The organism is Duganella sp. Leaf126, from assembly GCF_001423125.1.
In the GTDB taxonomy this organism is placed as follows: domain Bacteria; phylum Pseudomonadota; class Gammaproteobacteria; order Burkholderiales; family Burkholderiaceae_D; genus Rugamonas.
Genome location: NZ_LMNW01000031.1, coordinates 288,358 through 345,778 on the forward strand (window position 1 = coordinate 288,358; position 57,421 = coordinate 345,778).

Sequence of the window (57,421 nt, forward strand, 5' to 3'; positions counted from 1 at the left end):
TCGAGGAAGTGCGCAAGACGCCGCTGGCGGGCTTGCAGCACCCGCTCGACCCGTCGGCCCTGCACCCGGACGACGACCTGTGGCGGCCCGACGACTGGCCGGCGGTGCAGGCCTGGCGCGCCTGGGTGGCGGCCCTGCCGGCCCAGGCCGACGGCGCGCCCGCGTGCGAAGTGAGCGCCATGCGCATGCCGGTCTCGCTGCAGCGCGCGGTCAAGCCCAGCCACAGCGCGTTCGACAACGATATCGTGATCCTGGGCCGCACCATCAACCGCGTGCTCGGCCGCTCGCCGGACGCGGCGCTGGCAGCGCCGGTCACGGATCTCGATTACTAGGGACGCAGCCGCGCAACTGCCATCAGATGTCGATGCGGTGAAGCCGGGCGAAAAGTCACTCGGTTCGCGTAAAAACGTCGTCCCTGCGCAGGCGGGGCCCCAATGTGGCTGACATGGCGACGCATCGCGCAGCACTTGGGACCCCGCCTTTGCAGGTACGACGGAGAGGAAGACCTTAACTCAACGACATTACCGTCAGATGTAATTAAACAGCGATAAGCCGGACAGCGACTTGAACGACTTCTGCGCCGCGTCGAGCGTGGTGGACTGCTGGGTGAACATCGAGATGGCGGCCACGTAATCAACATCCTGCAAGTCCGACAGCACGGTCGCGTATTGCAGCTTGAGGTCGTCGCCGGCGCTGTCGAGCGAATCGAGTTCCTTCAGGCGCGAACCGACCGCTGCCTGCACCGACAGGATGTTGTCGGCCGTGTTGTCGATGCTGTTCTGGGCCTGGTTCAGGGCATTGGTCAGGCTGGCCTGGCCAGCGGCGCCGGTGCCCGGGGCGCGCAAGGCCTTGATCATGTCGTCGATGGCGGTAAATACCGACTTCTTGGTCGATGGCTCGACCGAGAACTGGTCGCCGTTGGCGGGCGCGCCCTTGATGTCGAAGGTCATGCCGTCGAAGGCGATGGCCTGGCCGCTGACATACGGGACCGGCACCGCCGGCACCGGCGTGGCGGGCACCGGCTGGTTCAGGGTCAGGTCGGTGATGGTGTAGGTGGTGGCTGCCGGGGTGCCGGGCGTGGCCGGCGTGACCTGGAAATCGATCTGGTACTTGTTGCCGGTCAGCTTGGTCGGATCGGTGACGGAGCCCGGTGCAATGATGCCGCTGCCGCCACGGTCGTAGTTGGCCGGCGAAGCGCCGGTGGCAAAGCGGCCATTGCCGGTCAGGTTGTTTTCGAACACGGACGAGCCGGAATCGCTGATCGCGACCGTGCGCGTCGATCCTACCTGCAGCTGGCGTTGCCCCTGGTCGCCGTTGTACACCACGCCGTTGGCGGTGGGCGTGAACGGCAGCGTGGTCGATTTATAGCCCGAGAAGACATAGCCGCCGGCGCCATCGGCCGTGTTGGCCTGGCCCAGCAGGTCGGCCTTGCGGCCTTCGAGCTCGACGGCGATCGATTCGCGGTCGGCCTGCGACAGGCTGCCGGCGCCGGCCTTGACGGCAAGTTCCTTGATGTCATTCATCAGCCCGGTGGAAGTTTGCAGCGCCACCGTTTCGAGCGACAGCAGACCCTTGGCATTGCTGCGGTTGGTTACCATCTGCTCGTTGATGCCGGCCGACTGCGTCACTTCCAGCGCGCGCGCGCTGGCGATCGGGTCGTCGGCGGCAGTGAGGTTCTTGCGACCGGTGGAGAGCTGCTGCTGGGTGCGGGCCAGCGACGATTGCAGCCCGCTGATCTGGCCGACACCGACGTCGTAGATGGTTTTGGTACTGATGCGCATGACCATGGTGCTACCTCGTCAAAATTCTGCTGTCATTGTTCATCGGCCAAGCGTGAGCAAGGTGTCGAACAGGGTGCTGGCGATCTGCATGACCTTGCCTGCCGCCTGGTAGGCCTGCTGGTAACGCAGCAGGTTGGCAGCCTCTTCGTCGAGATTCACGCCGGACACGCTCTGCTGCGCCTTGGTTGCCTGCACCACGGCGGCATCGGCCGCGTTCATACCGATCTGCGCTTCGCGCGCCTTGTTGCCCACCACGTTGACCACCTGGGCGTAGGCGCCCTGGAAGGTGGCGGTGCCGTTGTTCATCACGTTCTTGGCCTGCAGGCCGGCCAGCAAGGCGCCGTTGCGGCTGTCGCCGACGCCGCTGGTATTGGGGCCGACCGTGAAGGTGTCGGCATTGCCCGGCGTGCCCGTGATATTGAAGCTGACGCCGCCGAAGCTGATGGCCGCGCCATCGGTGTACGGCACGGCCGTGCCTGCCGGATACGTGGTGCTGTTGCCGTTATTGGTCACCGTCACGGCCTGGCCGGCCGGGAAACCGCTCAGGGTGCCGGCCGTCTTGTCGAAGGTCAGCGTCACCGGCGACGTCAGGGCGTTGCCGGCCGTCAGGTAGTTCTTGTCCACGGTGCCGGCCGAGATCTTGGCATTGCCGGTATTGGCGACCGGCGCGCCGGTCGCCACCGGCGCGGCCAGCGCGATCTTGGTCGGATCGTTGATGGCAACGCTCAGGTCCTTGGCGGCGGTGTAGGTCGGGCGGACCAGGAAGTTGTCGTTCTGTGCAGGCGTGCCGCTGATGCTGTAGGCCACGCCGTCGATCACCTGCGGGGTGGTCTGCGGGAACGGATTGATCTGCGTAACCTGGCCGTCGCTCAGGCGCTTGACGTTGAAATTGGTGCCATCGTAATCGACGCTGTAGTCGCTGGCGGTCAGCGCGCCGGCATCGACCACCGTGCCGGTGACTTCGGCCGTGCTTTGCGGCGCATTGTTCGAGTTGGGATTGACGTAAGCCTGGATCGGATTGAAGAAGTTGCCGCCCAGCGCGCCGTTCTGGTCCTGGCCCAGCTGGTGCTGGGCATTGAAGCTGGTGGCCAGCGACGCGGCGATCTGGCCCAGCTGGTTTTGTGCGCCATTGAGCGACGTGTTGCGAAATTCCAGCAGGCCGCCGAGCTGGCCGCCGGTCAGCACCTTGTCGGGCAGCGGCGTGAATTTGCCATTGTCGGTCTGGTAACCGACCGACATCTTGGACGGATCGTTGGCCACCTGGGCCGTGCCCAGCTTGAACGCGGTATTGCCCACCACCAGGGGCTGGCCGGTGCCCATTTGCACGGTCAGCGAATTGTTGTCACCCTGCACCACGGTGGTCTTGACCAGCTTGTTCAGCTCGGTAATCAGCTGGTCGCGGTGGTCGAGCAGGTCGTTCGGCAGGTCGCCGCCCGAGCTGAGGCCGGAGATGGTGTTGTTGAGGTCGGCGATCTGGCGCGCATACGAGTTGATCTCGCCCACGTTGGACACGATCTGGCTGTTGACGCCATCGGAAATCTCGTTCAGGCGCGCGCTCATGCCCTGGAAGCGGGCGGCCAGCGACTCGGAGGTCGACAGCATCGATTGCCGCGCGGCTGCCGACGCCGGGTTGGCGGTGGCGTTCTGCACGCCGTTGAAGAAATCCTGCATCACCGGCGACAGGCCGGCCGTCGGATCGGCCAGCTGGTTGTCGATCTGCGAAATCTGCTTGTAATAGGTTTCCAGCGACGCCTGGTTGGTTTCCGCGCCGCGCAGCTGGTTGGCCAGGAAATTGTCGTAGTACCGGCGCACGGTGGACACTTCGGTACCGGTGCCGACAAACCCGGCGCCCGTGTTTTGCGAAGGCGTGTCGGTCTGCACCACGCCCTGGCGGGAGTAGCCGGGCACGTTTGCGTTGGTGATGTTGTTGCCGGTCGTGGACAATCCGACCTGGGCCGCCAACAAACCGCTTCTGCCGATGCTCAGTAGACTCATGATGGTTTCACTTTATGTTGCTAGGGTTTACGGCAGTGCGCCGGCAAACTTGAGCGGGTGTTTCAACCTGCCCATGGCGTCGTGGCGGCGCCTTGCCGTGCTTGCAGCCTGGTTTGCGGGCTGGGGCGCTGCAAGACGCCCTGGACGGACTCAACCGGCCAGCGAGCGTTTTATGATGCTAGTGAGCTTGGACGCGTACTGCGGGTCGGTGGCATAGCCGGCCTTCTGCAAGCCCTGGGCAAACGCGCTGGCGTCGCCGGCGCTCGCCAGCACTTTTTCGTACCGGGGGTTATCGGTGATCAGGCGCGCATAATCCTTGAAACTGTCGGCATAGCTGTCGTAGGCGCGGAAGCGCTCCACCTTGGTCTGGGCGCGGCCGTTGACGTATTCGGTCGTGGTCGCTTCGACCACCTTGCCTTTCCAGTCAGGCGTGGCCTTGATGCCGAACAGGTTGTTGCTGTTGGTGCCGTCGCGGCCCTTGATCTCGCGTTTGCCCCAGCCGCTCTCGAGCGCGGCCTGGCCCAGCATGAACTTGGCCGGAATGCCAGTGGCGGCACTGGCCTCGTCCGCGTGCGCCGACAGCTTTTCCTGGAAGCTCACCACGTGCGGCGCCTGCGAGCCGCGCCGCGCCGGTGCGGCGGTCTTGGCGTCTGCCGCAGCGTCCACCTTGGCAGCCGCCTTGGCCGTGCCGCCGGCAGCGGCAATCGCCTTTTGCAGCCGGGCGTCCATCAGGCTGGCCATGCCGGCAAAGCTGCCGGCATTGGCGCCGTCGGTCGGATCGCCGGCGCCGCCCACGGCCAGCGCCTTGTCCTTCTGGCCGAGCTGGCGCACCAGCATGTCGGCCAGGCCGATGCCGCGCTTGGCGATGTTCTGGGCGGTCTGCTGGTCCTGCATGCCGGTGAGCATCTTGGTCTGGTCGCTGTTGGTCAGGCTGTCCTGGGGCGATGCGTCGCGCATGGTTTTCAGCATGCTGTTGACGAACATGGCCTCGAACTGGGTGGCGGCCCCTTTCAGCGCTTCGGGCGTGCCGGCCCGCGCACCCTGGCGCAGGCTGCCCATGTCCTTGACGTCGAGCGCGAACTTGCGCGACAGGTCGTTGCCGACGGAATTAGAGATATTGGCGTTTTGACTGGTCATGGCGTTCTTCCCGCATTTCCATTTAGATGATTTCCAGCTCGGCGCGCAGCGACCCGGCAGCTTTCATGGCCTGCAGGATCGACAGCAGATCCTGCGGCGTGGCGCCGATGGCGTTGAGGGCCTTGACCACTTCGGCCAGCGAAGCGCCGCCCTTGACCATCATGACCTTGCCACCGTCTTTTTTGATGGCCACGTTCTGGTTCTGGGTGACCACCGTGGAGCCGCCCGAGAGCGGATTGGGCTGGCTGACCTGCGGATCGGACGTGACCGATACTGACATATTGCCATGGGAAATGGCGCACGTCTCCAGCGTCACGGCGCGGTTCATCACCACCGAGCCGGTGCGCGCATTCATGATCACCTTGGCCGGCTGCTCGGCCGGGTTGACGTTCATGTCCTGCAAGGTGCCGATGAAGCTCACGCGCTGGTCGCTGCTGCTGGGCGCCTGCACGCGGATCACGCGGCCGTCGAGCGCGTAGGCAATGCCGGCGCCGTATTTGTCGTTGATCGCGTCCACCACGCGGCTTGCCGTTGCGAAGTCGGCCGTATTGAGTTCGAGGCGGATCATATTGCCCTCGCCCAGGCTCGACGCCACCGCGCGTTCCACCGTGGCGCCGGCCGAGATCTTGCCCACGCTCAGGTGGTTGATCACCAGCGAATTGCCGCCACCGCCACCACCGGCCTGCACACCGACCCCGCCGACCAGCACATTGCCCTGGGCCATGGCATACACCTGGCCGTCCGCGCCTTTCAGCGGCGTCATCAGCAGCGTGCCGCCGCGCAAGCTCTTGGCGTTACCCATCGACGAGACGGTGATGTCGAGCGTCTGGCCCGGCTGCGAGAACGGCGGCAGCGAGGCCGTCACCATCACGGCCGCGACATTCTTCAGTTGCAGCTGGGTGCCCTGCGGCAGGTTCACGCCCAGTTGCTGCAACATCGACACCACGCTTTGCACGGTGAACGGGGTTTGCGTGGTCTGGTCGCCGCTGCCGTCCAGGCCGACCACAATGCCGTAGCCGAGCAGCTGGTTCTGGCGCACGCCGGCAATGCTGGCCAGGTCGCGCAGGCGCTCGGCCTCGGCCGGTCGCGCCATCAGCAGCGACAACACGATGCTGCCGACGATGATGCCCACCACGATCGCTGCGCGCTTGCACGCGGCGGCGGCGCGCTGGACGCCGTGATTTGTCTGGAAATATTTCATGATCGGCCTCAGAACGGCAGGATGCTCTGGAAGAAGCGCGACATCATCGACGCCACTTCCGCCTTGTCCACCTGGCTGCTGGTGCGGTACTCGACGCGGGCATCGGCCACGGCGGTCGAGGAAACGGTGTTGCCGGTGGCGATGTTGTCGGGATTGACCATGCCGGAGAAGCGGATGAATTCCACGCCCTTGTTCATCGCCACCTGCTTTTCGCCGGCCACGATCAGGTTGCCGTTCGGCAGAACCTCGACCACGGTCACGCCCATGGTGCCGGTAAAGGCATTGCTGGCGGTCTGGTTGTCGGCGCCGGAAAAACTGTTGTTGTTGTTGATCGCCAGCGGGTTGCCGAACGTGCCCTGCAAGGGCTTGGGCAGGCCGATGCTGACGGCGCTGGCCTTGTTGGCGGAATTGGTGCCGGCCTTGTTGGCGGTCGTGCGCTCGGTGATCACCAGGGTCAGCACGTCACCGACCTGGCGCGCGCGGCGGTCTTCGAAGATCGGCCGGAAATTGCCGCCCTGGTAGATGGCGCCGCTGGTGGGCTTGACCTGCATCTGCTCGGTGGTCAGCGGGCGCGCGGTGCGCGGCGTATCGACGATCGAGGTGGGCGTGACGTTGGCGCAGCCGGCCGCCGCGACGGCAACCGTGAGCAGGACGAGGGAGGCGGATTTCATGGCGGTTTCCTTACAGCTGCGACAGGCGGGCCAGCATCTGGTCCGACGTGGTGATGGCCTTGGAGTTGATTTCGTAGGCGCGCTGGCTCTGGATCATGTTGACCATTTCCTCGACCACGTTGACGTTCGACGATTCCACGTAGCCCTGCAGGATCACGCCGAGACCGTTGGTGCCGGGCGTGTTGGTTTGCGGCGCGCCCGAGGCGCCCGTTTCCACGTACAGGTTTTCGCCCTTCGACTCCAGCCCGGTCGGGTTGATGAAGGTGGACAGCTGCAGCGCGCCGAGCTGCTGCGGCGCCACCGTGCCCGGCACCAGCGCCGAGACGGTGCCGTCGCGGCCGACCGTGATGTTCTGCGCTTCGATCGGGATCGTGATCGGCGGCTGCAGCACGAAGCCGCTGGAGGTGACCATCTGGCCGTTGTTATCGCGCTGGAAGGAGCCGTCGCGGGTGTAGGCGGTGGTGCCATCGGGCAGCAGCACGTTGAAGAAGCCGGCGCCGTTGACCATGATGTCCTTGTCGTTGCCGGTTGCCTGCGGGTTGCCCTGGGTGTGGATGCGCTCGATGGCCACCGGGCGCACACCGGTACCCTGCTGCATGCCCGAAGGCAGGTTGGTCTGTTGCGACGACTGGCCGCCCGGCTGGCGGATGTTCTGGTACAGCAGATCCTCGAACACGGCGCGCGACTTCTTGAAACCGGTGGTGCTGACGTTGGCCAGGTTGTGCGAAGTGACGTCGAGCTGCGTCTGCTGCGCCTCCATGCCGGTCTTGGCGATCCAAAGTGAACGTATCATGATCCTTCTCCCGTAGCGCGGATGGGGGTTTGCCACCGCGGCAAACGCTCATCCCACCACAGCATTATGCGGGAGCCGGGGTCAACCTAAAGCGAGGATCTGGGTGGCTTTTGCGGCGTTATTCTCGGCGTTCTTCAACAGGCTCATTTGCATGTCGAACTGCCTTGCCAGGCTGATCATGTTGACCATGGAATCGACCGGATTGACATTGCTGCCCTCGATCACGCCATCGACGACGCGCACGGCCGGGTCGTTCTGGGCCGGCGTGCCATCGGCCTGGCGGAACAGGCCGTCGTCACCGCGCAGCAGGCCGGCGGTGGGTGGATTGACCAGTTTCAGGCGGCCGAGCACGTTCGACGGTCCCGGCTGGAACTCGTTGGACACGGTGCTGACCGTGCCGTCGCTGGCGATCGTGATGCTGGTGTCGGGCGGCACCGCGATCGGGCCGCCGTCGCCGATCAGGGTCAGGCCGCTGCTCGTTTGCAGCAGGCCGTTCTCGTTGACCTTGAGGCTGCCGTTGCGGGTGTACGCCTCCGAGCCGTCGGCCGACTGCACCGCCAGCCAGCCCTGATCGCGGATGGCGATGTCGAGCGCGCGGCCGGTGGTCTGCATCGGCCCGGCGGCAAAGCTGGAGCCGACCGTGGAATCGACCACGAAGGCGCGCGTGGGCAGACCGTCCGACATCACCGGCACCGCCCGGAACGAATCGAGCTGGGCGCGAAAACCGTTGGTGGTGGCGTTGGCCAGGTTGTTCGACACGGTGGCCTGCTGCTCCATCACGTGGCGCGCACCGGTCATCGCGGTATAGATCAGACGGTCCATGGTTTACCTCATCAGCGCAGGTTGACCAGCGTCTGCAGCAGCGAGTCTTCGGTCTTGATGGTCTGCGCATTGGCCTGGTACACGCGCTGCGCCGTGATCATGTTGACCAGCTCCTCGGTCAGATCGACGTTCGAGGTTTCCACCGAGCTCGAACGCAATTGCCCCATCGAGCCGGCGTTCGGCACGCCGACCATCGGCTGGCCGGACGCGGCGCTTTCGGACCAGGCATTGTTGCCCAGCGGGGTCAGGCCATCGACGCTGGCGAAGTTAGCCATGGCGATCTGGCCCATCGGGCGCGACTTGCCGTTGCTGTACTGGCCCAGGATGATGCCGTTCTCGTCGATCGACAGGCGCTGCCACGAGCCGGCCGAATAACCATTCTGTTCCGAACCGAGGTCGTTGGTGGCGCTGCCGTACTGGGTGGTGTTGTTGAAGGTGGTGGCCACCGTCAGCGGTTGCAGCGAGCCGGTGTCCGGGAAGATCGGCAGCTGGATCTGGAACGGCAGCGTTTGCGGCGGATTGCGCAGCGCCATCGCACCCTGGTCGAGGTTGCCGCTGCGGTCGAACTGCAGCGTGCCGACCTTGACGGCGGGCACCGTGATGGCGTCGCCGAGCTTGGCGTTGATGTCATCGGGCGACAGGCCCGTGATCTGCCCCGAGTTGGTCGGATCGAGCGCGGTGTAGGCGGTATCGAGCGCGGCGAGCTGGGCAGCGCTGGCCTGGGCCGGCGCGGTGGAGGCGGCCGTGCGCATCACGTTGTAGGCAGCCGTGGCGTAATTCTTGGCAGCGGTGGCGATGGTGGCGGCGTCGGGCGGCGTGGCGCGGATGGCGTCGTTGTAGGCGGTACGGGCAGTGCCGACGCCGGCGTCGTTGTTGATCGCGGCAGCAACGCCGGCGGAAATGATTTCCTTGTTGTCGGCAGCGGCATACACGTCCCACACGTTGGCGTCGGTCTTGACGTAATAGGTGGTCATGATGTGCTGGGTGCCGAGGCTGTCGTACACGTCGAGCACGGTCTGCTTGTTGTAGGTTTCCGGGTCATTGGCGTTGAACGGATTCTTGGCAGGCACCTTCTCGGCCGAACTCAGGTTCAGGTGGAAGTTCGCTTCGGTGGTCTGCACCGGTTTCAGGTCCGACTTGTCGAGCACCAGCGGCACCGGTGCGCCGAGCTGGATCACGCCGGCCGTGTTGGCCAGGTAGCCGGTCAGCACCGCGCCCTGGGCATTGACCAGCGTGTGCTTGTTATCTTCGTGGAACTGGCCGTTGCGCGAATACTGCACGGCGCCGTTGACGGTCAGGCGGAAGAACCCGCCGCCATTGATCGACACGTCGAGCGGGTTGTTGGTGGTCTCGATATTGCCCTGGGTGAACTGCTGGGCCAGCTTGGACGTCATCACGCCGATGCCCGGGTTCTGGCCCGACACGCCGTTGAGCGAATTGGCGTACAGGTCGGCAAACTGGGCTTCGGAACTCTTGAAGCCGACGGTGCTGGCGTTGGCGATGTTATTGCCGATAACCGACAGCGATTTCGATGCAGCGTTCAGGCCGCTCAGTCCTTGTTGGAACATGGTATTCCCCTATCGAGGTGATTTTTAAGTGTACGCAACTGCAATCTGGGATCGGCAATTGCAGGATGCGACTACAAGACTTCTTTCACATCGGCCAAGGTGAAGTGGCCGAGCGAGGTATTGAGTTTGACGCCGGCGCTGCCGGTGGAAACGCTGGCGACTGCCGTCAGCTGCAGCGGCGTGGCGTTCTCGAGCGCCTTGCCGCCGCTGGTGGCCTTGACCGTGAACGTGTAGTTGCCTGCTGCCGCCACGGTCTTGTCGTCCTTGGTGCCGTCCCAGGTCAGCGGGTAGGTGCCGGCGTCGGTGCCTTTCATGCTCATGGTGCGCACCGTCTTGCCGCTGCTGTCGATGATGTTGATGTCGACCGCGTCCGCTGCCGAACCGAGTTCGATGCCGAACACGCTGCTGTTGGACTTGGTGCCGTCGGCAGCGGTGTTGGTGCTCAGCTCGATGCCCTTGCCGGCCACCAGCACGCCCTTGCCGATCAGGTTGGTCGCCGTCATCGACTGCGCGCTGGCCTGGTCGGCCCGCAGCGATTCCAGCGTGGCGTTGACCTTGTTGATGCCGGTCACCGTGGACAGCTGGGCCAGCTGGCTGGTCATGGCCGCGTTGTCCATCGGGTTGAGCGGGTCCTGGTTCTTCAGCTGCGTGACCAGCAGCAGCATGAACTTGTCCTGGTCGGCCTGCACGCTGTCGGTGGACGTGGTGCTGGTGGCGGAGCTGGTGGCCACCGAGTTGGTGGCTGCAGCCTTGGGCGTATCGATAATGCCGGCGATTGCCATGATTATTCCTGTCAGTTCTGACCGATGGTCAGGGTCTTGTTCAACATCGATTTGGCGGCGTTCATCACTTCCACGTTGTTCTGGTAGGAGCGCGACGCGGACAGCATGTTGACCATCTCGTCGACCGGGTTCACATTGGGCATGGTCACATAGCCCTTGTCGTCGGCCAGCGGATTTTGCGGGTCGTACTTCATCTTCATCGGCGACTGGTCTTCCACCACCTGCTTGACCCGTACCCCGGTCGAGGCGCCGTCGTTGGTCGGCGGCGTGGCCTCGAACACCACCTGGCGCGCGCGATACGCTTCGCCGGTGGCACTGGTGGTGCTGTCGGCATTGGCCAGGTTGGACGCGGTGACATTGAGGCGCTGGGCCTGGGCGCTCATGGCCGATCCGGAAACGTTGAATATGCTGAACAATGACATGATCAGGTTCCTCCTCAGTTACCGGACTGCAGCGCGTTCATCATGCCCTTGATCTGGGCGTTGATCATGGTGAGACCGGCTTCGTAGCGCACCGCGTTGTCGGCGAACTGGTTGCGCTCGACGTCCATGTCGACCGTGTTGCCATCGACGGCGCCCTGCACCACGCCGCGGTACAGCAGCGGGGTGCCGTCGCCGAGCACGCCGCCGTCGGTCGGCGGATTGGCGAAGTGGCGCGGCGCGGTGGTCTTCAGGCTGGCCGTCGGCGTGGCTTTGTCCACGGCCGCCTTCATGGCGCTGGCAAAGTCGATGTCGCGCGCCTTGTAATTGGGCGTGTCGGCATTGGCGATATTCGAAGCGAGCACGGCCTGGCGCTTTTCGCGCAGGTTCAGGGCCGATTCGTTAAAGCGCATATAGTCGTCGAGTTTGGAAAGCATGGTGGCCTCCGGGTATGAGAACAGGATCGATGATACGGAGATGTTTCTCCCAGCCATCAAACGAGCAGCAGCGGCTTTTCCACCCTATTCCACGCTTCGGGCGCGGCGCAGTTCTCTATCATGGCAGCATTGAATGGAAGGCCTGCACCATGACCCCACGTCTCGTTACACTGTTGATGACCGCCGCCTTGACCGCGACCGCACTGTCGATGCCGGCCCAGGCGCAGACACCTGGCCGGCAGGACGCCGCCGCCATCAAGCGCACCGTCGAAGAATTCCTCAAGGTCCAGAGCGGCGGCTTGCCGGGCCAGGTCACGGTGGCCGTCGGCGCCATCGATCCGCGCCTGAACCTGGCCGCCTGCCCTGCCCCGCAGGCATTCTTTTCGCCGGGCGCGCGCGCCTGGGGCAAGACCACGGTGGGCGTGCGCTGCACGGCGCCATCGGCCTGGACCCTGTATGTACAGGCAAGCGTGACCGTGATGGGCGACTACGTCGCCAGCGCAGCGCCGCTGGTGCAGGGCCAGGAAATCGAGGAGCGCCAGCTGGTGGTGATGCAGGGCGACCTGACCAGCCTGCCGGCCGGCGTGGCCACCGATGTCAGCCAGGTAATAGGGCGTAGTACCAATGCATCATTGCCACCAGGCACTCCCTTGCGTCTCGATACCCTGCGCAGCAAGCCGGTGGTGCAACCGGGCCAGCTGGTCAGGCTGGTATCGAGCGGCAGCGGCTTCAGCGTCTCGGCCGAGGCGCGCGCCATGAGCACGGCCATCGACGGCCAAGTGGTACGGGTAAAAACTGCCTCAGGGCAACAGATCAGCGGCATCGCCAAACAGGGCGGACTGGTGGAAGTGGCGTTCTGACGGGGGAGGACCGGATTCGGTCGGGGCCGCGCTAAAGTTTCTCAGACGCGCGCCGTTATAGACTCAGATCCCGGAGTATCGCACTCCACCCAGTGAAGGAAGTTGCTGTGAAAATCAACGATACAACGTTAAAGAATCCGCCAAGCCTGCCTGGCGCCAACAGCCCGTCGCCGGCCACCACCCGCAGCGCGGAAACGGCAGTGCAGTCGTCCACGCCGGCGGCCACCGACAGTGTCCGGCTGTCGCCGCAAGGCCAGGCCATGGCAGCGAGCGCGACCAATGGCGCGGGCGCCGTGTTCGACAGCAAGAAGGTGGAACGCATCAAGCTGGCAATTGCCGATGGGCAGTTCCAGGTCAACTCGGAAAAAGTGGCGGATGGCTTGCTCGACACGGTCAAGGATCTGCTGCATTCCAGAAAACGTTAGGATAAATAATGACCACGGTCACACCGCTCGACAACCTGCGCGAAGAAGCGCACATCATGACCACCTTGCTGGACTTGCTCAAACAGGAGCAGCAGATGCTGGTATCGGCGGAGATCGAAGCCCTGGATGGCGTCACCAGTAAAAAAACCGCACTGATCAGCCAGATGACCTTGCTGTCGGCCCAGCGCCACCGCGCCCTGGCAAAAGCCGGTTTCCCGGCCGAAGAAGCGGGCATGGAGGCGTGGATCGCCGCCAGCGGCGACGACCAGATCGCCGACGCCTGGACCGCCCTGCTCGACACCACGCGCGAAGCCAAGGAACTCAACCGCATCAACGGCATGCTGATCAACAAGCAGATCAGCAACACCCAGGGCGCCCTCGCCGCCCTGCGCCCCGCCACCGGCGGCCAGACCTATAGCGCCACCGGCATGTCCAACCCGATTCCACGCAGCCGCGGCTTCCTCGCCGGCTAAAAGATGGCCTGAAGCCACCCAATACTTCGTTGCAGTCGCTTGGCGTGCTCACGCACTGCCTGCGCGGCTGCGCCTCGTCTTGGGCGGTTCAGGCCATCTTTTGCGTACTGATGTTCGGACAAAACGCTTGCTTGCGTACTGCCTGCGCGGCTGCGCCTCGTCCTGGGCGGTTCGGGCCATCTTTCGGATGCTCGCGCTCTATGCGTACGTTCTATGTGCCCGTTCCCTGCGTGCTATCTACGCGTGCGGTCTGGGCGTACGTTTGCTGTGCACTTTCTATGCGGACGGTCTGGGCGTACGTTGTGCTTAACGAGGGGCTGGTGTCGGCGTTGCGGCGGGTGTTACTGTTGGGGCGGTTACTGGCGTGGCGTCGGTTGGTAATTCGGTCACCGGATCGGGCAAGCCCGACAGGATCGTCACGGCCACCCGGCGGTTGCGGGCGCGGCCGATGGGGTCGTCGTTCGAGGCGACCGGCACGTTCGAGCCGAAGCCCACGGCCGTCAGGCGCTTGGGCGCCACGCCGGCCTCGACGAACAGGCGCACCACGCTGCTGGCGCGCACCGACGACAGTTCCCAGTTGGACGGGAATTGCGCATTGCTGATCGGCAGATCGTCGGTATGGCCTTCGACCTGCACGTTATGCGTGTCGTTCTTGAGCAGCTCGCCGACCGCGCGCAGCGCTTCCACCGATTCCGGCGTCAGGCGCGCGTCGGCCGGGTCGAACAGCACGCTGGCATTGATTTCCACGCTGACGCCGCGGCTGTTCTGCGTGACCCGCACCTTGCCTTCCTTGACCAGCGGCGCCAGCGTGGACAACAGGTCCTGCGCCAGCCTGGTCATCTCCTGCCGCTCCTGCTTGAGCAGCTCGCTGCGGCGTTTCAGGGCGGGATTCGGAATCGGTAAATTGGGCACCTGGGTGTTGACCGGCGGCGAAGCACCGGCGCCGCCGAAGGCGTCGCCAAGCGCGTCCGAAAACACCTTGTACTTGCCGATGTTGACCGACGAGATCGCGTACATCACGACGAAGAACGCGAACAGCAAGGTGATGAAATCGGCGTACGAGATCAGCCAGCGCTCGTGGTTTTCGATGTCCTCGTCGAATTTTTTGCGGGCGCGCCGGTAGTGCATGTCAGTGCTCGCGCAGCAAGGTGGCGATGCGCTCTTCGATCACGCGCGAGTGGTCGCCGGTGGCGATGTCGTAGAACACGGCAGCGGCGATTTCCTGCTGGTGCACATTCTGGTTGACGATGGCCTTGAGCTTGTTGGCGATCGGGTAGAAGAACAGGTTGGCCAGGCCGACGCCGTAAATCGTCGAGACGAAGGCCACCGCGATACCGGCGCCCAGCTTGGTCGGATCGGTCAGGTTTTCCATCACGTGGATCAGGCCCAGCACGGCGCCCAGGATGCCGATCGTGGGCGCGTAGCCGGCAGCCGACTCCCACACGCGCACGGCCAGCCGCTGCTCGGTCTCGTAGGCGGTGATCTCGGTGTCGAGCAGCTGGCGCAGCTTGTCAGGATTGATGCCATCGACGATCAGGCGCAAGCCCTTGCTGTTGAACTTGTCCTTGGCCGCCAGCATGTGACGCTCGAGCGAGAGCAGGCCGTCGCGGCGCGCGGCCAGGTTCCAGGCGCTGATATCGCGCGCCAGCGCAGCGCGGGTATCCGGTGGCGGCGCGAACACCAGGCGCAGCATTTTCATGCCGCGCACAAAGGTGCGCAATTTCGATTGCAGCAGCACGGCGCCGAAGGTGCCGACCACCACGATGGCAAACGCGGCCGGCTGCACCAGCGAGGACAGCTTGCCGCCTTCCATGGTCTGGCCGATGGCGATGCCGATCAGCGCAATGACGACACCGGCTATGCTGGCCCAGTCCATGCCTTCTCCCTGAGGTTGGCCCGCAGGCGCGCCACGGCTTGCGTATGCAGCTGCGAGACGCGCGATTCCGATACGCCCATCACGGCGCCGATTTCTTTCAAGTTCAGTTCCTCCTCGTAGTACAACCCCATCAGGATCTTCTCGCGTTCGGGCAAGACCTCGATGGCGTCGATCACGGCCTGGCGGAAGTCGGTGTCGAGCAGCGCGCGCAGCGGGTCGGACTCTTCGTCGGAGCAGTAGCGGTCGAGAAAGCTGTCGTTGCCGTCGTCGTCATGAAAATCCTCGTAGTACACGAGCTGGTGGCCGCCGCCGTCGGACAGCATGTCCTGGTAGTCCGACAGCGACAGCTTGAGCGACTTGGCCACTTCCGATTCGGTCGGCGGGTGGCCGAGCTTCTGTTGCAGCGTGCTCATGGCGGCTTCGATCTTGCGCATGTTCTGGCGCATCGAGCGCGGCAGCCAGTCGCTGGTGCGCAGCTCGTCGAGCATGGCGCCGCGGATGCGCAGCACGGCGTAGGTTTCGAACTGCGCACCATGGGTTTCTTCGTAACGGTTGATGGCGTCGAGCAGCCCGATCATGCCGGCTTGTACCAGATCATCGACCTCTACGCTGGGGGGCAGTTTTGCCTTCATATGATGGGCAAGGCGCTTGACCAACGGCATGTGCTCCGTCAGCAAGGTGTTCTTGTCCGCTTTCCCTTTGACCGTGTACATAGCCTATTGTTTTACTTTCAAGCGCTAAAGTGAGTGCCGCTCCCCGTCTGGAAAGTAGGCGAGCCAGCCAGCGCGAAGCGCCCCGCCAGTTGACGAAAGGCCACCGATGCACCGGCCAGCGGGAACGCATCCACGACCGCGCGCCCCAACCGCGCGGCGCGCTGCAGGTATTCATCGGCCGGCACCGAGCCCATCGAGACAAGGTTGACGGCCAGGTAACGGCTGGCAGCTGCTGCCATATTATCGTAAACCAACTTCGCTTCGGCTTCCGATGCACCGGTGACGAGAATTCCGAACGGCCGGCGGCCCAGTTCCTGCTGCAGTTGCTTGATCAGGCTGTACGCTGCCTTGATCGAACCGGCGTTGGCCGACACCTGCACCACGATCTCGGAACTGGCCATGACCGGCACCGGAAACGCGTCGCCGTCGAACTCGCCATCGACGATCACCACGCCGGTCTGCTTGACCAGCACATCGAAGGCCTTGGCCAGGCGCCGGGTGTCGTCGGGACCGCTGCGCGGCATGCCGCGCGTCATCGACGCCACCGAAAAGCCCTGCGGCGCCTGGTGGATCACCTGGTTCAGCGCGCACTCCTGGCGCGCCACGTTGAGCAGGCTGGCGCCGCCGTCGAGCCCGAGGCGGCTGGCCACGCCGTGGGCGCTGGCGCAGGCATCCATCAGCAGCACGTCGTTGCCGGCCCGGGCCAGCGACGCGCCGAGGTTGACCAGCATGGCGCCCTTGTCGTCCTGCGCCGTGGCCGACAGGAAGGTGACGATGCGGGGCTTGGGCCCCGCCAGCATGCGGCGCAGGCCTTCGGCCTGGTCGAAATCGAAATTAGCCAAGGTGGACCTCGCGCATCGTGTTATGGCCGGCCAGGCCTGCCTGACCGGACATCAGCAGCGGCAATTCGCTGTCCAGGTACTGGGTGCCTGCCACGTCGCGCTTGAGCTTGAAGGCGCGGTCGATCAGGTAGGCCGGATCGGCCAGGTGCAGGTCTTCCGGTACGCGCTGGCCGTTCGAGACATAGAACAGGTTGAGCTTATGGCGGATCACCACGTCAAGCACGTTGCCGATCGCGGCCGCTTCGTCGAGCTTGGTCATGATGCAGCCGGCCAGGCCGCTGCCCTGGTAGGCCCGGACCACTTCCGACAGGGTCTCCTGGGTGGCCGTGGCGTTCAGGCACAGCAGGCGTTTGACGTCGGAGCCGGCGCCTTGCAGCATCGAGACCTGCTCGGTGACCATCTGGTCGCGCTGGCTCACGCCCACCGTATCGATCAGCACCGTGTGCTTGTTGCGCAATTCCTTGAGGGCGATGCGCAGGTCGGCCTCGTCCTTCACCGAGTGCACCATCACGCCGAGAATCTTGCCGTAAATGCGCAGCTGCTCGTGGGCGCCGATCCGGTAGGCGTCGGTGGTGATCAGGGCCAGCTTGTCCGGGCCGTGGCGCATCACGCAGCGTGCGGCCAGCTTGGCGGTGCTGGTGGTTTTGCCGACGCCGGTCGGCCCCACCAGGGCGAACACGCCGCCCTGGTCGATCAGCGCATCCTCGTTGGCCATGGCCGACAGGTTGCGGGTGAGGACGGTCTTCATCCAGCGCATGCTTTCGGCCGTGTCGCGGCCGGCCGGCAGCTTGTCGATCAGGTAGCGCGCCAGGCTGGCCGAAAAGCCGGCGGCCAGCATTTCGCGCAGCACGGCAGCCTTGTGCGGCTCGCGCGACTGGGTACTGCCCCAAGCGATCTCTGCCAATTGGGTCTGCATCATGCCGCGCATCGCGCGGATTTCGCTCATCATGTCCTGCATTTCCGCGGCGGCATTCTGCTTGGCGCTGGCCACGGCCGAAGCCACCATGGCGCTGACCTGGTCGGCATCGAGCTGCGGTGCGCGCGGCTGGACCGGCGCCGATGGCGCCGCAGCGGCAGCTGCGGCGGTCTTGGTGGCGTACGACGACGGCGAGGCGACCACGCGGCGCGTCGCCTGCTGTGAAGCCTGCTGGATGGGCCGCTGGGCCGGCTGGGTTGCCTGCATCGGCTGCATCGGCTGCGCCTGGCGCGGCGCCAGGCCCGGGACCAGGCGCGGTGCGGCGTCGTCGAAATGCGGTTCCAGGCGCGCATCGAGGCGCTCGTTGCGCTGGGCCAGCGCGGCGTCGAGGTCGAGCGACGGGGCCGGACCGGCCATCGGCGAATGCGGCGCCGGCATCGTCAGCGAGGCGGCATCGTCGTTGGCCAGGGCCAGGATTTCGATCATGCCGTCGGCCTGGCGATTCGACAGGATCACGGCGTCCGGACCCAGCGATTCGCGCACCTTGCGCAACGCCTCGCGCGACGTGGGCGCGGTAAATTTTTTCACGTTCATGGCCGGCTCCCCAGGAACTGGCTGACGCGGGTTGGCAGGGTAATGTAGGCCATCGATGACTCCTGTAGCTTGAGCGATGCGTCGCGCGGCTGCGACGCTTCTATCACTCGGACAGTGCCATTATTGTCGATGCACTCAGGAAACGATCTGATGAACAGGCAGGGAAATGGGCCGCATTTCGGAACGGCCCATTTCTGCGCCGGCTATTCGGCGCGGAAGACGGCGGCGAGGGAGTCTGCGTAGACGAAGTTTTCAGCCCAGCGGCTGAGCTGCCCGAGATCGGCACCGTCGAGGCGCGCCTGTATCGATGCGTCGAGCGGACCGAAGCGTGTTTGCAACTGCAATGCCAGCAGCTCGGCAAAACCGCGCCGCTGACCCTGCTGCAAGCCTTCATTCAAGCCCTTCTTGCGCCCTTCGTTGAGTCCTTCGTTGAGTCCTTCGTTCAGTCCTTCGGAAAGCCCTATCTTGCGCCCTTCCTCGCGGCCTTTCTCGCGGCCTTCCTTGAGCCCTTTCTCGTGGCCGATTTCCATGCCTATCCGTTCGAGAGAAGATAGATATGTCATGGCAGTCCTCCTTTCCAGTTGAATGATGCCGGACCGCAGGCGCTGCTCCAGCGCCGGCGGCAGGCGCATGATCCAGTCCATGATCCGGTACAGGTCGATGATGCGCTGACGGTCCCAGTCGCGCTCGTACAACATCTTGGTCAGCTTCCACTTGGCGATGCGCCGGCGATGGGCGTCGCCGCGCGTGTTTTGGGCCAGCAAGTGCGCCGCACTCACCACGGCGAAGGGATTGTCGTGGCTGGGCAGGTCCGCGATCAGATAGGCATAATCCTGCATTTTCGCGATCGGAAAATCAAGCTGCATCGTGCAGCCGAGCTGCTGCCAGCCGAAGCTGGTCGGGCGCCAGTGTTGGCTGTCGTCGGTCAGCAGCGCCATGCTGGCGACCGGGTGACGGTAGCGGTCGTAGACGCGGTAATTGTAGATGAACATGCGCTCGGCAAAGTCGGCGTCGCGCCAGCCCTGCACTTCCAGGTGCACCAGCACCCACTGCTCGTCGCCGTCCAGCCGGTGCACGCTGACCAGCTTGTCCAGCAGCCGCTTGCCCAGTTCCGCATCGCGCGACAGCGCCGCCAGTTCCTGGTCGAGAAACACGTGCGGCAGCGACCAGTCGATCTGGGCATGCGCTGCCGGGAAGTAGAAAGCCATGAACTCGGGGAAGTGGCGCATGACCACTTCTTTCCACGGCGTGTCGAAATCGTCGCTCATGCAGCCAGTCTAGACCTGCCACAGGGCGGCGTTTGATGCAGCGCAAACGCGCGCAAGATGGCAGCGCGTGCGCCTGGCTAGCCGGTCTGCCCCACCAGCGCCGTCACGCGGATGGTTTTGCTTTCCGGGATTTCCGCATGCGACAGCACTTTCAGCTGCGGCAACGCGCGCCGCAGGAAGCGCGACAGCAAGGCACGCAGCGGTCCCGGCACCAGCAGCACCGGCGTCAGGCCCATCGCTTCCTGCTGCTGGGCCGCTTGCGCCGCCTGCTGGGCGATGGTGTCAGCCAGGCCCGGTTCGATGCCGGCGCCGTCCGGGCCGCTGGCGGCGAGCGCCTGCATCAGCAGCCGTTCCAGGCGGTTGTCGAGCGTCATCACCGACAGCTCGTTGGTGCCCGGGAACAGCTGCTGGACGATGGCGCGGCCCAGCGCGATGCGCACCAGCGCGGTCAGGTCGCTCGGGTCTTGCGTGTGCACCGTGTGCTCGGCCAGCGTCTCGATGATGGTGCGCATGTCGCGGATATGGACGCCCTCGACCAGCAGATTCTGCAGCACCTTCTGCAGCGTGGACAGCGACACCATCTTCGGCACCAGGTCTTCCACCAGGCGCGGCGCTTCCTTGGCCAGGTGGTCGAGCAGCGACTGCACCTCGGCGCGCCCCAGCAGCTCCGATGCATGGGTGGAAATCAGGTGGTTCAGGTGGGTGGCGACCACGGTGCCGGCATCGACCACCGTGTAGCCCATGCCCTGCGCCTGGTCGCGCAGGCTGGCGTCGATCCAGGTGGCCGGCAGGCCGAAGGCCGGATCGGTGGTGACCAGGCCTTGCAGCGTGCCGCTGGCCATGCCGGGATTGATGGCCAGGAATTGGCCGTTGAATGCTTCGCCGGTGCCCACTTCCACGCCCTTGAGCGTGATCCGGTAGGCCGACGGTTTGAGCTCGAGGTTGTCGCGGATGTGGACCGGCGGCGCCAGGAAGCCGACTTCCTGGGCGAATTTCTTGCGGATGCCCTTGATGCGCTTGAGCAGTTCGCCGCCCTGGTTCTTGTCCACCAGCGGAATCAGGCGGTAGCCGACTTCGAGGCCCAAGGTATCGACCGGCATCACGTCCTGCCAGCTGGCCTCTTCCTGTTCGGGCGCCGGCGGCGCAGCAGCCGCTGCCACCGCTGCCGCTTCGGCCTCGGCAGCGGCCCGCCCCGCCGGACCGCCGGTGGCCTTGTCCTTGCGCGACATCATGTAGCCGGCGCCGAGGATGGCGCCGCCGATGGTCAGGAACATCACGTTCGGCATGCCCGGAATCAGGCCCAGGCCGAAGATGATACCGCCGGTCACCCACAGGATTTCCACCCGCGCAAACAGCTGCGACACCACCTGGCTGCCGATATCCTGCTCGCTGGCCACGCGCGAGACCACGATACCGGCCGCGATCGAGATGATCAGCGACGGGATCTGCGCCACCAGGCCGTCACCGATGGCCAGCAGCGTGTACACCTGGGCCGCTTCGCCGAACGGCAGGCCGTGCTGGATCACGCCCACCAGCAGGCCGCCGATCACGTTGATCACGGTGACCAGGATGCCGGCCACGGCGTCGCCGCGCACGTATTTGCTGGCGCCGTCCATCGCGCCATAGAATTCCGCCTCCTGCGAGACTTCGTTGCGGCGCTTGCGGGCGTCCGCTTCGCCGATCAGGCCGGCATTGAGGTCGGCGTCGATCGCCATCTGCTTGCCGGGCATGGCGTCCAGTGCGAAGCGTGCGCCCACCTCGGCGATACGGCCCGCACCCTTGGTCACCACCACGAAGTTGATGATGGTCAGGATGATGAACACCACGATACCGACCGTGTAGTTACCGCCGATCAGGAAGTGGCCGAATGCCTCCACCACTTTACCGGCCGCGTCGGCGCCGGTGTGGCCTTCGGTCAGCACCACGCGGGTGGACGCCACGTTCAGCGACAGGCGCAGCATGGTCGACACCAGCAGCACGGTCGGGAAAGCCATGAAGTCGAGCGGCTTCACGGTGTACAGGCTGGTCAGCAGCACCACGATCGCCAGCGCGATATTGAAGGTGAAGAAGATGTCGAGCACGAACGCCGGCAATGGCAGGATCATCATGGCCAGCATCATGATCAGGAACATCGGCGCTGCCAGCGAGGACTTGTTCCGGCTGTTCGCCAGGCCTTGCAGCCATGGCGGCAGTTTGACGTTGGAGAGGGCGTTCATGCGGGTGCTCCGTTGTTTGTATCGGCGAGGTTGGCGAGGTTGGGCCGGTTGCCGAATTTATCGACATAGGCCGGGTTGTGCGGATCGAGTTCCGGCGGCACGTCGAGTTCCTTCGGTTCGGTCGGCCGCGGCGCGCCGCCCTTGCTGAACATGCGCAGCTGGAATACGTACGCCAGCACTTCGGCCACGGCCGCGTACAGCGTGGACGGGATTTCGTCGCCGATCTCGGCATGCTTGTACAGCGCCCGCGCCAGGGCCGGCGCTTCGAGCATGACGACCTTGTTCTCGCGCGCGATTTCGCGGATCTTGGCGGCGGTTTCGTCGGTTCCCTTGGCCACCACCTTCGGCGCGCCGCGCATGCCGTCGTTGTACTTGAGCGCCACCGCGTAATGGGTCGGGTTGGTGACCACCACGTCGGCGGTCGGCACGTCGGCCATCATGCGGCGGCGCGCCATCTCGCGCTGCAGCTGGCGGATCTTGCCCTTGATCTGGGGATTGCCGTCCGACTCCTTCGACTCCTGGATCACTTCCTGGCGCGTCATCTTGAGCTTGTCGGCGTAGTGCCACAGCTGGTAAGGCGCATCGATGGCCGCGATCAGGCCCAGCGCGCCGACGATGTAGAGAAAGCTGCTGCCCAGCATATTGAGCATGTGGGTGGTGCCCAGGCGCAGCGGCTCCACGGCCAGGCCGATTACGGCGTCCTGCTGCCTCATCATCACCATCCACGCCACCACGCCCACCACCACGGCCTTGCCGATGGCCTTGAACAGTTCGACCAGCGCGTTCTTGGAGAACATGTTGGTGATGCCGTTGACGGGATTGAGCTTGCTGAACTTGGGCACGAAAGCCTTGGCGCTGAACAGCCAGCCGCCGATCAGGATCGGCGAGATCAGCGCGACGAACATCACCGCCACGCCCAGCGGCAGGCAGGCCAGCAGCACGCGGCCGACATCGACCGCCACCCGCTGCATCAGCACGTCGGCATTGAAGATCTGTTCCTGGTCCAGGGTCAGGCCCGAGACCAGGGCGGAATTGAGTTGACGGATCAGGCCGTCGCCGAAGGTCCACAGGCCGACGCCGGCGGCCATCAGCACCGTAAACGTGGCCACTTCCCGCGAACGGGGAATGTCGCCTTCCTCACGCGCCTGCTCGAGGCGCTTCGGTGACGCTGCTTCGGTCTTTTCTGCGTCGCTGCTGTCTGACATGGTGAGTCTGCCGCATGGATGTATTCGATGTTGCCATTATCGAGCGCGGCAACATCGGGCCATCGGCGGAATACCGCAGGTTTTACCGGTCAGATCGATGATTCCATGTGGAAATTATGAGGTGGGCGCCAGTTTCTGCAGCTGCTCAAGCGTCAGGTAGCACCATTCGCCCTCTTCCAGTCCCAGTTCGTCCAGCGTCAGCGTGCCGATGGCCGAGCGGTGCAAGGCACTGCAGTGGTTGCCGGCGGCCGCCAGCATGCGCTTGACCTGGTGGTACTTGCCCTGCTCCAGCACGATTTCGAGCTGGTGCTCGCCGCGCTTGACGCAGGTTTGCGCCGCCAGCGGCGCCGGCTCGTCGTGCAGCTGCACGCCGCCGAGCAGCTGGGCCACCAGGTCGTCGGTCACCGGGTCCTGCGTCGTGGCCTGGTAAATCTTGGGAACATGGCGCTTCGGCGACGATTGCGCATGAATAAACGGGCCATCGTCGGACATCAGCAGCATGCCCGTGGTGTCATGGTCGAGCCTGCCAACGGGCTGCACCTCGCGCCAGGTGAATTGTTCCGGCAGCAAGGTCAGCACGCCAGGATGGTGGCTGGGCTTGCGCGAACATTCGAAATTGGCGGGTTTATACAAGGCGATGTACACGTGTTCGCGTACCACCCATTCTTCCCCGAAGACCGTCAGCACCAGGCCGTCCGTCTCCAGCGTTTCTTTGTAATTGTCGTGCACGACACCGCCGATGCGCACTTCGCCGTCGTCGATGAGGGCGCGGCAATACTTGCGGGTGCCGAAACCCTGCGATTGCAGGATGCGGTCCAGGGATAATTTGCTCATGGGCGAATTTTACAGGATGGCCGTGTGGGCGGGAAGCCGACCGGCCCGGCGCCCGCCGGCCTGCGCATTATTGATATACATCAAGTTCGTCGCGGTTTCCAGCGTTAGACTCAAACCGCGTTAGGAATTCGCCTAATGCGTTAGGAAATACTCAGCAGGAAGCCCATCATGCCGACCATCTATCTCCGCACCTTGCTGGCCCGCTCCCATTCCGCCACACTGCGCACGCGGCTCCTGATCAGCCGCTGCCGCCAGGGCAGCTTGCCCGGACAGGCGGCCACCGCGCCGCCGGCCGACCGCGCGGCGCCTCGCAGCGCGCAGGCGAACTGGTATGCAAAGCAACAACGGGAGTTTCTGAATTGGCTCGATGACGGCGGCATGACGCAGGAGGTGCAGGCAGCTGCCCAGCCGGCAGCTGCCACCATAGGGAACAGCGGCAAGGCGCCGCTGTTCCCAGCACCCTGTACGGATGCTGACGAGGAATTACAATTCTCTCAAGTCCGCATACGCGATGCGGTAAGGTAGTTCAGTCTTTGCGGACCAAGCCGGGCTGCAGCTTGTACTGACAACGAGATAAACAGTTTATATCGACCTCCCTGGGAAAGAACTACACCACCACTATAGCCGAACTGGTAGCAGATGCAAGCAAGTCGATATTGATAATGTTAATCGATGCCGCTTGAGCGACAGCAAAGCAGCAGCGATGCGGTCAGCGCAGCGTCGGCTTCACGCTCTCCACGGCCGACTTGATGGCGCCTGCACCCATGGCGGCGCCGAACTTTTTCAGCACGCGTTCGGGCAGGCCCTCGTGGGTGGTGTAGTCGATGATGTCCTCGGCCCGCACCACGTCGCGCGCCACGCTGTCCACCGTGCCGTAGGCATCGGCCAGGCCCAGGTCGATCGACCGGGCGCCGGTCCAGAACAGGCCCGAGAACATGTCCGGCGTTTCCTTCAGGCGCTTGCCGCGGCCGGCGCGCACCACGTCGATGAACTGCTGGTGGATTTCATCGAGCATGGTCTGGGCATACTGGCGGTGCTTGTCGGTCATGGGGCTGAACGGATCCATGAAACCCTTGTTTTCGCCGGCCGTCAGCAGGCGCCGTTCGACACCGACTTTTTCCATGGCGCCGGAAAAGCCGAAGCCGTCCATCAATACGCCGATCGAACCGACGATGCTGGCCTTGTTGACGTAAATCCGGTCGGCGCCGGCCGCAATGTAATAACAGCCGGACGTACAGATCTCGTCGACCACGACATACAAGGGCTTCGCCGGATAACCGCTGCGCAGGCGCCGCATCTCGTCGACGATCATGCCGGCCTGCACCGGGCTGCCGCCCGGGCTGTTGATATGCAGGACCACCGCCACCGAGCCGCTGTCGGAAAATGCCTTGTTCAGCGCCGGGATCACGACCGATGCCGCGCCACTGCCCTCGGATTCGATCGCGCCTTCGATTTCGATCAGCGCCGTATGGCGGCCCAGGGTTTCCTCCGAGCCGGTCCAGTTGATGTCAAAATAGGTGGCCAGCGCCACCACCAGCACCAGCAAGGTCACGGACTTGAAGAAAATGCCCCAGCGCCGCGCCGACTTCTGCTCCCTGAGCGTGGCGAACACCAGCTTTTCCAGCACCGCGCGCTCCCACTGACCGGCGCCAACGGGCGCCGCCGGTGGCGCGGCAGCCGGCGCAGGCGAGGACGGAGGAACACCGCCGGCGTCGCCGGCAGAAGGGGGAGTGTGGTGATCGGTCATGGATTGCTTGGTTGAAAATGGTCAAGCCGATGGCGGCCGCACATCATGGTCGGGATGCCAGAAAATCTGCTGGTCGCGCTCGGTGACGGCAATCGGCCGCAAGCGGCCGCCGCGGCATGGCCCACCCGCGCACACGCCGGTATCGGGCGCATAAATCGCGCCATGGGTCGCGCACATCAGGTACAGCCCGCCCGACTCGAAGAACTCGCCTTCGGCCCAATCGAGTTCGATCGGCATGTGGGCGCAGCGATTCAGGTAGGCATACGGGGCGCCATCGTAACGCACGACGAAGCCGGTGCCGGCGCCGCCCTCGGTACTGACCGCGAACCGCACGCCCTTGCCGCCCTCCTCCACCTCGGCAGCGGAACAGACGAGGATTTCCTCCATTACTACTCTCCTCAGGCGTTTGCGCTCAGCCACTGGTGCAACTCGGCCACGGTGGCGGCCGAATACAGCGGCTTGCAAGCAGTCAGTTGTTCGACCGGATGGGCGCCGTACTGCACCGCCACGCCTGCTGCGCCGGCATTATTGGCCATTAACAAGTCGTGGGTGGTATCGCCGATCATCACGGTACGTCGCATATCCTGGCCTAACTCCCGGGTCAGTTCCTGCAGCATGGCCGGGTGCGGCTTGGAAAAGGTTTCGTCCGCGCAGCGGGTGGCGTCGAACAGCGACAATACCTGGACATCGTTCATGGCGCGGTTGAGGCCGACGCGGCTCTTGCCGGTGGCCACTGCCAGAAAATAGCCGTCTTGCGAAAGTTCGAGCAACATGTCGCGTACGCCCGGGAACAGCACTAGTTCGTGATCGCGCGACAGGAAGTGATAACGGTAGCGTTCGACCATGCGCGGATACCAGGACGGATCGACCTCGGGCAGCACGGCCTGCATCGCCTCATGCAACCCCAGGCCGATCACGTGGGCGGCCTGTTCGTTGCGCGGCACCGGCAAGCCCAGATCGCGTGCGGCAGCCTGAATACAGCGCACGATGGTGGCGGTGGAGTCCATCAACGTGCCGTCCCAGTCGAACACGATTAGATCAAATTGCTTTCTTGCCATGAATTCAGCTGCTACAGCAGCGCTCCGAATATTTGCGTTTAATTAATTACGTGGTGCGCCCAAGCTTACCAAGAATTTTTCACATTCGGCGGCCAACGGTGCGTTCAGCGTCATGATTTTGCCGGAATCGGGGTGGGTGAACGTGATCTGGTGGGCGTGCAGGAACATTCTTTTCAGCGCGCCGCGCTTGCCATCGGCTTTCAACAGCGCCTTGTTGAGCGCAAAATCGCCGTACTTGTCGTCGCCCAGTATGGGGAAGCCGGACGCCGACAGGTGCACCCGGATCTGGTGGGTGCGGCCGGTTTTCAGCTCCGCTTCGAGCAGCGCGAAGCCGTCGAACTTTTTCAGCAGCGAAAACACGGTATGGGACGGCATGCCTTCCGGATTGACCGCCACCCGGCGCTCGCCGTCGGCGGTGGAATACTTGTGCAGCGCGAGCTTCACGTGCTGACGTGCGTTCTTCCAGTCCCCGGCCACCATGGTCAGGTAGCGCTTGTCGGTACCGCCATCGCGCATCTGCTCGTGCAGATTGGTCAGCGCCGAGCGCTTCTTTGCCAGCAACAGCAAGCCCGAAGTATCGCGGTCGAGCCGGTGTACCAGTTCCAGGAACTTGGCCTCCGGGCGCGCGGCGCGCAGTTGCTCGATCACGCCGAACGACACGCCGGAGCCGCCGTGCACGGCCACGCCGGCCGGCTTGTCGATCACCAACAGATGGGCATCTTCAAAAATGACCTTGAATTCGGCAGCCGGCACATGGGTGGTGTCGGATTTTTCCGCCAGACGGATCGGTGGAATACGGACCATATCGCCTTCGACCAGGCGGTACAGCTGATCGATACGGCCCTTGTTGACCCGCACTTCGCCGGAACGCAGGATGCGGTAGACGTGACTTTTCGGCACACCTTTGCAAATTCGCAACAGATAATTATCGATCCTCTGGCCAGCATCTTCTTCGGAAATGGTGACAAACTGCGCCTGCAGCGGTGGTTGCGACACAGCCGGTGACGAGGACGGCGAGACAGGGGCGTTGGAATGTGACGGGCGGGCGACATCATTTTGCATCTTCATTTTGCCTGTCTTCCCAGAAATCTCTCTAAGTCCTTCATTTTGAATATATAATCATTTCGCTGCGGCATACACTGCGGCTGGTGTAAGAATAAAAGCATATTTTACACAGGGGCGTCCCGCCTGGCCTCGCCTAATTGCAAATTCAGGGGGAAATACGTATACGCACCACCCTTGCCGCTATCAAGGTTGCACCGTTGTTGTAATCGGTTATCGGCAGGGAGGCAGGATCAGAACGATAGTATTGTAAGGATAAGTGCGGCCAGTCGATCAAGAGTCGGCTGGCTGTTTGATGAAGTTGATAACGCTTGCCGTTTCCGCCGGACCCCATGCTTTGCTGCAAGCTCAACGGATGGCTGTCACCAGCCCTGTAACATTTCAGCCCGGCAGCTGCCGCCGCTGCGATATTGAATACTTGTAGTATGCAAGCTTGAGGATTCGGCTCTCAACGTTGCTGCTCACCGTCTGCACTGCTCTGCCGTCCTTAAGGGCCGCATGGAGGATTGCCGATGATGCGAGCCCGCGGCCTGACGTTCAGCCTCTCAGCGCCCAGTTGCGTCCGCAGCGCCGGTTCCACTACCGCGTTGTGCGTCGCACAGGATGGGCAATACCCCAGCAATCGTCCTGATTCTTCGCGTGTGCCCCAAAACCTTCGTCGCCGGCTTCCACGAGCCGACGGCATAGAGACGGCCCATGGGTCGCGGAGTTTATAAAAATGAAACGCATGTTGTTTAATGCTACGCAGCAAGAAGAGCTGCGCGTAGCCATTGTCGATGGTCAGAAGCTGATCGATATCGATATCGAAACCGCAGGTCGCGAACAGCGCAAATCCAATATCTACAAGGGCGTGATTACCCGCATCGAACCGTCGCTGGAAGCGTGCTTCGTCAGCTATGGCGAAGATCGCCACGGTTTCCTGCCGTTCAAGGAAGTAGCGCGCACTTATTTCAAGGAAGGCGTTGACGTCCGCAATGCTTCGGTCAAGGAAGCGCTGCGCGAAGGCCAGGAAATCATGGTCCAGGTCGAGAAGGAAGAGCGCGGCAACAAGGGCGCTGCCCTGACCTCGTTCGTCTCGCTGGCCGGCCGCTACCTGGTCCTGATGCCGAACAACCCGCGCGGCGGCGGCGTATCGCGCCGGGTCGAGGGCGAGGAGCGCCAGGAGCTGCGCGAAACCATGGACAAGCTGGACCTGCCGCCTGGCATGTCGGTGATTGCCCGCACCGCCGGCATCGGCCGCAATGTCGAAGAGCTGCAGTGGGATTTGAATTACCTGATGCAACTGTGGCGCGCGATCGAAGGCGCAGGCAAGTCGGCCTCCGGCGCGTTCCTGATCTACCAGGAATCGTCGCTGGTGATCCGCGCCATTCGCGACTACTTCCAGCCCGATATCGGCGAGATCCTGATCGATACCGACGAGATCTACGAACAGGCGCACCAGTTCATGAGCCATGTAATGCCCGACATGGTGCACCGTGTAAAACGCTATAGCGACGACGTGCCGCTGTTCTCGCGCTTCCAGATCGAACACCAGATCGAAACCGCCTACAGCCGCACCGTGCCGCTGCCATCGGGCGGCGCCATCGTCATCGACCACACCGAAGCGCTGGTGTCGGTGGACGTCAACTCGGCCCGCGCCACCCGCGGTTCCGACATCGAAACCACGGCTTTCAACACCAATTGCGAAGCGGCCGAAGAAGTGGCCCGCCAGCTGCGCCTGCGCGACCTCGGCGGTCTGATCGTGATCGACTTCATCGACATGGAAGTGGCCAAGAACCAGCGCGAGGTCGAACAGCGCCTCAAGGATGCGCTGCACCACGACCGCGCCCGTGTACAAATGGGCAAGATTTCGCGTTTCGGCCTGATGGAACTGTCGCGCCAGCGCCTGCGTCCGTCGCTGTCGGAAGGCTCGCACGTGACCTGCCCGCGCTGCTCCGGTACCGGCCACATCCGTGATACCGAATCGTCGGCCCTGCAAGTCCTGCGCATCATCCAGGAAGAGGCCATGAAGGAAAACTCGGCCACCATCCACGTGCAGGTGCCGGTCGATGTGGCGGCGTTCCTGCTCAACGAAAAGCGCGGCGAAGTGCTGAAAATCGAGAGCCGTCACCGCATTTCCGTGATCCTGATTCCGAACAAGCACCTCGACACGCCGCACTACAAGCTCGAGCGCATCAAGCACGACGATCCGCGCCTCGAAGACAGCCAGGCCAGCTACAACCTGGCCGAACAGGCGGAAACCGACATGGCCTACAGCAAGCGCCAGAAGGAAGAAGCCAAGCCGCGTCAGGAAGCCATGGTCAAGACCATCACCCCTGACCAGCCGGCCCCGCTGGTCGACCGCAAGCCGGCCGAAACCGTCATCACGCCGGCCCCGGCGCCGGTGCCGGCGCCTGCGCCGAAAGGGTTCTTTGCCAAGCTGTTCAGCTTCCTGAGCCCGGAGCCGGTGAAACCGGTCCTGCCGCAGCAGCCGACCATCGTGGTCAAAGCGCCGTCGCCCGATCGCAACGCCGACCGCAACGCCAACCGCGGTCCGCGCGGCCGCACCCGCACCGGCAAGAACGGCCGCCCGGAACGCGAAGAACGCGAGCCTGGCGCCGGACGTCCGGCCCAGGACGAGAGCAAGGCAGCCGATACCGGCCGCCCGGCCCGCACCCCGCGTCCACCGCGCGAACCGCGTGAAGGCCGCGAGCCCCGTGAAAACCGCGACGGCATCGTGGCCGAAGGCCAGCCGCCGCGCGAACGCGCCGAACGTCCGGAGCGCGCCGAACGCGGCGAACGCCCGGAACGTGGCGAGCGCACTGCGCGTCCTGCGCGTGAGCCACGCGAGCCGCGCGAACCGCGCGCAGACAAGGCGCCGGTCGACACCAAGGTGGAAGAACTGGCACTGGGTGCAGCCGCTCCTGGCGCTGCGGCCTCGGGCACGTTCGCCGCGGGTATGCTGGCGCCGGCCGCCGGCCCTGACACCGAAACCACCAGCATCGTGAAGACCACGGCGTCCAGCGGTCCGGAAGGCGAAGCGCAAGACCTGGCAGGCGAAGGCGACGAGCCACGCCGTCGCCGTCGTCGTGGCGGCCGCAACCGTAACCGTCGCGACCGCGATGGCGAAGGCCAGGACAACGAGGCAGGTGAAGGTCATGAAGGCGCCGATGAACTGGCCCGCCATGACACCGCACCGTTTGTTGCGGTCGCCTCGCAGGCTGAAGCAGCGGTTGCAGCGAAGACCGAGGCCGCCCCGACCATGGCTGTGCCTGGCAATGCGCCGGCTGCTGAGGCGCCCGCTGCAGCAGAACCTGCCCAGGTAGCGGCAGCGCCTGCCACGGCCGCAACACCGGCGTCGGCAGAAATCGCAGCACCGGTGGTACCGCACGTCCCTGCCCCGACGCCGGTAACAGCCGCTGCCGAGGCGGCAGCACCGGTTGCAGAAACCCCGGCTGCCGAAGCGGAAGCCTCGGAGACCGTCGCACCGGCGGCGGCTGACCCGGCGGCGGCTGCCGCTTCTGCGGCTGCACCGGCGCCTGCTGTTGCACCGGCGCCTGCTGTTGCACCGGCTCCTGCTGTTGCTCCGGCATCTGCTACTCCGGCGTCTGCTGTTGTTCCGGCATCTGCTGCTCCGGCATCTGCTGCTGATTCGTCGGCTGCTCCGGCATCTGCCGCGGCTCCGGTGTCTGCTGCTTCTGCATCGGCTGCTTCGGCATCGGCTGCTCCGGCATCTGCTGCTTCGGCGTCTGATACCCCGGCATCTGTTGCTGCTCCGGCATCTGCTGCTTCGGTGTCTGCTACCCCGGCATCTGCTGCTACTCCGGCAACTGCTACTCCGGCATCTGCTGCTCCGGCATCTGCTGCTCCGGCATCTGCTGCTCCGGCATCTGCTGCTTCGGCGTCTGCTACCCCGGCATCTGCTGCTACTCCAGCGTCTACTACCTCGGCATCTGCTACTCCGGCATCTGCTGCTCCGGCATCTGCTGCGCCGGCATCTGCCGCTGCACCTGCTGCTGATCCTGCAGCTGCCGCAGCACCGGCCGTCGCCACGGCGCCTGCCGCTCCGGTCACCGCGTCGGCGCCAGCGCCGACGCCGGCCGACCTGCAGGCGGTGCTCGGCTCGGCCGGTCTGACCCTGGCGTCCACCGATCCGGAAAAACTGCGCGCTGCGCAGGAGGCTGCTGCCAAGATCGTGGCGCCGGTCCGCGTGCCGCGCGAGCGCAAGCCACTGCCGCCGCAGAACGACGAGCCGATGGTGCAGGTCGATACCCGCCGCTGATCGTCGCGCCGTGGTGACAAAAAAGGGAAGCCGCGTGCTTCCCTTTTTTTATGCGGGCGCTCCCGGCCCGGTGCATGGCTACGGGCGAGGTCCGCTCGTGGTATTGTAGGCACCTGGTCCGCCCATGACGCGCCGTCAGGGCAGCGCCGGGCCACCTTTCAATCCCAGCAAGCATAGTAATCAGACCACGAGTTCATGTCAGAGAAAGTCATCATGATGACCGCGCAGCGCAGCAGCGCACCGGCCATCCCCGCACCGCTCGAAGCCCCTACCGGACTGCTTGCCGACCGCCTGGGGCGGCCCTTGCACGACCTGCGCATTTCGGTCACCGACCGCTGCAATTTCCGCTGCGTGTACTGCATGCCCAAGGCCGTGTTCGACAACGATTACCAGTACCTGCCGCATACGGCGCTGCTGTCGTTCGAGGAAATCACCCGCATCGCCAGAATCTTCATCGCCCACGGCGTCGAGAAAATCCGCCTGACCGGCGGCGAGCCGCTGCTGCGCAAGAACATCGAACGGCTGATCGGCATGCTGGCCGAGCTGACAACCATCAGCGGCAAGCCGCTCGACCTCACGCTGACCACCAATGCCTCGCTGCTGGCACGCAAGGCGCAGTCGCTCAAGGACGCCGGCCTGCAGCGCGTCACCGTCTCGCTCGACGCGCTCGACAACACCACCTTCCAGCGCATGAACGATGTCGATTTCAAGGTCGATGATGTGCTGGCGGGTATCGCCCGGGCGCACGAGGTCGGACTGGGGCCGATCAAGATCAATATGGTGGTCAAGGGCGGCATGAACGACCAGGAAATCCTGCCGATGGCGCGCCATTTCAGGAATACCCCGTATATCCTGCGCTTCATCGAATACATGGACGTCGGTGCCTCCAACGGCTGGAAGATGGATGAGGTGATCCCGTCGTCCGAAGTGGTGCGCCGCATCGGCGCCGAACTGCCGCTGGTGCCGGTGGCCGCCAACTACACGGGCGAGACGGCTGCGCGCTGGCGGTACGCGGACGGCGGCGGCGAAATCGGCCTGATCTCGAGCGTCACCCAGGCGTTTTGCAGCGACTGCTCGCGCGCGCGCCTGTCCACCGAAGGCAAGGTGTACACCTGCCTGTTCGCCAGCAGCGGCTACGACCTGCGCGCGCTGCTGCGTGCCGGCCACGACGACGCCGAAATCGCCACCGCGCTGGCCCACCTGTGGCGTGCGCGCAGCGACCGCTATTCCGAGCTGCGCACCAACGATACCGAGGGCCTGGCGCGCGGCCCCAGGGTCGAGATGTCCTATATCGGAGGTTGACATGGCAGCTGTGAACACGATCACCGGGTGGATACTGGCCGGCGGCCGCGGTACGCGCATGGGCCGGGTGGACAAGGGCCTGCAACCGCTGGGCACACGCACCATGGCCGGCCACGTGCTGGCGCGCCTGGCGCCGCAGGTCGGTGCGGTCGCCATCAACGCCAACCGCAACCTGGCGCAGTACCAGGCCATCGCCGGACCGGACGTGGAGGTCGTTGCCGACGATCTGCAAGGCCACGAAGGGCCGCTGGCCGGCTTGCAGACCGGCTTGCGCCACTGCGCCAGCCACGCCACCGGCGAATTCGTACTCACCGCACCGTGTGACTCGCCGTTCCTGCCGTCCGACCTGGCCGAGCGCCTGCATGCGGCGCTGCTGGCCGAAGGCGCCGACGTGGCATTGGCGGTGACCGTGGAAACCGGTGCGCAGGAGGCCGAGGGCGACACCGAGGCCGGACCGCGCCGCCAGCGCCACCCGGTGTTCAGCCTGCTGCGCACGAACCTGCTGCCGCAGCTGGACGCCTACCTGGCCACCGGCGCGCGGCGCATGGAAGGCTGGTATCAGACCCTGCGCGTGGCCGAAGTGCTGTTCGACGACGCGGCAGCCTTCCGCAACATCAACACGCTCGACGAGCTGCAACGCCACGCGGCCGACGCCGCCCGGCCCGCGACCGCCGCTGCCGCCGGCGGCGGCGACGACGATCCGCTGCCGGTGGCGCAGGCAGCGCGCCTGATTGCCGCCCGCGTGACGCCGGTGGCGGACACCGAGACCGTGGCGCTGCGCGCCGCCCTCGACCGCGTGCTGGCCGCCGACATCGTCTCGCCGATCAATGTGCCGGCCTACGACAACTCGGCCATGGACGGCTATGCGCTGCGCGGCGCCGATCTGCCGCCGGTGCAGGCAGGCGGCCACGCTGCGCCATCTGCTGGCACCACTGGCACTGCTGGTACTACCGGCACCACCGGCACTACCGGCAGCCACACTGCGGCGGACACGATCGCCGGCAGCGGTGCGGCTCACCAGACGGTCACGCTGACGGTCGTCGGCACCGCCTACGCGGGGCGCGCCTGGACCGGCACGGTGGCGCCAGGCCAGTGCGTGCGCATCATGACCGGCGCCGCCATGCCGGCCGGGTGCGACAGCGTGCTGCCGCAGGAACTCGCTGCCGCCATCGTCAGCGACAGCGTGACCATCGCCGCGGGCAGCATCGCCCCGGGTGCCAACCGCCGCTTCGCCGGCGAAGACCTGGCGCTGGGCGGGGTGGCGCTGGCTGCCGGCAAACTGTTGCGGCCTGCCGACCTGGGGCTGGTCGCCTCGCTCGGCATCGACCAGGTGACGGTGCGCCGGCGTCTGCGGGTGGCGTTCTTCTCCACCGGTGACGAGCTGCGCGCACTGGGCCAGCCGCTCGACGACGGCTGCGTCTACGACAGCAACCGCTACACCCTGTTCGGCATGCTGACGCGGCTCGGCTGCGAGGTGATCGATCTCGGCATCGTGCGCGATGATCCGGCACCGCTCGAGGCCGCGCTGCGCACGGCCTGCCGCGACGCCGACGCCATCCTCACCTCCGGTGGCGTGTCGGAAGGTGCGGCCGACCACACGCGCGCCATCATGGCGCGGCTCGGCGATGTGGCGTTCTGGAAGCTGGCGATGCGGCCCGGCCGGCCGCTGGCGTTCGGCACGGTGCGCGACGGCGATGCCAGCGCCTGGCTGTTCGGCCTGCCCGGCAACCCGGTGGCAGTAATGGTGTCGTTCTATCTGTTCGCGCGACCGGCGCTGCTGCGCATGATGGGCACCACCGAAGCGGCAGCGCGGCTGCCGCTGCTGCGCGCGCGGGCGGCAACGGCGATGCGCAAGCGGCCGGGCCGCACCGAGTACCAGCGCGGCATCGTCACGGCGGGGCCGGACGGCGCACCCCAGGTGCGCCTGACCGGCGCGCAGGGCTCGGGCATCCTCAGCTCGATGACGGCGGCCAACTGCATCGTGGTGCTGGGTCACGACCAGGGCCAGGTTGCCGCCGGCGACATGGTGGACATCCTGCCGTTTGAGGGGCTGATTTGAGTCGATGTAGCCAGGCCTGGCGCAGGCAGGCTTGAAGCGCCCTAGCTGTCGCCCTCGGGCTGGTCGAGTTCGCGGCCCAGCAGCAGTTGCGCCGCCTCGCTCGGCAGCGCTTCCACCGACTTGAGCTTGCGCGCCATCTGGCGGCTGCGGGTTTCGGCCGATTCGATGTTTTTTGCTGCGCGCTCGAGCGTCAGCTTGGTGGCAGCCAGCACCTCGCCGAACTTGGCAAATTCGGTCTTCACCGCGCCCAGCACCTGCCACACCTCCGACGAGCGTTTTTCCAGCGCCAGCGTGCGGAAACCCATCTGCAGGCTGTTGAGCAGCGCGGTCAGGGTGGACGGTCCGGCGATGCTGATGCGGTGCAGCCGCTGCAGCTCGTCGGCCAGGCCGGGGCGCCGCATCACTTCCGCGTACAGCCCTTCGGTCGGCAGGAACAGGATGGCAAAATCGGTCGTGTGCGGCGGCGACACGTATTTTTCCGAGATGGTTTTCGCTTCGCCGCGTACCGCGCGTTCCAGTTCCCGCCCGGCCAGCGCCACGCCGTCGGCATCGGCGCGGTCGGCCGCCTCCAGCAGGCGTTCGTACTGCTCCTTGGGGAACTTGGCATCGATCGGCATCCACACCGGCGCGCCCCCCTCCACCTGGCCCGGCAGCTTGAGGGCGAACTCCACGCGCGCGCCGGTGCCGGTGATGGTCTCGACATTCTTCGCATACTGGTCCGGCGTCAGCACCTGTTCCAGCAGCATTTCCAGCTGCACCTCGCCCCAGGTGCCGCGCGTCTTGACGTTGGTGAGCACGCGTTTGAGGTCGCCCACGCCCAGCGCCAGCTGCTGCATCTCGCCCAGGCCCTGGTGCACGCGCTCGAGCCGCTCGGACACCTGCTGGAACGACGCCGACAGGCGCGACTCCAGCGTCGCGTGCAGCTTCTCGTCCACCGTCTTGCGCATCTCTTCCAGGCGGGCGCCGTTATCGGCCTGCAGGTCACGGATCTTCGCCTCCAGCGTGGCGCGCACCTCGCCCATGCGGGCGGCGTTCGATTCCGTCAGGCGGGCCAGCGTCTGGTTCATGCTGTCGGCAAACAGCTTGAGGTTGCGGCTTTGCTCGTCGCGCGCCACCAGCCCCTGGCTTTCGAGCTGGCGCCGCATGCCGTCGAACTGCTGGACCGTGGCCGCGTGGCTGGCTTGCGCCGTCGTCTGCAGCTGCACCCGCACTTCGCGCTCGACGCGCTCGATGCGTTCGGCCAGGCTGGTCAGGTGGGCTGCCTCGGCGCCGGCGCCGCCGCGCGGTCGCAGCACGGCCAGCACCAGCAGCACGATCGCTGCCAGCAGCAGGGCCAGCAGCACATAGAATTGGAAGTCGGTCATGGGGGTTTAAATCCAGTACTAATCGGGCTTGTTGCGCATCCAGTCGGCGGTCTGGAAGAAGGAGTTCATCAGCCGCACGCGCAGCTCGGTGGCGATGCCCACGTCTTCCATGGCCCACGCCATGCAGCGCAGCCACTGGTCGCGCTCCTGGGTGCCGATGGCGAACGGCATGTGGCGCATGCGCAGGCGCGGGTGGCCGTGCGCCTGCTGGTACAGGTCGGGACCGCCCATCCAGCCGCTGAGGAACATGAACAGCCGCTCGTTGGCCTGCTCGAGCGAGGCGCCGTGCACGGAACGCAGCAGCGCAAACTCCGGTTCCAGGTCCATCAGGTCGTAAAAACGGTCGACCATTTCGCGCACGCGCGCCGCGCCGCCGATCACTTCATAGAGGGTTGTCGATTCTTCGGTCATAGCCGCCATGATAGCGCACCGCGCCAGCGGCCGTTGGCCCCGCCGTTTGCCCTCAGACCAGCGCCAGCTTGTGCAGCCGCCGGGTGGACGGCCAGTTCTCGACACCGGCCAGGTCGCGCACCGCATCGCAGGCTTCGACGATGCGCCGCAACTGGTCGCGATCGAGGCCGCTGTTGAGCGTCAGCCGCACCAGCGACCGGTTTTTCGGCGTGGCCGGCGCGCAGAACATGGCGCCGACGATGCCGCGCCGTTCGAGCAGCTTGCGCAGCGCCAGCGTCTGCGGTTCCGGCCCGGCCTCGAGCGCGATGATCTGCTCGCTGCCGTCGCTGACGTTGTAGCCGAGCGCGCCCAGCTCCTCGCGCAGCGCGCCGGCCTTGATGTGCAGCGCCAGGCGGCGGGCATCGGCAGCGGCCACGAAATCGATGGCGGCGTCGAACCACGCCAGCTCGTGGCGCAGCAGGCAGGAACTGAAAATGGCGGGACGCGACTCGGACAGGAAGTAGCCCTTGAATTTGCTGGAACAGGTGATGATGCCCGCCCGTCCGGCAAAGGCCTTGGCCAGCGACGCGGTACGGAAATGCACGTGGTCCTGCAAGCCCAGCGCCACCACCAGGCCGGCGCCGCGCGGGCCGTGCGTTCCCAGCGAATGCGATTCGTCGACCACCAGCACGCAGCCGGTATGCCAGGCGATCGCGGCCAGTTCCGCCAGCGGCGCCACGCTGCCGTTGGTGCTGTAGAGCGCATCGACTGCGATCACGCCGCGGCCGTGGCGCGCCACCTGGCGCTGCAAGTGGTCGAGGTCGTTGTGGCGGAACGGCACCGGCAGCGCGCCGGCCGATTGCACGCCCTCCCACAGCGAGGCGTGCGCCTGCATGTCCAGATACACGGGCAGGTCGGGTTCGGCCAGCGTTTGCACCAGGCCCACATTGGCGGCCCAGCCCGACTGCGCCAGCACCGTGTCCTCGGCGCCCAGAAAACGGGCGAACTTGTGCTCGAGCCGGTGCTGCGCACTGCCCTCCTGTAAATACACGGCCGACATCAGCTGCGCGTCCTGACCGTGCTGCAAGGCGGCCACCTGCGCCCGCACCAGCGCCGGTTCGCCGGACAGGCACAGGTAATCGTTACCGGCCAGGAAGATCGCGCCAGCCTGGGCCGGCTGCCAGGCATGCGGATGTTCCCCTCCGAGCAATTGTTCGATGCGGGTGACGTGGTGCGCATCCATGCGGCGGCGCACGTAGTCGGGCATCGCGTGTTCGGCCGCGATCTGCGGCGGTCGGAACATGTTTTTAAAACAAATATTTATATTAGTCATGGCATTTTCCTGCTTTGTAATGGCTGTGTTTTTTTATGAAACTCTGGTTCACCATGAGGCAAAAAAATCCGAAACCAGTTGACGCAAATCAACGTCTTCCTTGATACGCCAGAGTGCGTTGCAAATCCGGGCGATGATGAGTCTTACAGACAAGTAAACCCTTGCCATGAAGCAATCGCTGCAAGAATTGTTCAAACGTTGGAAGACCGGCGTCCTGCAGTCGCTGCTCCAATACCATGGTCGGGAAGACCATGCGACCGTGCGCGTGCTGCTGCTGGCGTGCATCGGTACGGTCGCCATGCCCCTGTATTACGTGATCTGGCAGCATTTTTTCCCGCAGGCGTACGAAAGTCTGCCGCTGCGCCTGGTCGGCATCGTGCTGTGCGCCGTGGGCCTGTTCGCGCGCCAGTTCAGCCGCCGCATGCTGGACCTGTACCTTCTGGTCACGCTCAGCTACATCTTCCCGTTCTTTTTCACGTACATGTTTTTGATGAACCACGGGTCCGGCGTGTGGAGCGAATCGCTGCTGATCGGCCTGATCGTGCTGTTCCACTTCGATACCGGCGTGGCCATCAGGGCCTACCTGATCGGTACGTCGCTGGCGGTGGCGGCGGCAGCGGTGCTGGGCGAGACCGCTGCCCTGACCAGCCGCCCGGTGCTGCAGCAATTGCCGATCCACTGGTTCACGATTGCCGTGCTGGCAGCTGCCAAGATCAGCCGCGAGGTGCTGGCGCAGGAAAAGCTGGCCGGGCTCGGCGCCGGGCTGGCCACCGTGGCGCACGAACTGCGCACCCCGCTCACCAGCGTGGACGCCAACGTGCGCGGTCTGCTGCGCCTGTGCTCGGAGGGCGCGGGGCCGCTGACGCCGGACCGCATGGGCACCATCGACGCCCTGGCCCGCATCCAGTTCGAAGTGCGCCATATGAACCACATGATCGACCTGTTCCTGCTCAGCGCCACCGCCGTGCGGCGCAGCCTGCGGCCGATCGAGACGGTGTCGATGGAAGCGGTGGTGGAGGCCGTGCTCAAGCGCTATCCCTTCGCCAACGCCAGCCAGCAAAAGCTGGTGGCGCTCGAAGTACGGCGCAATTTCAGCTTTGCCGGCCAGTCCGAGCTGTCGGTGGTCATCCTGCTCAATTTGCTCAGAAATGCGCTGAAGGCGATCCAGCGCGCCGGCAAGGGCCGGGTGCGGATCGTGATCGATGGCGGCCATGCGCCGCCACGGCTGCTGTTCATCGATACCGGCTGCGGCATCCCGGCCCAGCAGATGCCGCTGATCTTCCACCGCTTTTACTCTTTCCCGCCGCACAACGGCGCCGGCATCGGCCTGGCGCTGTGCCAGGAAATCATGGATGCCTGGAATGCCAGCATCCGCTGCGTCTCGCGCGAGAGCGCCTATGCCATCTTCATCCTCGAATTTCCCTTGCAGCCGACTTCGGCAAAATAATCATGTCCACCACGATGCCACTCTCCGTCTACGCCCATCCCACCCTGACGGTGCTGGTCGATGACAGCGACTCCTTCCTGCGCAGCCTGTCCTTCCAGCTCGACCCCATCCACGCCAGCAAGACCTTCCACGACACCAGCGCTGCGCTGCAGTGGCTGCGCCAGAGCGACCATGGCCGGCGCCACGCGCCCACGCCGCTGCACATGAATTTCGACACCCAGAGCCAGTCCGGCGACCAGTTCAACGTGGCGCTCGATATCGACGCGATCTACCGCATCGCCGCCCGGCCGCAGCGCTTCGCCACGCCGACGGTGCTGGTGGTCGATTACTCGATGCCGCAGATGAATGGCCTGGAATTTTGCGCGCAAGTCCAGGACCTGCCATGCAAAAAGATTTTATTTACCGGCGCTGCCGACGAGAAGATCGCGGTGAGCGCCTTCAACCAGGGCCTGATCGACCGCTACATCCGCAAGAGCGACGACCATGCACTGGACATCCTGGAACTGGACATCACCGCGCTGCAACGGCGCTACTTCGAGGACCAGTCGGACACGCTGCGCGAGCTGGTGCTGCTGCACGACTACCACTTCCTCGGCGACCCGGCGCTGGCCCTGCAGGTGCAGCGCCTCAAGCAGGATCTCGGCTTCATCGAGCACTACCTGTTCGCCAACCCCACCGGCATCGTCTTTCTCGACAAGTTCGGCAACACCCGGCTGATGATGATCGAAACCGAACAAGGCATGGCCGCGCAATACGAAATGGCGCGCGACAGCGACGCCCCGCAATCGCTGCTCACGGCGTTGCGCGAGCGCCGCGTGCTGCCGTTTTTTTCGGAGGTCGGTGGCGACGGCATGTATGCGCGCCACCTGGGCGACAACTGGCACCGCTATTGCGCCACGCCGCAGGTGTGCCTGGGCCGCGAAACCTATTACTGGGCGCTGTTCGACCTGCCGCCCCATTACTATCCGCAAGCGCCGCTGGCGTACAACGCCTTCCTGCGCGCGCAGCGCGAACAGGTCAATGCCGAAGCGACCGCGCCGTCAGTGGTGCGCGGCAGGCAGCCTGATCGTGAAACAGCTGCCTGACTGCACGCCGTCGCTGGCCGCGGCCACGCTGCCGCCGTGCAGCGACACCAGCGCCCGCACCAGCGACAAGCCCAGTCCCAGGCCGTCGGACTTGCGCAGGGTGGACTGGTGGACCTGGCTGTACATATCGAAGATGGTGGCCAGGCGGTCGGCAGGAATGCCCATGCCGTTGTCGGCGATGCGCAGCGTGATGCTGTCGCCGGCGCGCGCGAGCGTGATGGCGATGGCGCCGCCCTCGGGCGTGTAGCGCACCGCATTGCCCAGCACGTTGCCCACCACCTGCACCAGCCGCGTATGGTCGCCCTTGACCATGCAGGCGGCGGGGTCGAGGTCGAGCGTCAGCCGGTGCCGCCTGGCCTGCACCGCCGCCTGCAGCTGCTCGACCGCATCGGCCACCACCGTGCGCATGTCGAGCATGACCAGGTTGAGGCGGATTTCGCCGCGGCCCACGCGGGCCGTATCGAGCAGGTCTTCGGCAACCCGGCTCATGTGCCCGAGCTGGCGCTGCACCAGTTGCGCCAGCTCGGCCGTGCGGGCGTGATCGAAGGCCTTGAGTTTGAGCAGTTCGGCCGCGTTGTGCGCGGCCGACAGCGGGTTGCGCAGCTCGTGCGCCACCGTCGCCAGAAAGTCGTCCTTGCGCAGGTTGGCCTCGCGCAACGCCTGGCGCGCCATGTACAACTCGGTCATGTCGCGCGACACCACCATCACTTCGCGCACCTGACCGTCGGCATCGCACACGGGACTGGCCACCACGTCCCACCAGCGCGGCGTGCCCTGCACGGTCGGACAGAAGGCGTTGAATTTGCTGACCTTGCCCGCGGCAGCGGTGGCAAACGCCTGCTGGGCCAGCGCGCGGCTGTCCTCGGGCCAGATCTCCCACCAGACCTTGCCCAGCAATTGTCCGGGCTGGTCCAGCTCGAGCGCCACGATGCCGCCCGGGTTGAGCTGGCCGAGTCGGCCCTGCAGGTCGAGCATCTTGATGCAATCGGGCGAACTGCTGAACAGCTCGCGATTGAGCTCGCCATCATTCCGGGTGTAGGTCGCGCAAGAGGAGTCAAGCATGTGTGGACGGTCGCTTCTGAAAAATGAAAAAAGGAAGCGGGGGCGCGGCGTCCTGTGGTAAGCCGATTCTACAATAACTTGCGGCGCGGACGCGCCACGCAAGCGGACGCTGCCGGCCGGGCCGGTCAGGCTTCGCGCAGGGTTTGCAGCGGCGGCTGGCGCAACACGCTGCGCAGGCCGAACCAGCCGCCCGCAATCGCGCACACGGCGCCAGCCAGCAGCCCCACCAGCCACACCGCCGGCGTGAACGTCCAGGCAAACTTGAACTGGTACGTCGCCAGCGCCCAGCCCATTACGGCTGCCCCGGTCGCGGCCAGCACGCCGGCCAGCGCCCCCACCAGCGTGAATTCGATCAGTTGCGCCTGCGACAACTGGCGCCGGGTCGCGCCCAGCGCGCGCAGCAGGCCCGCTTCCCGGGTGCGCTCGTCCTGCGAGCCCATCAGCGCCGCATACAGCACCAGCAGCCCGGACGCCAGAGTGAAGATGAACAGGAACTCGATGGCGGCCACCACCTGGTCGAGCACGGCCTGGACCTGGCGCAGCAGGCCGCCCACGTCGACGATGGTCAGGTTCGGGAAGTCGCGCGTGAGCGCATTCATCACCGGCCCCTGCCCGGCCGGCAGGTGGAACGCCGTGATCCAGCTCTGCGAGACCTCCGTCAGCGCTGCCGGGTTGATGATGACAAAGAAATTGACCCGCATCGAGCTCCATTCGAGCTTGCGCAGGCTGGTAATGGTCACCGCGACCGGCGCACCGGCAATGTCGAAGGTGAGCTTGTCGCCGACCTGCCAGCGCAGGGTCTTGGCGATGCCCTCCTCGACCGACGCTTCGGCCACGCCGGGACCGTCCGCATACCACTTGCCGGCCACGATCTCGTTCCCGGCCTGCATGGTGGTCATGGTGGAGAGATTGAACTCGCGGTCGGCCAGACCGCGCGCCCGGTCCTCGGTATAGGTGTCGGCTGTTACGGGCCGGCCGTTGACGGCCGCCAGCCGACCGCGGATCATCGGATACTGCGGCGCGTCGGTCACGCCGGCCGCCGTCAGCCGCGCAGCGATGTCGGCTTTTTGCTCGGGCTGGATGTTGATGATGAAGCGGTTCGGCGCATCGGGCGGCGTGGCGTTGCGCCAGGCCGTCATCAGGTCTTCGCGCACCACGGTCAGCACCAGCAGCGCCATCATGCCCAGCGCCAGCGACACCACCTGCACCATGGTGGCGCCCGGCCGGCGTTGCAGCGAAGTCAGGGCGAAGCGCCAGCTCTGATGGTCGATCGCGGCGCGCAGCGGCTTGAGCGCTTTCAGGCCCAGCCACGCCACCAGCGCGAACACGCCAAAGGCGGCGACGAAGCCGAGCGCCGTGTACAGGGCCAGCATGGCGTCGCCGGCCTGCCACAGCAGCAGCGCCGCGAAACCGGCAAAACCGAGGCCATAGGTGGCCAGTGCGGCCACCTGCGGCGCATCGTGCTCGCGGCGGATCACGCGGTTGTGCGGCACCTTGCGCAGCTGCAGGATCGGCGGCAGCGCGAACGCGGCCAGCAGCAGGATGCCGGTGGCCAGTCCCTGCAGCGCCGGCCAGACGCTGGGGCCCGGCAAATCGGCCGCCACCAGCTGGCCCAGGACGTCGAGCAGCACGAAGTGGGCGCCGAAACCGACCGCCACCCCGAGCGCACTGCCGGCCAGCCCCACCAGCAGGAATTCCAGCAGATACATGGTGGTGACTTGCTGCTGCGTCAGGCCCAGGCAGCGCAGCATGGCGCAGGCGTCCAGGTGGCGCTGCATGAAGCGGCGCGCGGCCATTGCCACGGCCACCGCCGCCAGCATGGCCGACAGCAGGCCCACCAGCGACAGGAAGCGGTCGGCGCGGTCGAGCGTGTTGCGCATTTCGGGGCGGCCGTTTTCCAGCGACTCGACCCGCACGCCTTTCAGATTATTCTGTTTGATGGCAGCGTCCATCCAGGCCTGGAATGCGGCTGCCCGGCTTGCACCATCGCTGGCGGACGGCGGCGCCGCCACCAGCAGCCGGTACGTCACGCGCGAGCCGGGCTGGACCAGATTGGTCGCGTCCAGGTCGGCCAGCGCCAGCATCACGCGCGGCGCAAACGCCAGAAAGTTGGCGCCGCGGTCGGGCTCGGACGCGATCAGCTGGGTGACCTTGAAGGTCTTGTCGCCGAGCCTGATCTGGCCGCCCACCCGCGTGCCCAGGCTGCCCAGCAGGCCGGCGTCGAGCCAGACCGTGCCGGGCGCCGGAATGTCCGCCGCCGCCGCGCCCTCGCTCTGCTCGGCCCGCGCCGCATCGGTGGTGAGCTTGACGCGGCCGCGCAGCGGGTAGCCGGGACCGACCGCCTTGAGCGAAGCGAGCACCGATTGCGACTGCTCGCCCTCGCCTGCTGTGGCCATGCTGGGAAACACCACGGTATCGGTGACCACCAGCCCGCGCCTGAGCGCCTCGGCCCTCCATGCAGGCCGCACCGGCAAGTCGGTGCTGACCACCACGTCGGCGCCCAGCAACTGGCGGGCGTCCCGGTCCAGGCCACTCCGCAGGCGGTCGACAAAGAAGCCGGTGGCGGACAGGGCGGCGACCGCCACCGTCAGGGCAATCAGCAGGAAGCGCAGCTGGCCGGCGCGCCAGTCGCGCGCGGTCATGCGCAGGGCGAGGTTGATCATCGTAATTTAAAAGGCGAAAGAAGCGAAATAGGCATCGACTTCGGCCAGCAGCTGCTGCTTGTGCGCCTCGGGCAGGAAGGCGGCCTCGAAGCCGTTGCGGGCCAGGCGCTGCGCGTGCGCCAGGCCCAGCGGCAACGCCTCGAAGGTGGCGATGAAATTGTCGTTCATGTAGCCGCCGAAATAGGCAGGGTCGTCGGAGTTGATGGTGACCTTGACGCCGGCGTCGAGCAGTTGCAGCAGGTTGTGCTGGGCCATCTCCGAGAACACGCACAGCTTGATGTTCGACAGCGGGCACACGGTCAGCGCCATCTGCTCGCGCGCCAGCCGTTGCACCAGCGCCGGGTCGTCCAGGCAGCGCACGCCGTGGTCGATGCGCTCGACCTTGAGCACGTCGAGCGCGGTTTCGATGTACGCCGGCGGGCCTTCTTCGCCCGCATGGGCCACCAGGCGGAAGCCGAGTTCCTTGCAGCGCGCGAACACGCGCGCGAATTTCTCGGGCGGGTTGCCGCGCTCGGACGAGTCGAGGCCGATGCCGATGTATTTGTCGCGGTACGGCAGCGCCTGCTCGAGCGTGGCGAAGGCATCTTCTTCCGACAAATGGCGCAGGAAGCTCAGGATCAGCGTGGCGCTGACCGGGCTGTCCTGGCAGGCGCGGTAGATGCCGTCGATGACATCCTTGATCGGCACGCCGCGCGCGGTGTGGGTCTGCGGATCGAAGAAGATCTCGGCGTGGCGCACATTGTCGGCCGCGGCGCGCTGCAGGTAGGCGGCGGTCATGTCGTAGAAATCCTGCTCGTGCAGCAGCACGCTGGCGCCGGCATAGTAGATATCGAGGAACGATTGCAGATCGGAGAAGGCATAGGCAGCGCGCAGGTCGTCGACCGAGGCGTACGGCAGCGTGACGTGGTTGCGCGCGGCCAGCGCAAAGATCAGTTCGGGTTCGAGCGAGCCTTCGATATGGATGTGCAGTTCGGCCTTGGGCATGCCTTCGAGCACGCCGCGCAATTGGGTATTCAACATATTTATTTCCTGTACAAGTGACGCTGCCGACAACGGTCGGCGGGCATAGGATCCGGACTACACCAGAACGTATAACTGACCATCTTAGCGCACGCCGCGCGCAAGCGTGATACTGTGGCATAAATGGCCGTTGAAAATGCCGGAAAAGACCCGGAAAATGTGCCGCTTTATAGCACTTTATTCTTTCAAATCAAAGTCTTACGAAAGAGTATTAACGATATTACGACATATGTTTTGACTTCCTGCACCAATAGCGCAATAATAAATTTCATAGACGTAAGAAGCCTTACAGCCAACACATAAAAGCCGTCCACCGGCGATAACATCAGCTCAGAGCCACGGGCAATCCGTGCTACTCCGAGAGCACTCACACAAGCTGATCAAGAACAAAAAAAATCAACGCACCGATCCAGGGCCTGGGCAGTCCCGCTGCCTGACTCGTGACTAGTAGGTTTACATCATCAAAGGACATTCAAATGACCATTTTTGACAACTACGCTGCACGGTATGAACGGACCAAAGAGGAAGAGATGTCGATGAAGGAATATCTCGAACTCTGCAAGAAAGATCGACTCACCTATGCCAGCGCGCCGGAACGGATGCTGGCGGCGATCGGTGAACCGACCCTGGTCGACACGCGCAACGATACCCGGCTCTCGCGCATCTTCGCCAACAAGGTCATCAAGATCTACCCGGCCTTCCGCGAGTTTTACGGCACCGAGGAAGTGATAGAACAGGTCGTCTCCTACTTCCGCCACGCGGCGCAGGGGCTGGAAGAACGCAAGCAGATCCTGTATCTGCTCGGCCCGGTTGGCGGCGGCAAATCGTCGATTGCGGAAAAACTCAAATCGCTGATGGAACATGTGCCGTTCTACTGCCTGAAAGGCTCGCCGGTCAACGAGTCGCCGCTGGGCCTGTTCAACGAGGACGAAGACGGCACCCTGCTCGAAGAAGACTACGGCATTCCGCGCCGCTACCTGCGCAATATTCCGAGCCCGTGGGCGGTCAAGCGCCTCCACGAGTTCAACGGCGACATCAACCAGTTCCGCGTCGTCAAGCGCTACCCGTCCGTGCTCAAGCAGATCGCCATTTCCAAGACCGAGCCGGGCGACGAAAACAACCAGGATATCTCTTCGCTGGTCGGCAAGGTCGATATCCGCAAGCTCGAGGATTATTCGCAGGACGACCCCGACGCCTACAGCTACTCGGGCGGCCTGTGCCTGGCCAACCAGGGCCTGATGGAATTCGTCGAAATGTTCAAGGCGCCGATCAAGGTGCTGCATCCGCTGCTGACGGCCACCCAGGAAGGCAATTACAAGGGCACCGAAGGTTTCGGCGCGATTCCGTTCGACGGCATCATCCTGGCCCACTCGAACGAGTCGGAATGGAAAACCTTCCGCAACAACCGCAACAACGAAGCGTTCCTCGACCGCATCTACATCGTCAAGGTCCCGTACTGCCTGCGCATCAGCGACGAGATCAAGATCTACGACAAGCTGCTGGCCAATTCCTCGCTGGCCAGCGCGCCGTGCGCCCCGGGCACCCTGCGCATGATGTCGCAGTTCGCCATCCTGTCGCGCCTGAAAGACCCCGAAAACTCGAGCATCTACAGCAAGATGCTGGTGTACGACGGCGAAAACCTCAAGGACACCGATCCCAAGGCCAAGTCCATGCACGAGTACGTCGATTACGCGGGCGTGGACGAGGGCATGAACGGCTTGTCGACGCGTTTCGCGTTCAAGATCCTGTCCAAGGTCTTCAACTTCGACAACACGGAGGTGGCCGCCAACCCGGTGCACCTGCTGTACGTGCTCGAGCAGCAGGTCGAACGCGAGCAATTCCCGCCGGAAATCGAGCAAAAATATCTATCGTATATCAAGGAACACCTGGCGCAGCGCTATGTCGAATTCATCGGCAAGGAAATCCAGACCGCTTACCTGGAAAGCTATTCCGAGTACGGCCAGAACATTTTCGACCGCTACGTGACGTTTGCCGACTTCTGGATCCAGGACCAGGAATTCCGTGATCCCGACACGGGCGAGAGTTTCGACCGCGAAGCGCTGAACAACGAACTGGAGAAGATCGAAAAGCCGGCCGGCATCTCGAACCCGAAAGATTTCCGCAACGAGATCGTCAACTTCGGGCTGCGGGCGCGGGCCAATAACGGCGGCAAGAATCCGGCCTGGACCAGCTACGAGAAGTTCCGCACCGTGATCGAGAAGAAGATGTTCTCGAATACGGAAGAACTGCTGCCGGTGATTTCGTTCAACGCCAAGGCCAGCGCCGAGGACGCCAACAAGCATGCCGATTTTGTCGCGCGCATGGTGGAAAAAGGCTATACGGCCAAGCAGGTGCGCTTGCTGTGCGAATGGTATTTGCGGGTACGTAAGTCGTCCTGAGGCGACGGCGCCCACACACATCAAGGGGGTATCTTTTGAGTCACCTCATCGACCGACGTTTGCAGGGCAAGAACAAATCCGCCGTCAACCGCGAGCGTTTCCTGCGCCGTTACAAATCGCAGATCAAGGACGCGGTGGGGCGCGCCATCAAGGGGCGCTCCATCACCGACATCGAGAACGGCGAGAAAGTCTCGATCCCGGTCAAGGACGTGGGCGAGCCGTCGTTCGGCCATGCCCACGGCGGCGTGTGGGAAACCATCAGTGCCGGCAACCAGGAATACCAGAAAGGCGACCAGATCGCGCGGCCCAAGGGCGGCGGTGGCGCCGGTCGCGGCAAGGCCGGCAATAGCGACCAGATGACCGAAGACGATTTCATCTTCGAGCTGTCGCGCGAAGAATTCATGAATTATTTCTTCGAGGATCTCGAACTGCCGCACATGGTCAAGACCCAGCTGACCGCCACCACCGAGTTCAAGAACCAGCGTGCCGGCTACAACATTTCCGGCACGCCGTCCAACATCCACGTGCTGCGCTCGCTGCGGGGCGCGCTGGGCCGGCGCATCGCGGTCGGCGGCAGTGCGCGCAAGCGGCTGGCCGAGGCGGAGCAAGAACTGCAGGCCCTGCTCGACAAGCCCGTGCCCGATCCCGGCGATGCGATGCTGGTCGCAGAGCTGCGCAAGCTGATCCATCAATTGCATACGCGGCTGGCAGCCATCCCCTACATCGACCCGTTCGATCTGCGCTACAGCAACCGCATCAAGGTGCCGAAACCGATGACGCAGGCGGTGATGTTCTGCATCATGGACGTCTCGGGCTCGATGGACGAAACGCGCAAGGACACGGCCAAGCGCTTCTTCATCCTGCTCTACCTGTTCTTAAAACGCGTGTACGACAAGATCGACGTGGTGTTCATCCGCCACCACACGGCTGCGTCCGAAGTGGACGAGGAAGAATTCTTCCACTCGCGCGAATCGGGCGGCACGGTGGTGTCGTCGGCCTTGCACCTGCTCGACAAGATCATCGACGAGCGCTACGGTGCCGCCAGCTGGAACAGCTACGTGGCCCAGGCGTCCGACGGCGACAACTGGGACAACGACTCGGTGCTGTGCCGGCAATTGCTGACCAATACCATCATGCCCAAGGTCCAGTACTACACCTACGTGGAGATCACCGACGGGCCGCCGCAAAACCTGTGGGAGCAGTATGCCCAGGTGATTGACCAGCATGCCCACTTTGCCATGCAAAAAATCGTCACGCCGGCCGACATTTACCCGGTATTCCGCGAACTGTTCAAGAAGCAGGCCAAATCATGAACGACATGACCCACCCGGCGACGCCCTCGCCTGGCCCGCGCGACCGCGCGCCGCAGTCCAAGCCGCGCCACCCGAACGCCCTGCCCGAGCAATCGGAATGGACGTTCCAGCTCATCGAGCAGATCCACGCCGAAATCCGCCGCGTGGCCGACGACTTCGGTCTGGACACCTACCCCAACCAGCTCGAAATCATCACCGCCGAGCAGATGATGGACGCCTACACGTCGGTGGGCATGCCGGTCTCGTACAACCACTGGTCGTTCGGCAAGCATTTCCTCAGCACGGAAAAAGGTTACAAGCGCGGCCAGATGGGCCTGGCCTACGAGATCGTCATCAATTCCAACCCGTGCATCGCCTATCTAATGGAGGAAAACAGCCTGACCATGCAGGCGCTGGTGATCGCCCACGCGGCCTACGGCCATAACTCCTTCTTCAAGGGCAATTACCTGTTCCGCACCTGGACCGACGCCGAGGCCATCGTCGATTACATGGTGTTCGCCAAAAATTACATTGCCGAATGCGAGCAGCGCTATGGCATCGACGAGGTCGAACTGCTGCTCGACTCGTGCCACGCGATCCAGAACTACGGCGTCGACCGCTACAAGCGCCCGGCCAAGCTGTCGCTGGCGCAGGAGCGGGCGCGCCAGAAGGAGCGCGAAGCGTACGTGCAATCGCAGCTCAACGAACTGTGGCGCACCCTGCCGCGGCGCGAGGAAGAGGAAGTGAGCAAGTCGGCCAAACGCTTTCCGCCCGAGCCGGAAGAGAACCTGCTCTACTTCATCGAAAAATATGCACCGTTACTGGAACCCTGGCAGCGCGAAATGGTGCGTATCGTGCGCAAGATCAGCCAGTACTTCTATCCGCAGCGCCAGACCCAGGTCATGAACGAGGGCTGGGCCACGTTCTGGCACTACACCATCCTCAACCAGTTGTACGACGAGGGTGTGATCGGCGATGGCTTCATGATGGAGTTCCTCAAGAGCCATACCAACGTGGTGTACCAGCCGCCGGTCCACAGTCCCTATTACAACGGCATCAACCCGTACGCGCTCGGGTTTGCCATGATGACCGACATCCGCCGCATCTGCGAGCACCCGACCGACGAAGACCGGCTCTGGTTTCCCGATATCGCCGGCAGCGACTGGCGCAAGACGCTGGACTTCGCCATGCGCAATTTCAAGGACGAGAGCTTCATCGCCCAGTACCTGTCGCCTAAGCTGATCCGGGAATTCCACTTCTTTGCCGTCCTCGACGACGACAACAACGAGAAACTGGCGATTTCCGCCATCCATGACGACCTCGGCTATCGTTACGTGCGCCAGCAGCTTGCAGAACAATATAATCTGGGCAACAGAGAACCGAATATCCAGGTATGGTCGGTCAATACCCGCGACGACCGGGCACTGACGCTGCGCCATACCCAGTTCCAGCGCCGTCCGCTCAACCAGCAGGCCGGCGAAGTGCTCAAGCACGTGGCGCGCCTGTGGGGCTTCGACGTCCACCTCGAAACCACGGGACCGAACGGCGAAGTGCTCAGCGCGATGGAGGTCAAACGCGAAAAACGCGCCCGTGGATGACAAACCGCCGCCGCACACTTATATAGTGTGTACTGGAACGCAGCGGGAGCCGGCCTGAAAACAGGCATGGCTCTTGCATGAAACGAGACCGGGTTCTGAAGCGAAAGCTTGGTGCCCGGTTTCTTTTTTGATCATGCACGACAGCAAGAGTAAGTCAACTTATTTTTATGCAGGTTTGCATTGCCAGGTGACTTGTAGTTTCAAAGAAGAAATATTTGCGACCGAATTATCAACTGCGCGTAGTAAAGTTACACGCATAAAATTCCGCAAATGGGCGCAGGAGAGAACTAAGTAGTGTCACTGAGGGGCTTGCCCCAATTGTGCGCTCTCAGAGGCGGCCCCGTGTACTATGTTGGTGCAAAGGGAGCGCTAACAGAGCGAAAAAGTAGGCGAAATTTAACCGGTTTTAGGGATGAAAATTCTATGTAAAATCAAGAATTCGTATGTATAATTCGCCGACGTCCCGGATGCGGCTGTTGTTTTGTGTCGCCATTTTGGGGTTTAGTAGCAACAAAAAGAGTTGGTATTGGAGAAAGCAGGCATGAATTTCAGTCACGAGAAAAGCACCGGGAAGAACTTTACAGGCATTACCATCGTCATCTTGTTGCACGTACTGGTTGCTTGGGGGATCATTTCGGGCATGGGCAAGACCCTGATAGCCAAGCTGGCCCCGCCAGTGGAGACGAAGATCATCGAGGAAGTTGCGCCTCCTCCACCTAAAGAGTTGCCACCACCTCCGCCTCCGCCGGAGATGAAGGCTCCTCCGCCGCCGTTCATCCCGCCTGTCGAGGTGAATGTGCAGCAGCCGCCGCCGCCGCAAAACACGATCGCCAACGCGACCAACGTGAAACCTGCGACGACGGAAATCAACCGCACGCCGCCGGCACCACCGGCACCGCCGGCACCACCTGCAAAGACGGGACCAGCCAACGTGGCAGCAGTGGCTGACTTCAGCACCTGCGCATTGCCGGAGTGGCCGAAATCGTCGCTGCGTAACGAAGAGACGGGTACGGTGACGCTGTCGTTCCTGATCGGTGTCGACGGCCGTGTCGCCGATTCCAAAATCGTGAAAACTTCCGGTTTCCGCGATCTGGACAAGGCAGCTGTCGTAGGTATCAGCAAGTGCAAATTCAAACCGGGTCTGACGGACGGCAAGCCGACAGAAGCGTGGATGCAGATGCAGTATGTCTGGAAGCTGGACTAAAAGAGAGACAGCAGCACCGTCTCAACTTATGTAAGTTTCGTTGTCAATTACGTTCAGCGAGCTGATTATTTATCAATTTGGAGGAAGCATGTTTAAGAATACCCGTTTGTCCGCTGTACTGGCCGCTGTATTGTTTTCCATGACGGCAACCGCCGCCCTGGTCAGCGCACCAGCTTACGCACAAGAGACTGCTCCAGCAGCCTCGGCACCAGCAGCGGATGCGGCAGCAGCACCAGCAGCGGATGCAGCAGCGCCAGCAGCCCCAGCAGCCGATGCAGCAGCTCCAGCTCCAGCAGCAGCCCCAGCAGCCGGTGGTCACACCGAAGTTGAAAATCCATACGGCTTCAAGGCAGTATGGGACGCAGGTTTCGTCTCGCGCGGCACCCTGATCATCCTGACCATCATGTCGATGGGTTCGTGGTACATCATCATCGTCAAGCTGATCGACCAGGCCAAGATCTTCAAGCAATCGAAAGAAACCACCGCCAAGTTCTGGAAGGCTTCGTCGATCGCAGCTGGTTCGGCAACCCTGAAAGAAGGTTCGCCATTCCGCTTCATCGCTGAAACCGGCACCAAGGCTACCGTGCACCACGACGGCGCCCTGCTGGAACAAATCGACCTGTCGACCTGGGTCACCATGTCGATCCAGCGCGCTGTGGACAAAGTTCAATCGCGTCTGCAAGACGGCCTGTCGTTCCTGGCAACCGTTGGTTCGACCGCACCGTTCATCGGTCTGTTCGGTACCGTTTGGGGTATTTACAATGCACTGATCGCCATCGGCATGTCGGGTAACGCATCGATCGACAAGGTTGCAGGTCCAGTCGGTGAAGCGCTGATCATGACCGCTTTCGGTCTGTTCGTGGCAGTTCCTGCCGTTCTGGGTTACAACTGGCTGGTACGTCGTAACAAGGCTGCAATGGAAGACGTGCGTTCGTTCTCGGCTGACGTACACTCGGTGCTGATCTCGGGCGCCATGTCCACCTCCGACGCTGCCCGTATGGCCGCTAAAAAGATTGGGTAATTAATCATGTCGATGTCCGTAGGCTCCGATAGCGGAGACGAAGATCAAGTCATGTCAGAAATCAACACGACGCCCCTCGTGGACATCATGTTGGTTCTGCTGATTATCTTCCTGATCACGAGCCCGGTTGTTCTGAAGCTGATCAAGATCAAGCTGCCAGAAGAAAACAACCAGGTTATTCAGACCAAGCCGGAAGATGTCAACATTGTGGTAAGCAAGGATGGCGACATCTACTGGAACCAGAAGAAAATGCGCGACACCAATGAGTTGTTCGATTTTCTGAAGGTGGAGGCCGTGAAACTGCCGCAGCCGGAAGTGCACGTTCGTGGCGACCAAGAAACACGCTACGAAGCGATCGGCAAGGTAATTTACACGACCCAGCGCGCTGGTATTCAGAAGGTCGGTTTCATCACCGAACCGCCTGACAAGGGTTAATCGCCCGACCGCGCATCGCAGGCCTGGTTTCCGGGCCTGCCCTTCTAAAAAGGAAACATCATGAGTATGAATGTCGGCTCCCCATCCGCAGGCGCGGATCCGGAACCAATGATGGAAATGAATATGACGCCCCTCATCGATGTGATGCTGGTGCTGATTATCATGATGATCATTACGATTCCTAAGGCCAACCACTCGGTCAACCTGAACATGCCGGTCGGTACGCCGCCGCCATCGACCAAGGAACCCGTGGTGATCACGATTGACGTCGACTTCGACGGTACGATTCTGTGGGATAACAACGTCATTCCTGACCGCGGTACCCTGGAAGCGAAACTGGCCGATGTCGCCGCGCAAGCTGATCAGCCGGAAGTCCATCTGCGCCCGAACAAGCTGGTTGAGTACAAAGTTGTAGCCGGCGTCATGGCTTCGGCTCAGCGCCTCGGCGTTACCAAGATTGGCCTGGTCGGCAACGAGCAGTTCCAATAATTCAGTTCTATGTTCAACGATAGGCAGGACCATTCCTGCCTATTTCGCATTTTGAAGAAAGAAAACTTACCCATGACCAAGTTTCGTCTCGCTCATCTCGGCCTGGTAATGGCCGCTATTGGTTTTACTGCAGCAGCTCCCCTGGCAGGTTTTTCGTCGGTTGCCTACGCGGCCGAAACGGTGCGTGCTGAAATCGGCAAACCATTGCAGGAAGCACAGAAACTGGCTGCGGCAGGAAAGAACAAGGAAGCACTCGCAGAACTGCGCAAAACCGACTCGGTCGGTAACAAATCCGCCAACGACACGTATCTGATCGAACGCACGCGCGCCTCCGCCGCTGCCGCCGCCGGTGACTACGACACCGCCGCCAAGGCCTTCGAGTCCGTGATCAACTCCGGCAAGCTGCCCGCTGCCGAACAACCGAAATTCACCCAGGCCCTGGCCGGTATCTACTACCGCATCAAGGACTACCCGAAAGCCATCACCTGGATCAACCGCGCCCTCAAGGACAATCCGAACGACGGCGCCATGAAAGAACTGCTGATCCAGACCTACTACATCAGCGGCAAATACCCGGAAGCAGCCAAGGAACTGTCGTCGCAGAAGAACCTGAGCGAAGCCCAGCTGGGCATGCTGGCCAACATCCAGCTCAAACAGAACGACAAGGCCGGCTACGTGCAGACCCTGGAACGCATGGCGGCCAGCTATCCGAAGCCACAGACCTGGGCCGACCTGCTGCAACGCGTGCAAGCCAAGCCTGGCTTCTCGCCCACCCTGTCGCTCGACATCCTGCGTCTGCGCCTGGCCAACGGCCTGCTGACCAAGCCGTCGGAGTACATGGAAATGAGCCAGCTGGCGCTGCAAGCCGGCAATCCAGCTGAAGCGCTGAAAATCATCAACGAAGGCTACAAGAAAGGCGCGCTGGGCACCGGTTCCGATGCACCGCGCCACCAGCGCCTGAAAGATCTGGCCACCAAGACCCAGGCCGAATTCGCAGGCAAGCTGGCAGCCGCCGAAGCCGACGCCGTGAAAGCCAAGGATGCCGACGCACTGGCCAACCTCGGTTACGCGCTGGTGTCCGATGGCAAGGCCGACAAGGGCCTGGCACTGATGGACCAGGCAGTCAAGCTGGGCACCGGCCGCAACCCGGAAGCGATCAAGCTGCACTACGGTATCGCCCAGTCGATCGCCGGCAAGAAAGCCGCTGCCGTGACCACGCTGAAATCGGTCAAGGGTACCGACGGTACCGCCGACCTGGCCCGTTACTGGACCATCAGCCTGAGCCACTAAGCAAGCGCGCTCGGCGCCCAAGGCGCTGTTTGCTTCGGCAAACAGCGCTTTTTTTTCATCTTTCTTGCATCTTTTCCACCCTCTCCCCCGCTCACGTATAATCTGCCATTTAGCGGCAAATTCCAGCACACACCAATGAAGGTATTTCGAGGTCTTCCCAACGCGGCATCGCGTGCGCCCTGCGCGCTCACGATCGGCAATTTCGACGGTGTCCACCTCGGCCACCAGGCTTTGCTGGCCCGCGTGCGCGAAGCTGCCGGCGACCTGAACCTGGAAGCGGCCGTGATGACGTTCGAGCCCCATCCGCGCGAATTCTTTGCACAAAAGTCGGGCGACCTGTCGCGCGCGCCGGCCCGTATCGCCAACCTGCGCGACAAGCTGCAGTCGCTGTCCGACAGCGGCATCGACCGCGTGATCGTCGAGCATTTTTCGGCCTCGTTTGCCGCGCTCACGCCGCAGCAGTTCACCGAACAGGTGCTGGTCGATGGCCTGCACGTGAAATGGCTGATGGTCGGCGACGATTTCTGCTATGGCGCGCGCCGCGCCGGCACGGTGCAGATGCTGCAGGAGGCGGGCCGCCACCACGGTTTCCATGTCGAGACGCTGCCCACCGTGATGAACGGCGCCACCCGCATCTCGTCGTCGGCCGTGCGCACCGCGCTGGCTGCCGGCGACTTCGCCCGCGCCGAAGCACTGCTCGGCCATCCATACGCCATGTCCGGCCACGTGATCCACGGCCAGAAGCTGGGCCGCACGCTGGGCTTTCCCACCCTGAATTTGCGGGTGCCGCACCGCCCTGCCCTGATGGGCATCTTCATCGTCCAGGTGCATGGTCTGGCGGACCGGCCGCTGCCGGCCGTGGCCAGCCTGGGCGTGCGTCCCACCGTCGATGACAGCGGCCGCGTGCTGCTCGAAGTGCACATCTTCGACTTTGCGCAGAACTGCTACGGCAAGCAGGTGCGGGTGGAGTTCCTGCAAAAAATCCGCGACGAAGAAAAATACGTCGACCTGCCCACGCTCACCGCCGCCATCGACCGCGACGCCGCCACCGCCCGCGCCTATTTTGCGCGCCGTGGCGACGGCGCCAAAGATGGCGCCACGTCGGCCACCGACCGAATTTGAGCGCGCGACCAGCTACGCGCGCCGGCTACTCCGCATTTCCCGAAATCCTATTGAAGAAATCCCATGTCCAATCCTAAACCCGACAGCCCCAAAAACAGCAAGAAGCCAGAGAGCAAATACCCGGTCAACATGACCGAAACCCCGTTCCCGATGCGCGGCGACCTGGCCAAGCGCGAGCCGGCCTGGGTCCAGCAGTGGCAGGACAAGAAAATCTACGAGCGCGTGCGCAAGGCGGCCGCCGGTCGGCCGAAATTCATCCTGCACGACGGCCCGCCGTACGCCAACGGCGACATCCACCTCGGCCACGCAGTCAACAAGATCCTCAAGGACATGGTGATCAAATCGCGCTCGCTGGCCGGTTTCGATGCGCCGTATGTGCCGGGCTGGGACTGCCACGGCATGCCGATCGAAATCCAGATCGAAAAACTGTACGGCAAAAACCTGCCGACCGCCGAAGTGCTGACCAAGGCGCGCGCCTATGCCCTGGAGCAGGTGGACCGCCAGCGCAAGGACTTCATCCGCCTGGGCGTGCTCGGCGAATGGCAGAATCCTTATCTGACCATGAACTACTCGAACGAGGCGGACGAGCTGCGCGCACTGGGCAAGCTGCTGGAGAAGGGCTATGTCTATCGCGGCCTGAAGCCGGTCAACTGGTGCTTCGACTGCCAGTCGGCGCTGGCCGAAGCGGAAGTGGAATACCACGAAAAGCGCGACCCGGCGATCGACGTCGGCTTCAAGTTCGCCCAGTTCGACCAGCTGGCCAAGGCCTTCAGCCTGCCGCAGCTGCCCACCGAGAACGGCTACATCGTCATCTGGACCACGACGCCGTGGACCATCCCGTCCAACCAGGCGCTGAACGTCAACCCGGAAGTGACCTACGCGCTGGTGCA

50 protein-coding genes (2 of these 50 running past the window's edge) are annotated in these 57,421 nt (G+C 63.9%); 20 read left to right on the forward strand and 30 right to left on the reverse strand.

The window, feature by feature from the left end:
- On the forward strand, positions 1-332 hold the 3' end of the coding sequence (locus tag ASF61_RS14575) for a C1 family peptidase (protein WP_056157050.1). 1,933 nt of this gene lie to the left of the window's left edge; the window shows 332 of its 2,265 coding nt (coding positions 1,934-2,265); its start codon lies beyond the left edge, outside the window; the stop codon is at positions 330-332.
- A gap of 195 nt (positions 333-527) precedes the next feature.
- Here the strand turns inward: ASF61_RS14575 and flgL are convergent, their stop codons facing one another.
- The 11 genes from flgL to flgB all read right to left on the reverse strand — a co-directional run bounded on the left by flgL (position 528) and on the right by flgB (position 11,606).
- Complete coding sequence (flgL, locus tag ASF61_RS14580) at positions 528-1,787, reverse strand: flagellar hook-associated protein FlgL (RefSeq protein ID WP_082491695.1); 1,260 nt, start codon at positions 1,785-1,787, stop codon at positions 528-530.
- A gap of 33 nt (positions 1,788-1,820) precedes the next feature.
- Positions 1,821-3,776 carry a flagellar hook-associated protein FlgK gene (gene flgK, locus ASF61_RS14585; RefSeq protein ID WP_056157052.1) on the reverse strand — a complete coding sequence of 652 codons (1,956 nt, stop codon included), beginning with the start codon at positions 3,774-3,776 and terminating at the stop codon, positions 1,821-1,823.
- Between the two features lie 150 nt (positions 3,777-3,926).
- Positions 3,927-4,913 (reverse strand): flagellar assembly peptidoglycan hydrolase FlgJ, encoded by a 987-nt coding sequence (flgJ, locus tag ASF61_RS14590; protein WP_056157054.1) that lies wholly within the window; start codon positions 4,911-4,913, stop codon positions 3,927-3,929.
- A gap of 22 nt (positions 4,914-4,935) precedes the next feature.
- Positions 4,936-6,114, reverse strand: a complete 1,179-nt coding sequence (locus ASF61_RS14595; protein WP_056157056.1) for a flagellar basal body P-ring protein FlgI — start codon at positions 6,112-6,114, stop codon at positions 4,936-4,938.
- An 8-nt stretch (positions 6,115-6,122) separates the two neighbouring features.
- The gene (locus ASF61_RS14600; RefSeq protein ID WP_056157057.1) at positions 6,123-6,785 is read right to left on the reverse strand and encodes a flagellar basal body L-ring protein FlgH; all 663 of its coding nucleotides are present in this window, start codon (positions 6,783-6,785) and stop codon (positions 6,123-6,125) included.
- A gap of 10 nt (positions 6,786-6,795) precedes the next feature.
- On the reverse strand, positions 6,796-7,578 hold the full coding sequence (flgG, locus tag ASF61_RS14605; protein WP_056157059.1) for a flagellar basal-body rod protein FlgG: 783 nt from the start codon (positions 7,576-7,578) through the stop codon (positions 6,796-6,798).
- Positions 7,579-7,659: 81 nt separating this feature from the next.
- A complete protein-coding gene (gene flgF / locus ASF61_RS14610; protein WP_056157061.1) occupies positions 7,660-8,400 on the reverse strand; it encodes a flagellar basal-body rod protein FlgF in 741 nt (246 codons plus the stop codon).
- An 11-nt stretch (positions 8,401-8,411) separates the two neighbouring features.
- Positions 8,412-9,968 carry a flagellar hook protein FlgE gene (locus ASF61_RS14615; protein ID WP_056157063.1) on the reverse strand — a complete coding sequence of 519 codons (1,557 nt, stop codon included), beginning with the start codon at positions 9,966-9,968 and terminating at the stop codon, positions 8,412-8,414.
- Positions 9,969-10,039: 71 nt separating this feature from the next.
- A complete protein-coding gene (locus tag ASF61_RS14620; protein WP_056157065.1) occupies positions 10,040-10,750 on the reverse strand; it encodes a flagellar hook assembly protein FlgD in 711 nt (236 codons plus the stop codon).
- Between the two features lie 11 nt (positions 10,751-10,761).
- Positions 10,762-11,172 (reverse strand): flagellar basal body rod protein FlgC, encoded by a 411-nt coding sequence (gene flgC, locus ASF61_RS14625; protein ID WP_056157067.1) that lies wholly within the window; start codon positions 11,170-11,172, stop codon positions 10,762-10,764.
- A gap of 14 nt (positions 11,173-11,186) precedes the next feature.
- The gene (gene flgB / locus ASF61_RS14630; protein ID WP_056157069.1) at positions 11,187-11,606 is read right to left on the reverse strand and encodes a flagellar basal body rod protein FlgB; all 420 of its coding nucleotides are present in this window, start codon (positions 11,604-11,606) and stop codon (positions 11,187-11,189) included.
- 149 nt (positions 11,607-11,755) lie between these two features.
- Between flgB and flgA the strand changes: the two genes are divergently transcribed.
- The 3 genes from flgA (at position 11,756) to ASF61_RS14645 (ending at position 13,364) form a co-directional block, all read left to right on the forward strand.
- Positions 11,756-12,466 carry a flagellar basal body P-ring formation chaperone FlgA gene (flgA, locus tag ASF61_RS14635; RefSeq protein ID WP_056157070.1) on the forward strand — a complete coding sequence of 237 codons (711 nt, stop codon included), beginning with the start codon at positions 11,756-11,758 and terminating at the stop codon, positions 12,464-12,466.
- Between the two features lie 107 nt (positions 12,467-12,573).
- The gene (flgM, locus tag ASF61_RS14640) at positions 12,574-12,891 is read left to right on the forward strand and encodes a flagellar biosynthesis anti-sigma factor FlgM (RefSeq protein WP_056157072.1); all 318 of its coding nucleotides are present in this window, start codon (positions 12,574-12,576) and stop codon (positions 12,889-12,891) included.
- A gap of 8 nt (positions 12,892-12,899) precedes the next feature.
- Entirely contained in the window at positions 12,900-13,364 is a 465-nt protein-coding gene (locus ASF61_RS14645) for a flagella synthesis protein FlgN (protein WP_056157074.1), read from the forward strand.
- A 306-nt stretch (positions 13,365-13,670) separates the two neighbouring features.
- Here the strand turns inward: ASF61_RS14645 and motD are convergent, their stop codons facing one another.
- The 9 genes from motD to ASF61_RS14690 all read right to left on the reverse strand — a co-directional run bounded on the left by motD (position 13,671) and on the right by ASF61_RS14690 (position 23,828).
- On the reverse strand, positions 13,671-14,492 hold the full coding sequence (motD, locus tag ASF61_RS14650; RefSeq protein WP_056157076.1) for a flagellar motor protein MotD: 822 nt from the start codon (positions 14,490-14,492) through the stop codon (positions 13,671-13,673).
- 1 nt (position 14,493) lies between these two features.
- Positions 14,494-15,240 carry a flagellar motor protein gene (locus tag ASF61_RS14655; RefSeq protein WP_056157078.1) on the reverse strand — a complete coding sequence of 249 codons (747 nt, stop codon included), beginning with the start codon at positions 15,238-15,240 and terminating at the stop codon, positions 14,494-14,496.
- Positions 15,222-15,953, reverse strand: a complete 732-nt coding sequence (locus ASF61_RS14660) for an RNA polymerase sigma factor FliA (RefSeq protein WP_056157080.1) — start codon at positions 15,951-15,953, stop codon at positions 15,222-15,224. The genes ASF61_RS14655 and ASF61_RS14660 overlap by 19 nt, the downstream gene beginning before the upstream one ends.
- Positions 15,954-15,970: 17 nt before the next feature.
- A complete protein-coding gene (locus ASF61_RS14665) occupies positions 15,971-16,795 on the reverse strand; it encodes a hypothetical protein (protein ID WP_056157082.1) in 825 nt (274 codons plus the stop codon).
- Entirely contained in the window at positions 16,788-18,305 is a 1,518-nt protein-coding gene (flhF, locus tag ASF61_RS14670; RefSeq protein ID WP_056157084.1) for a flagellar biosynthesis protein FlhF, read from the reverse strand. Before flhF ends, ASF61_RS14665 begins: the two co-directional genes overlap by 8 nt.
- A gap of 203 nt (positions 18,306-18,508) precedes the next feature.
- Complete coding sequence (locus ASF61_RS14675) at positions 18,509-19,573, reverse strand: hypothetical protein (protein WP_056157086.1); 1,065 nt, start codon at positions 19,571-19,573, stop codon at positions 18,509-18,511.
- 77 nt (positions 19,574-19,650) lie between these two features.
- A complete protein-coding gene (flhA, locus tag ASF61_RS14680; RefSeq protein WP_056157087.1) occupies positions 19,651-21,789 on the reverse strand; it encodes a flagellar biosynthesis protein FlhA in 2,139 nt (712 codons plus the stop codon).
- Complete coding sequence (flhB, locus tag ASF61_RS14685) at positions 21,786-22,994, reverse strand: flagellar biosynthesis protein FlhB (RefSeq protein ID WP_056157088.1); 1,209 nt, start codon at positions 22,992-22,994, stop codon at positions 21,786-21,788. Before flhB ends, flhA begins: the two co-directional genes overlap by 4 nt.
- 114 nt (positions 22,995-23,108) lie before the next feature.
- Complete coding sequence (locus tag ASF61_RS14690; RefSeq protein WP_056157090.1) at positions 23,109-23,828, reverse strand: pseudouridine synthase; 720 nt, start codon at positions 23,826-23,828, stop codon at positions 23,109-23,111.
- A gap of 168 nt (positions 23,829-23,996) precedes the next feature.
- Here ASF61_RS14690 and ASF61_RS14695 point away from each other — a divergent pair, with 168 nt between their 5' ends.
- A complete protein-coding gene (locus ASF61_RS14695; RefSeq protein WP_056157093.1) occupies positions 23,997-24,353 on the forward strand; it encodes a hypothetical protein in 357 nt (118 codons plus the stop codon).
- Between the two features lie 184 nt (positions 24,354-24,537).
- On the opposite strand, the gene ASF61_RS14700 is transcribed toward ASF61_RS14695, so the two are convergent.
- The 4 genes from ASF61_RS14700 to ASF61_RS14715 are packed head-to-tail and all read right to left on the reverse strand — an operon-like array spanning position 24,538 to position 27,701.
- The gene (locus ASF61_RS14700; protein WP_056157094.1) at positions 24,538-25,575 is read right to left on the reverse strand and encodes a S49 family peptidase; all 1,038 of its coding nucleotides are present in this window, start codon (positions 25,573-25,575) and stop codon (positions 24,538-24,540) included.
- 21 nt (positions 25,576-25,596) lie between these two features.
- The gene (locus ASF61_RS14705; protein ID WP_056157097.1) at positions 25,597-25,962 is read right to left on the reverse strand and encodes a Rieske 2Fe-2S domain-containing protein; all 366 of its coding nucleotides are present in this window, start codon (positions 25,960-25,962) and stop codon (positions 25,597-25,599) included.
- A gap of 11 nt (positions 25,963-25,973) precedes the next feature.
- Entirely contained in the window at positions 25,974-26,633 is a 660-nt protein-coding gene (locus tag ASF61_RS14710; protein ID WP_056157099.1) for an HAD-IIIA family hydrolase, read from the reverse strand.
- A 42-nt stretch (positions 26,634-26,675) separates the two neighbouring features.
- Complete coding sequence (locus tag ASF61_RS14715) at positions 26,676-27,701, reverse strand: RluA family pseudouridine synthase (protein ID WP_056157101.1); 1,026 nt, start codon at positions 27,699-27,701, stop codon at positions 26,676-26,678.
- A gap of 712 nt (positions 27,702-28,413) precedes the next feature.
- Between ASF61_RS14715 and ASF61_RS14720 the strand changes: the two genes are divergently transcribed.
- From ASF61_RS14720 to glp, 3 genes are all read left to right on the forward strand, one after another.
- Positions 28,414-31,956, forward strand: a complete 3,543-nt coding sequence (locus ASF61_RS14720) for an Rne/Rng family ribonuclease (protein WP_056157103.1) — start codon at positions 28,414-28,416, stop codon at positions 31,954-31,956.
- A 195-nt stretch (positions 31,957-32,151) separates the two neighbouring features.
- Positions 32,152-33,258: a GTP 3',8-cyclase MoaA gene (gene moaA, locus ASF61_RS14725; RefSeq protein WP_056157105.1), complete on the forward strand. Its 1,107-nt coding sequence runs from the start codon at positions 32,152-32,154 to the stop codon at positions 33,256-33,258.
- 1 nt (position 33,259) lies between these two features.
- Complete coding sequence (gene glp / locus ASF61_RS14730) at positions 33,260-35,317, forward strand: gephyrin-like molybdotransferase Glp (protein WP_056157108.1); 2,058 nt, start codon at positions 33,260-33,262, stop codon at positions 35,315-35,317.
- A gap of 41 nt (positions 35,318-35,358) precedes the next feature.
- Here the strand turns inward: glp and rmuC are convergent, their stop codons facing one another.
- Genes rmuC through cqsA form a run of 3 tightly spaced genes read right to left on the reverse strand, consistent with a single transcriptional unit; the run spans position 35,359 to position 38,404 of the window.
- Complete coding sequence (gene rmuC, locus ASF61_RS14735) at positions 35,359-36,681, reverse strand: DNA recombination protein RmuC (protein WP_056157111.1); 1,323 nt, start codon at positions 36,679-36,681, stop codon at positions 35,359-35,361.
- A gap of 18 nt (positions 36,682-36,699) precedes the next feature.
- On the reverse strand, positions 36,700-37,101 hold the full coding sequence (locus ASF61_RS14740; protein ID WP_373994550.1) for a group II truncated hemoglobin: 402 nt from the start codon (positions 37,099-37,101) through the stop codon (positions 36,700-36,702).
- Between the two features lie 43 nt (positions 37,102-37,144).
- Positions 37,145-38,404, reverse strand: a complete 1,260-nt coding sequence (gene cqsA / locus ASF61_RS14745; RefSeq protein WP_056157116.1) for an alpha-hydroxyketone-type quorum-sensing autoinducer synthase — start codon at positions 38,402-38,404, stop codon at positions 37,145-37,147.
- A 166-nt stretch (positions 38,405-38,570) separates the two neighbouring features.
- On the opposite strand from cqsA, the gene ASF61_RS14750 reads away from it, so the two are divergent.
- Complete coding sequence (locus tag ASF61_RS14750) at positions 38,571-39,851, forward strand: HAMP domain-containing sensor histidine kinase (RefSeq protein WP_056157119.1); 1,281 nt, start codon at positions 38,571-38,573, stop codon at positions 39,849-39,851.
- Positions 39,852-39,865: 14 nt separating this feature from the next.
- A complete protein-coding gene (locus ASF61_RS14755; RefSeq protein ID WP_056158169.1) occupies positions 39,866-40,936 on the forward strand; it encodes a response regulator in 1,071 nt (356 codons plus the stop codon).
- Here ASF61_RS14755 and ASF61_RS14760 read toward each other — a convergent pair.
- The 3 genes from ASF61_RS14760 to ASF61_RS14770 all read right to left on the reverse strand — a co-directional run bounded on the left by ASF61_RS14760 (position 40,892) and on the right by ASF61_RS14770 (position 45,681).
- Complete coding sequence (locus tag ASF61_RS14760; protein ID WP_082491697.1) at positions 40,892-41,998, reverse strand: PAS domain-containing sensor histidine kinase; 1,107 nt, start codon at positions 41,996-41,998, stop codon at positions 40,892-40,894. The two genes, ASF61_RS14755 and ASF61_RS14760, sit on opposite strands and share 45 nt — an antisense overlap.
- A gap of 125 nt (positions 41,999-42,123) precedes the next feature.
- Positions 42,124-44,661: an ABC transporter permease gene (locus tag ASF61_RS14765; RefSeq protein ID WP_056157124.1), complete on the reverse strand. Its 2,538-nt coding sequence runs from the start codon at positions 44,659-44,661 to the stop codon at positions 42,124-42,126.
- Between the two features lie 6 nt (positions 44,662-44,667).
- On the reverse strand, positions 44,668-45,681 hold the full coding sequence (locus tag ASF61_RS14770) for an adenosine deaminase (RefSeq protein WP_056157126.1): 1,014 nt from the start codon (positions 45,679-45,681) through the stop codon (positions 44,668-44,670).
- A 476-nt stretch (positions 45,682-46,157) separates the two neighbouring features.
- On the opposite strand from ASF61_RS14770, the gene ASF61_RS14775 reads away from it, so the two are divergent.
- The 10 genes from ASF61_RS14775 to ileS form a co-directional block, all read left to right on the forward strand.
- On the forward strand, positions 46,158-48,080 hold the full coding sequence (locus ASF61_RS14775; protein WP_056157127.1) for a PrkA family serine protein kinase: 1,923 nt from the start codon (positions 46,158-46,160) through the stop codon (positions 48,078-48,080).
- A 35-nt stretch (positions 48,081-48,115) separates the two neighbouring features.
- A complete protein-coding gene (locus ASF61_RS14780; protein WP_056157131.1) occupies positions 48,116-49,393 on the forward strand; it encodes a YeaH/YhbH family protein in 1,278 nt (425 codons plus the stop codon).
- Entirely contained in the window at positions 49,390-50,970 is a 1,581-nt protein-coding gene (locus ASF61_RS14785) for a SpoVR family protein (RefSeq protein WP_056157133.1), read from the forward strand. The genes ASF61_RS14780 and ASF61_RS14785 overlap by 4 nt, the downstream gene beginning before the upstream one ends.
- A 541-nt stretch (positions 50,971-51,511) precedes the next feature.
- Positions 51,512-52,174, forward strand: coding sequence for an energy transducer TonB (locus ASF61_RS24400; RefSeq protein ID WP_056157135.1), 663 nt, complete (start codon positions 51,512-51,514; stop codon positions 52,172-52,174).
- 88 nt (positions 52,175-52,262) lie between these two features.
- Entirely contained in the window at positions 52,263-53,195 is a 933-nt protein-coding gene (locus tag ASF61_RS14795; RefSeq protein ID WP_200919888.1) for a MotA/TolQ/ExbB proton channel family protein, read from the forward strand.
- A gap of 6 nt (positions 53,196-53,201) precedes the next feature.
- Entirely contained in the window at positions 53,202-53,630 is a 429-nt protein-coding gene (locus ASF61_RS14800; RefSeq protein WP_056157138.1) for a biopolymer transporter ExbD, read from the forward strand.
- A gap of 60 nt (positions 53,631-53,690) precedes the next feature.
- Entirely contained in the window at positions 53,691-54,119 is a 429-nt protein-coding gene (locus ASF61_RS14805) for a biopolymer transporter ExbD (RefSeq protein WP_200919871.1), read from the forward strand.
- A gap of 72 nt (positions 54,120-54,191) precedes the next feature.
- Positions 54,192-55,409, forward strand: coding sequence for a tetratricopeptide repeat protein (locus tag ASF61_RS14810; RefSeq protein WP_229205860.1), 1,218 nt, complete (start codon positions 54,192-54,194; stop codon positions 55,407-55,409).
- Positions 55,410-55,544: 135 nt separating this feature from the next.
- Positions 55,545-56,531, forward strand: a complete 987-nt coding sequence (locus ASF61_RS14815; RefSeq protein ID WP_056157141.1) for a bifunctional riboflavin kinase/FAD synthetase — start codon at positions 55,545-55,547, stop codon at positions 56,529-56,531.
- A 63-nt stretch (positions 56,532-56,594) separates the two neighbouring features.
- Positions 56,595-57,421: the beginning of an isoleucine--tRNA ligase gene (gene ileS, locus ASF61_RS14820; protein ID WP_056157143.1), read on the forward strand. It continues 2,056 nt past the right edge of the window; only the first 827 of its 2,883 coding nucleotides appear in the window; its start codon is at positions 56,595-56,597; its stop codon lies off the right edge, out of view.

What these genes read in the sequence shown, in the direction of transcription:
- flgL (WP_082491695.1), bottom strand. Translation starts at nt 1,787, where the DNA reads ATGGTCATGCGCATCAGTACCAAAACCATCTACGACGTCGGTGTCGGC.
- ASF61_RS14805 (WP_200919871.1), top strand. Translation starts at nt 53,691, where the DNA reads ATGAGTATGAATGTCGGCTCCCCATCCGCAGGCGCGGATCCGGAACCA.
- ASF61_RS14715 (WP_056157101.1), bottom strand. Translation starts at nt 27,701, where the DNA reads ATGAAGATGCAAAATGATGTCGCCCGCCCGTCACATTCCAACGCCCCT.
- ASF61_RS14750 (WP_056157119.1), top strand. Translation starts at nt 38,571, where the DNA reads ATGAAGCAATCGCTGCAAGAATTGTTCAAACGTTGGAAGACCGGCGTC.
- flgG (WP_056157059.1), bottom strand. Translation starts at nt 7,578, where the DNA reads ATGATACGTTCACTTTGGATCGCCAAGACCGGCATGGAGGCGCAGCAG.
- ASF61_RS14795 (WP_200919888.1), top strand. Translation starts at nt 52,263, where the DNA reads ATGTTTAAGAATACCCGTTTGTCCGCTGTACTGGCCGCTGTATTGTTT.
- ASF61_RS14660 (WP_056157080.1), bottom strand. Translation starts at nt 15,953, where the DNA reads ATGTACACGGTCAAAGGGAAAGCGGACAAGAACACCTTGCTGACGGAG.
- ASF61_RS14815 (WP_056157141.1), top strand. Translation starts at nt 55,545, where the DNA reads ATGAAGGTATTTCGAGGTCTTCCCAACGCGGCATCGCGTGCGCCCTGC.
- ASF61_RS14615 (WP_056157063.1), bottom strand. Translation starts at nt 9,968, where the DNA reads ATGTTCCAACAAGGACTGAGCGGCCTGAACGCTGCATCGAAATCGCTG.
- ASF61_RS14655 (WP_056157078.1), bottom strand. Translation starts at nt 15,240, where the DNA reads ATGGACTGGGCCAGCATAGCCGGTGTCGTCATTGCGCTGATCGGCATC.
- ASF61_RS14810 (WP_229205860.1), top strand. Translation starts at nt 54,192, where the DNA reads ATGACCAAGTTTCGTCTCGCTCATCTCGGCCTGGTAATGGCCGCTATT.
- ASF61_RS14595 (WP_056157056.1), bottom strand. Translation starts at nt 6,114, where the DNA reads ATGAAATATTTCCAGACAAATCACGGCGTCCAGCGCGCCGCCGCCGCG.
- ASF61_RS14720 (WP_056157103.1), top strand. Translation starts at nt 28,414, where the DNA reads ATGAAACGCATGTTGTTTAATGCTACGCAGCAAGAAGAGCTGCGCGTA.
- motD (WP_056157076.1), bottom strand. Translation starts at nt 14,492, where the DNA reads ATGCACTACCGGCGCGCCCGCAAAAAATTCGACGAGGACATCGAAAAC.
- ASF61_RS14755 (WP_056158169.1), top strand. Translation starts at nt 39,866, where the DNA reads ATGCCACTCTCCGTCTACGCCCATCCCACCCTGACGGTGCTGGTCGAT.
- moaA (WP_056157105.1), top strand. Translation starts at nt 32,152, where the DNA reads ATGTCAGAGAAAGTCATCATGATGACCGCGCAGCGCAGCAGCGCACCG.
- glp (WP_056157108.1), top strand. Translation starts at nt 33,260, where the DNA reads ATGGCAGCTGTGAACACGATCACCGGGTGGATACTGGCCGGCGGCCGC.
- ASF61_RS14700 (WP_056157094.1), bottom strand. Translation starts at nt 25,575, where the DNA reads ATGACCGATCACCACACTCCCCCTTCTGCCGGCGACGCCGGCGGTGTT.
- flgC (WP_056157067.1), bottom strand. Translation starts at nt 11,172, where the DNA reads ATGTCATTGTTCAGCATATTCAACGTTTCCGGATCGGCCATGAGCGCC.
- ASF61_RS14770 (WP_056157126.1), bottom strand. Translation starts at nt 45,681, where the DNA reads ATGTTGAATACCCAATTGCGCGGCGTGCTCGAAGGCATGCCCAAGGCC.
- flgB (WP_056157069.1), bottom strand. Translation starts at nt 11,606, where the DNA reads ATGCTTTCCAAACTCGACGACTATATGCGCTTTAACGAATCGGCCCTG.
- ASF61_RS14675 (WP_056157086.1), bottom strand. Translation starts at nt 19,573, where the DNA reads ATGAGCGACGATTTCGACACGCCGTGGAAAGAAGTGGTCATGCGCCAC.
- flhF (WP_056157084.1), bottom strand. Translation starts at nt 18,305, where the DNA reads ATGAACGTGAAAAAATTTACCGCGCCCACGTCGCGCGAGGCGTTGCGC.
- ASF61_RS14775 (WP_056157127.1), top strand. Translation starts at nt 46,158, where the DNA reads ATGACCATTTTTGACAACTACGCTGCACGGTATGAACGGACCAAAGAG.
- ASF61_RS14710 (WP_056157099.1), bottom strand. Translation starts at nt 26,633, where the DNA reads ATGGCAAGAAAGCAATTTGATCTAATCGTGTTCGACTGGGACGGCACG.
- ASF61_RS14695 (WP_056157093.1), top strand. Translation starts at nt 23,997, where the DNA reads ATGCCGACCATCTATCTCCGCACCTTGCTGGCCCGCTCCCATTCCGCC.
- cqsA (WP_056157116.1), bottom strand. Translation starts at nt 38,404, where the DNA reads ATGACTAATATAAATATTTGTTTTAAAAACATGTTCCGACCGCCGCAG.
- ASF61_RS14645 (WP_056157074.1), top strand. Translation starts at nt 12,900, where the DNA reads ATGACCACGGTCACACCGCTCGACAACCTGCGCGAAGAAGCGCACATC.
- flgA (WP_056157070.1), top strand. Translation starts at nt 11,756, where the DNA reads ATGACCCCACGTCTCGTTACACTGTTGATGACCGCCGCCTTGACCGCG.
- flhB (WP_056157088.1), bottom strand. Translation starts at nt 22,994, where the DNA reads ATGTCAGACAGCAGCGACGCAGAAAAGACCGAAGCAGCGTCACCGAAG.
- ASF61_RS14600 (WP_056157057.1), bottom strand. Translation starts at nt 6,785, where the DNA reads ATGAAATCCGCCTCCCTCGTCCTGCTCACGGTTGCCGTCGCGGCGGCC.
- ASF61_RS14705 (WP_056157097.1), bottom strand. Translation starts at nt 25,962, where the DNA reads ATGGAGGAAATCCTCGTCTGTTCCGCTGCCGAGGTGGAGGAGGGCGGC.
- flgK (WP_056157052.1), bottom strand. Translation starts at nt 3,776, where the DNA reads ATGAGTCTACTGAGCATCGGCAGAAGCGGTTTGTTGGCGGCCCAGGTC.
- ASF61_RS14620 (WP_056157065.1), bottom strand. Translation starts at nt 10,750, where the DNA reads ATGGCAATCGCCGGCATTATCGATACGCCCAAGGCTGCAGCCACCAAC.
- ASF61_RS14785 (WP_056157133.1), top strand. Translation starts at nt 49,390, where the DNA reads ATGAACGACATGACCCACCCGGCGACGCCCTCGCCTGGCCCGCGCGAC.
- ASF61_RS14800 (WP_056157138.1), top strand. Translation starts at nt 53,202, where the DNA reads ATGTCGATGTCCGTAGGCTCCGATAGCGGAGACGAAGATCAAGTCATG.
- flgJ (WP_056157054.1), bottom strand. Translation starts at nt 4,913, where the DNA reads ATGACCAGTCAAAACGCCAATATCTCTAATTCCGTCGGCAACGACCTG.
- rmuC (WP_056157111.1), bottom strand. Translation starts at nt 36,681, where the DNA reads ATGACCGACTTCCAATTCTATGTGCTGCTGGCCCTGCTGCTGGCAGCG.
- ASF61_RS14740 (WP_373994550.1), bottom strand. Translation starts at nt 37,101, where the DNA reads ATGGCGGCTATGACCGAAGAATCGACAACCCTCTATGAAGTGATCGGC.
- ASF61_RS14760 (WP_082491697.1), bottom strand. Translation starts at nt 41,998, where the DNA reads ATGCTTGACTCCTCTTGCGCGACCTACACCCGGAATGATGGCGAGCTC.
- ASF61_RS24400 (WP_056157135.1), top strand. Translation starts at nt 51,512, where the DNA reads ATGAATTTCAGTCACGAGAAAAGCACCGGGAAGAACTTTACAGGCATT.
- flhA (WP_056157087.1), bottom strand. Translation starts at nt 21,789, where the DNA reads ATGAACGCCCTCTCCAACGTCAAACTGCCGCCATGGCTGCAAGGCCTG.
- ASF61_RS14690 (WP_056157090.1), bottom strand. Translation starts at nt 23,828, where the DNA reads ATGAGCAAATTATCCCTGGACCGCATCCTGCAATCGCAGGGTTTCGGC.
- ASF61_RS14765 (WP_056157124.1), bottom strand. Translation starts at nt 44,661, where the DNA reads ATGATCAACCTCGCCCTGCGCATGACCGCGCGCGACTGGCGCGCCGGC.
- flgF (WP_056157061.1), bottom strand. Translation starts at nt 8,400, where the DNA reads ATGGACCGTCTGATCTATACCGCGATGACCGGTGCGCGCCACGTGATG.